The organism is Nonomuraea sp. NPDC050328 (assembly GCF_044459405.1).
GTDB lineage: Bacteria > Actinomycetota > Actinomycetes > Streptosporangiales > Streptosporangiaceae > Nonomuraea.
In genome coordinates this window covers 193,793-247,375 of record NZ_JBITIW010000012.1, presented here as the reverse complement: position 1 = coordinate 247,375, position 53,583 = coordinate 193,793, and the positions used below count along the sequence as shown (strand labels likewise).

At 72.0% G+C, this 53,583-nt stretch carries 57 protein-coding genes (2 of these 57 only partly in view); 26 read left to right on the top strand and 31 right to left on the bottom strand.

Annotation, left to right across the window (positions count from 1 at the left end):
- Both ACIBG7_RS36515 and ACIBG7_RS36510 read right to left on the bottom strand, forming a co-directional pair.
- On the bottom strand, window positions 1-250 hold the 5' end (the start) of the coding sequence (locus ACIBG7_RS36515) for a zinc-dependent alcohol dehydrogenase (protein WP_357930405.1). It extends 932 nt beyond the left edge of the window; the window shows 250 of its 1,182 coding nt (coding positions 1-250); the start codon lies at window positions 248-250; the stop codon falls past the left edge of the window.
- Window positions 250-666 carry a DUF6789 family protein gene (locus tag ACIBG7_RS36510; RefSeq protein WP_397339210.1) on the bottom strand — a complete coding sequence of 139 codons (417 nt, stop codon included), beginning with the start codon at window positions 664-666 and terminating at the stop codon, window positions 250-252. The genes ACIBG7_RS36515 and ACIBG7_RS36510 overlap by 1 nt, the downstream gene beginning before the upstream one ends.
- 131 nt (window positions 667-797) lie before the next feature.
- Between ACIBG7_RS36510 and ACIBG7_RS36505 the strand changes: the two genes are divergently transcribed.
- Together ACIBG7_RS36505 and ACIBG7_RS36500 are read left to right on the top strand one after the other, a co-directional pair.
- On the top strand, window positions 798-1,562 hold the full coding sequence (locus tag ACIBG7_RS36505; RefSeq protein ID WP_397339209.1) for an alpha/beta hydrolase: 765 nt from the start codon (window positions 798-800) through the stop codon (window positions 1,560-1,562).
- A 44-nt stretch (window positions 1,563-1,606) separates the two neighbouring features.
- The gene (locus tag ACIBG7_RS36500; RefSeq protein WP_397339208.1) at window positions 1,607-2,389 is read left to right on the top strand and encodes a class I SAM-dependent methyltransferase; all 783 of its coding nucleotides are present in this window, start codon (window positions 1,607-1,609) and stop codon (window positions 2,387-2,389) included.
- Between the two features lie 100 nt (window positions 2,390-2,489).
- On the opposite strand, the gene ACIBG7_RS36495 is transcribed toward ACIBG7_RS36500, so the two are convergent.
- Genes ACIBG7_RS36495 through ACIBG7_RS36485 form a run of 3 tightly spaced genes read right to left on the bottom strand, consistent with a single transcriptional unit; the run spans window position 2,490 to window position 4,573 of the window.
- On the bottom strand, window positions 2,490-3,005 hold the full coding sequence (locus tag ACIBG7_RS36495; RefSeq protein WP_357930201.1) for a hypothetical protein: 516 nt from the start codon (window positions 3,003-3,005) through the stop codon (window positions 2,490-2,492).
- An 11-nt stretch (window positions 3,006-3,016) separates the two neighbouring features.
- Window positions 3,017-4,009 (bottom strand): hypothetical protein, encoded by a 993-nt coding sequence (locus ACIBG7_RS36490; protein ID WP_397339206.1) that lies wholly within the window; start codon window positions 4,007-4,009, stop codon window positions 3,017-3,019.
- 27 nt (window positions 4,010-4,036) lie between these two features.
- Window positions 4,037-4,573, bottom strand: coding sequence for a DUF2165 domain-containing protein (locus ACIBG7_RS36485; protein WP_357930195.1), 537 nt, complete (start codon window positions 4,571-4,573; stop codon window positions 4,037-4,039).
- 256 nt (window positions 4,574-4,829) lie between these two features.
- On the opposite strand from ACIBG7_RS36485, the gene ACIBG7_RS36480 reads away from it, so the two are divergent.
- Complete coding sequence (locus tag ACIBG7_RS36480) at window positions 4,830-5,705, top strand: DMT family transporter (RefSeq protein WP_357930192.1); 876 nt, start codon at window positions 4,830-4,832, stop codon at window positions 5,703-5,705.
- A gap of 39 nt (window positions 5,706-5,744) precedes the next feature.
- Here ACIBG7_RS36480 and ACIBG7_RS36475 read toward each other — a convergent pair whose 3' ends face one another.
- A complete protein-coding gene (locus ACIBG7_RS36475) occupies window positions 5,745-6,527 on the bottom strand; it encodes an SDR family NAD(P)-dependent oxidoreductase (RefSeq protein WP_357930190.1) in 783 nt (260 codons plus the stop codon).
- A 263-nt stretch (window positions 6,528-6,790) separates the two neighbouring features.
- On the opposite strand from ACIBG7_RS36475, the gene ACIBG7_RS36470 reads away from it, so the two are divergent.
- From ACIBG7_RS36470 to ACIBG7_RS36460, 3 genes are read left to right on the top strand one after another with little or no spacing between them, the layout of a single operon-like run.
- Window positions 6,791-7,639 (top strand): hypothetical protein, encoded by an 849-nt coding sequence (locus tag ACIBG7_RS36470; protein WP_357930187.1) that lies wholly within the window; start codon window positions 6,791-6,793, stop codon window positions 7,637-7,639.
- A gap of 5 nt (window positions 7,640-7,644) precedes the next feature.
- Window positions 7,645-8,526 (top strand): hypothetical protein, encoded by an 882-nt coding sequence (locus tag ACIBG7_RS36465; protein WP_357930185.1) that lies wholly within the window; start codon window positions 7,645-7,647, stop codon window positions 8,524-8,526.
- A 35-nt stretch (window positions 8,527-8,561) separates the two neighbouring features.
- Window positions 8,562-9,425 carry a hypothetical protein gene (locus tag ACIBG7_RS36460; protein WP_357930182.1) on the top strand — a complete coding sequence of 288 codons (864 nt, stop codon included), beginning with the start codon at window positions 8,562-8,564 and terminating at the stop codon, window positions 9,423-9,425.
- On the opposite strand, the gene ACIBG7_RS36455 is transcribed toward ACIBG7_RS36460, so the two are convergent.
- Window positions 9,404-10,573 (bottom strand): UDP-N-acetylglucosamine--N-acetylmuramyl-(pentapeptide) pyrophosphoryl-undecaprenol N-acetylglucosamine transferase, encoded by a 1,170-nt coding sequence (locus tag ACIBG7_RS36455; RefSeq protein WP_357930179.1) that lies wholly within the window; start codon window positions 10,571-10,573, stop codon window positions 9,404-9,406. The genes ACIBG7_RS36460 and ACIBG7_RS36455 overlap by 22 nt on opposite strands.
- A 61-nt stretch (window positions 10,574-10,634) precedes the next feature.
- Between ACIBG7_RS36455 and ACIBG7_RS36450 the strand changes: the two genes are divergently transcribed.
- Both ACIBG7_RS36450 and ACIBG7_RS36445 read left to right on the top strand, forming a co-directional pair.
- Window positions 10,635-11,798 carry a hypothetical protein gene (locus tag ACIBG7_RS36450; protein ID WP_397339205.1) on the top strand — a complete coding sequence of 388 codons (1,164 nt, stop codon included), beginning with the start codon at window positions 10,635-10,637 and terminating at the stop codon, window positions 11,796-11,798.
- A 9-nt stretch (window positions 11,799-11,807) separates the two neighbouring features.
- Complete coding sequence (locus tag ACIBG7_RS36445; protein WP_397339204.1) at window positions 11,808-12,737, top strand: Ppx/GppA family phosphatase; 930 nt, start codon at window positions 11,808-11,810, stop codon at window positions 12,735-12,737.
- Window positions 12,738-12,794: 57 nt separating this feature from the next.
- On the opposite strand, the gene ACIBG7_RS36440 is transcribed toward ACIBG7_RS36445, so the two are convergent.
- Both ACIBG7_RS36440 and ACIBG7_RS36435 read right to left on the bottom strand, forming a co-directional pair.
- Window positions 12,795-13,217, bottom strand: coding sequence for an ATP-binding protein (locus tag ACIBG7_RS36440; protein WP_357930171.1), 423 nt, complete (start codon window positions 13,215-13,217; stop codon window positions 12,795-12,797).
- A gap of 54 nt (window positions 13,218-13,271) precedes the next feature.
- The gene (locus tag ACIBG7_RS36435; protein WP_357930168.1) at window positions 13,272-13,577 is read right to left on the bottom strand and encodes an STAS domain-containing protein; all 306 of its coding nucleotides are present in this window, start codon (window positions 13,575-13,577) and stop codon (window positions 13,272-13,274) included.
- A 92-nt stretch (window positions 13,578-13,669) separates the two neighbouring features.
- On the opposite strand from ACIBG7_RS36435, the gene ACIBG7_RS36430 reads away from it, so the two are divergent.
- Window positions 13,670-14,620 carry a GNAT family N-acetyltransferase gene (locus ACIBG7_RS36430; RefSeq protein WP_397339203.1) on the top strand — a complete coding sequence of 317 codons (951 nt, stop codon included), beginning with the start codon at window positions 13,670-13,672 and terminating at the stop codon, window positions 14,618-14,620.
- Window positions 14,621-14,690: 70 nt separating this feature from the next.
- Here the strand turns inward: ACIBG7_RS36430 and ACIBG7_RS36425 are convergent, their stop codons facing one another.
- A complete protein-coding gene (locus ACIBG7_RS36425; protein ID WP_357930163.1) occupies window positions 14,691-15,128 on the bottom strand; it encodes a PaaI family thioesterase in 438 nt (145 codons plus the stop codon).
- A 73-nt stretch (window positions 15,129-15,201) separates the two neighbouring features.
- On the opposite strand from ACIBG7_RS36425, the gene ACIBG7_RS36420 reads away from it, so the two are divergent.
- Window positions 15,202-16,896 carry a glycoside hydrolase family 3 N-terminal domain-containing protein gene (locus tag ACIBG7_RS36420; RefSeq protein ID WP_357930160.1) on the top strand — a complete coding sequence of 565 codons (1,695 nt, stop codon included), beginning with the start codon at window positions 15,202-15,204 and terminating at the stop codon, window positions 16,894-16,896.
- Here ACIBG7_RS36420 and ACIBG7_RS36415 read toward each other — a convergent pair.
- Window positions 16,893-17,567, bottom strand: coding sequence for a class I SAM-dependent methyltransferase (locus ACIBG7_RS36415; RefSeq protein ID WP_357930158.1), 675 nt, complete (start codon window positions 17,565-17,567; stop codon window positions 16,893-16,895). The two genes, ACIBG7_RS36420 and ACIBG7_RS36415, sit on opposite strands and share 4 nt — an antisense overlap.
- A 36-nt stretch (window positions 17,568-17,603) precedes the next feature.
- Between ACIBG7_RS36415 and ACIBG7_RS36410 the strand changes: the two genes are divergently transcribed.
- A complete protein-coding gene (locus ACIBG7_RS36410; RefSeq protein WP_357930155.1) occupies window positions 17,604-18,179 on the top strand; it encodes a TetR/AcrR family transcriptional regulator in 576 nt (191 codons plus the stop codon).
- A 62-nt stretch (window positions 18,180-18,241) separates the two neighbouring features.
- On the opposite strand, the gene ACIBG7_RS36405 is transcribed toward ACIBG7_RS36410, so the two are convergent.
- Together ACIBG7_RS36405 and ACIBG7_RS36400 are read right to left on the bottom strand one after the other, a co-directional pair.
- Window positions 18,242-19,201, bottom strand: a complete 960-nt coding sequence (locus tag ACIBG7_RS36405) for a phosphotransferase family protein (protein WP_357930152.1) — start codon at window positions 19,199-19,201, stop codon at window positions 18,242-18,244.
- On the bottom strand, window positions 19,198-20,376 hold the full coding sequence (locus tag ACIBG7_RS36400; protein WP_397339202.1) for an acyl-CoA dehydrogenase family protein: 1,179 nt from the start codon (window positions 20,374-20,376) through the stop codon (window positions 19,198-19,200). The genes ACIBG7_RS36405 and ACIBG7_RS36400 overlap by 4 nt, the downstream gene beginning before the upstream one ends.
- A gap of 58 nt (window positions 20,377-20,434) precedes the next feature.
- Between ACIBG7_RS36400 and ACIBG7_RS36395 the strand changes: the two genes are divergently transcribed.
- Entirely contained in the window at window positions 20,435-20,767 is a 333-nt protein-coding gene (locus tag ACIBG7_RS36395) for a DUF6285 domain-containing protein (protein ID WP_397339201.1), read from the top strand.
- 34 nt (window positions 20,768-20,801) lie between these two features.
- Here the strand turns inward: ACIBG7_RS36395 and mctP (ACIBG7_RS36390) are convergent, their stop codons facing one another.
- The 5 genes from mctP (ACIBG7_RS36390) to ACIBG7_RS36370 form a co-directional block, all read right to left on the bottom strand.
- The gene (gene mctP, locus ACIBG7_RS36390) at window positions 20,802-22,451 is read right to left on the bottom strand and encodes a monocarboxylate uptake permease MctP (protein WP_357930143.1); all 1,650 of its coding nucleotides are present in this window, start codon (window positions 22,449-22,451) and stop codon (window positions 20,802-20,804) included.
- The gene (locus ACIBG7_RS36385) at window positions 22,448-22,648 is read right to left on the bottom strand and encodes a DUF3311 domain-containing protein (RefSeq protein WP_357930140.1); all 201 of its coding nucleotides are present in this window, start codon (window positions 22,646-22,648) and stop codon (window positions 22,448-22,450) included. Before ACIBG7_RS36385 ends, mctP (ACIBG7_RS36390) begins: the two co-directional genes overlap by 4 nt.
- Window positions 22,649-22,780: 132 nt before the next feature.
- Window positions 22,781-24,406 (bottom strand): monocarboxylate uptake permease MctP, encoded by a 1,626-nt coding sequence (gene mctP, locus ACIBG7_RS36380; protein WP_357930138.1) that lies wholly within the window; start codon window positions 24,404-24,406, stop codon window positions 22,781-22,783.
- Window positions 24,403-24,609: a DUF3311 domain-containing protein gene (locus ACIBG7_RS36375; protein ID WP_357930135.1), complete on the bottom strand. Its 207-nt coding sequence runs from the start codon at window positions 24,607-24,609 to the stop codon at window positions 24,403-24,405. Before ACIBG7_RS36375 ends, mctP (ACIBG7_RS36380) begins: the two co-directional genes overlap by 4 nt.
- A gap of 128 nt (window positions 24,610-24,737) precedes the next feature.
- Window positions 24,738-26,303, bottom strand: coding sequence for a CocE/NonD family hydrolase (locus tag ACIBG7_RS36370; protein ID WP_397339200.1), 1,566 nt, complete (start codon window positions 26,301-26,303; stop codon window positions 24,738-24,740).
- Window positions 26,304-26,426: 123 nt separating this feature from the next.
- Between ACIBG7_RS36370 and ACIBG7_RS36365 the strand changes: the two genes are divergently transcribed.
- A complete protein-coding gene (locus tag ACIBG7_RS36365; protein ID WP_357930129.1) occupies window positions 26,427-27,191 on the top strand; it encodes an SGNH/GDSL hydrolase family protein in 765 nt (254 codons plus the stop codon).
- A gap of 197 nt (window positions 27,192-27,388) precedes the next feature.
- Entirely contained in the window at window positions 27,389-29,518 is a 2,130-nt protein-coding gene (locus ACIBG7_RS36360) for an anthranilate synthase component I (RefSeq protein WP_397339199.1), read from the top strand.
- A 60-nt stretch (window positions 29,519-29,578) separates the two neighbouring features.
- Here the strand turns inward: ACIBG7_RS36360 and ACIBG7_RS36355 are convergent, their stop codons facing one another.
- The gene (locus ACIBG7_RS36355; RefSeq protein ID WP_357930124.1) at window positions 29,579-30,442 is read right to left on the bottom strand and encodes a RimK family alpha-L-glutamate ligase; all 864 of its coding nucleotides are present in this window, start codon (window positions 30,440-30,442) and stop codon (window positions 29,579-29,581) included.
- Window positions 30,443-30,599: 157 nt separating this feature from the next.
- Between ACIBG7_RS36355 and pip the strand changes: the two genes are divergently transcribed.
- From pip to ACIBG7_RS36315, 8 genes are all read left to right on the top strand, one after another.
- A complete protein-coding gene (gene pip, locus ACIBG7_RS36350) occupies window positions 30,600-31,562 on the top strand; it encodes a prolyl aminopeptidase (RefSeq protein ID WP_397339198.1) in 963 nt (320 codons plus the stop codon).
- 43 nt (window positions 31,563-31,605) lie between these two features.
- Window positions 31,606-32,130, top strand: a complete 525-nt coding sequence (locus ACIBG7_RS36345) for a hypothetical protein (RefSeq protein ID WP_397339197.1) — start codon at window positions 31,606-31,608, stop codon at window positions 32,128-32,130.
- 132 nt (window positions 32,131-32,262) lie between these two features.
- On the top strand, window positions 32,263-33,408 hold the full coding sequence (locus ACIBG7_RS36340) for an amidohydrolase family protein (RefSeq protein ID WP_357930115.1): 1,146 nt from the start codon (window positions 32,263-32,265) through the stop codon (window positions 33,406-33,408).
- Window positions 33,409-33,464: 56 nt separating this feature from the next.
- Entirely contained in the window at window positions 33,465-34,361 is an 897-nt protein-coding gene (locus tag ACIBG7_RS36335; RefSeq protein WP_357930112.1) for an ATP-binding cassette domain-containing protein, read from the top strand.
- A complete protein-coding gene (locus ACIBG7_RS36330) occupies window positions 34,358-35,149 on the top strand; it encodes an ABC transporter permease (protein WP_357930110.1) in 792 nt (263 codons plus the stop codon). Before ACIBG7_RS36335 ends, ACIBG7_RS36330 begins: the two co-directional genes overlap by 4 nt.
- A 53-nt stretch (window positions 35,150-35,202) precedes the next feature.
- The gene (locus ACIBG7_RS36325) at window positions 35,203-37,239 is read left to right on the top strand and encodes a sensor histidine kinase (protein WP_397339196.1); all 2,037 of its coding nucleotides are present in this window, start codon (window positions 35,203-35,205) and stop codon (window positions 37,237-37,239) included.
- A gap of 43 nt (window positions 37,240-37,282) precedes the next feature.
- Complete coding sequence (locus ACIBG7_RS36320; RefSeq protein WP_397339195.1) at window positions 37,283-37,912, top strand: LuxR C-terminal-related transcriptional regulator; 630 nt, start codon at window positions 37,283-37,285, stop codon at window positions 37,910-37,912.
- Window positions 37,913-38,111: 199 nt separating this feature from the next.
- A complete protein-coding gene (locus tag ACIBG7_RS36315; protein ID WP_397339194.1) occupies window positions 38,112-38,747 on the top strand; it encodes a hypothetical protein in 636 nt (211 codons plus the stop codon).
- An 8-nt stretch (window positions 38,748-38,755) separates the two neighbouring features.
- Here the strand turns inward: ACIBG7_RS36315 and ACIBG7_RS36310 are convergent, their stop codons facing one another.
- Both ACIBG7_RS36310 and ACIBG7_RS36305 read right to left on the bottom strand, forming a co-directional pair.
- Complete coding sequence (locus ACIBG7_RS36310) at window positions 38,756-39,235, bottom strand: MarR family winged helix-turn-helix transcriptional regulator (RefSeq protein ID WP_397339193.1); 480 nt, start codon at window positions 39,233-39,235, stop codon at window positions 38,756-38,758.
- A gap of 18 nt (window positions 39,236-39,253) precedes the next feature.
- A complete protein-coding gene (locus tag ACIBG7_RS36305) occupies window positions 39,254-39,604 on the bottom strand; it encodes a DoxX family protein (RefSeq protein WP_397339192.1) in 351 nt (116 codons plus the stop codon).
- A gap of 140 nt (window positions 39,605-39,744) precedes the next feature.
- On the opposite strand from ACIBG7_RS36305, the gene thyX reads away from it, so the two are divergent.
- Window positions 39,745-40,434 carry an FAD-dependent thymidylate synthase gene (thyX, locus tag ACIBG7_RS36300; protein ID WP_357930094.1) on the top strand — a complete coding sequence of 230 codons (690 nt, stop codon included), beginning with the start codon at window positions 39,745-39,747 and terminating at the stop codon, window positions 40,432-40,434.
- Window positions 40,435-40,461: 27 nt separating this feature from the next.
- Here the strand turns inward: thyX and ACIBG7_RS36295 are convergent, their stop codons facing one another.
- Window positions 40,462-40,758: a hypothetical protein gene (locus tag ACIBG7_RS36295; protein ID WP_357930092.1), complete on the bottom strand. Its 297-nt coding sequence runs from the start codon at window positions 40,756-40,758 to the stop codon at window positions 40,462-40,464.
- 3 nt (window positions 40,759-40,761) lie between these two features.
- Window positions 40,762-41,841 carry an exo-alpha-sialidase gene (locus ACIBG7_RS36290; protein ID WP_357930089.1) on the bottom strand — a complete coding sequence of 360 codons (1,080 nt, stop codon included), beginning with the start codon at window positions 41,839-41,841 and terminating at the stop codon, window positions 40,762-40,764.
- A gap of 127 nt (window positions 41,842-41,968) precedes the next feature.
- Here ACIBG7_RS36290 and ACIBG7_RS36285 point away from each other — a divergent pair, with 127 nt between their 5' ends.
- Window positions 41,969-42,775, top strand: a complete 807-nt coding sequence (locus ACIBG7_RS36285) for a helix-turn-helix transcriptional regulator (protein WP_357930086.1) — start codon at window positions 41,969-41,971, stop codon at window positions 42,773-42,775.
- On the opposite strand, the gene ACIBG7_RS36280 is transcribed toward ACIBG7_RS36285, so the two are convergent.
- From ACIBG7_RS36280 to zwf, 5 genes are all read right to left on the bottom strand, one after another.
- The gene (locus ACIBG7_RS36280; RefSeq protein WP_357930084.1) at window positions 42,772-43,890 is read right to left on the bottom strand and encodes a globin domain-containing protein; all 1,119 of its coding nucleotides are present in this window, start codon (window positions 43,888-43,890) and stop codon (window positions 42,772-42,774) included. The two genes, ACIBG7_RS36285 and ACIBG7_RS36280, sit on opposite strands and share 4 nt — an antisense overlap.
- A 315-nt stretch (window positions 43,891-44,205) precedes the next feature.
- On the bottom strand, window positions 44,206-44,817 hold the full coding sequence (gene eda, locus ACIBG7_RS36275) for a bifunctional 4-hydroxy-2-oxoglutarate aldolase/2-dehydro-3-deoxy-phosphogluconate aldolase (protein WP_357930081.1): 612 nt from the start codon (window positions 44,815-44,817) through the stop codon (window positions 44,206-44,208).
- Entirely contained in the window at window positions 44,814-45,749 is a 936-nt protein-coding gene (gene glk, locus ACIBG7_RS36270; RefSeq protein ID WP_397339191.1) for a glucokinase, read from the bottom strand. Before glk ends, eda begins: the two co-directional genes overlap by 4 nt.
- Before the next feature lie 5 nt (window positions 45,750-45,754).
- Complete coding sequence (gene edd, locus ACIBG7_RS36265; protein WP_397339190.1) at window positions 45,755-47,656, bottom strand: phosphogluconate dehydratase; 1,902 nt, start codon at window positions 47,654-47,656, stop codon at window positions 45,755-45,757.
- 2 nt (window positions 47,657-47,658) lie between these two features.
- Window positions 47,659-49,131 carry a glucose-6-phosphate dehydrogenase gene (zwf, locus tag ACIBG7_RS36260; RefSeq protein WP_357930073.1) on the bottom strand — a complete coding sequence of 491 codons (1,473 nt, stop codon included), beginning with the start codon at window positions 49,129-49,131 and terminating at the stop codon, window positions 47,659-47,661.
- Between the two features lie 131 nt (window positions 49,132-49,262).
- Between zwf and ACIBG7_RS36255 the strand changes: the two genes are divergently transcribed.
- On the top strand, window positions 49,263-50,429 hold the full coding sequence (locus tag ACIBG7_RS36255; protein WP_357930071.1) for an ROK family transcriptional regulator: 1,167 nt from the start codon (window positions 49,263-49,265) through the stop codon (window positions 50,427-50,429).
- 314 nt (window positions 50,430-50,743) lie between these two features.
- Here ACIBG7_RS36255 and ACIBG7_RS36250 read toward each other — a convergent pair whose 3' ends face one another.
- The gene (locus tag ACIBG7_RS36250; protein WP_397339189.1) at window positions 50,744-51,457 is read right to left on the bottom strand and encodes a hypothetical protein; all 714 of its coding nucleotides are present in this window, start codon (window positions 51,455-51,457) and stop codon (window positions 50,744-50,746) included.
- Window positions 51,458-51,896: 439 nt separating this feature from the next.
- Here ACIBG7_RS36250 and ACIBG7_RS36245 point away from each other — a divergent pair, with 439 nt between their 5' ends.
- Entirely contained in the window at window positions 51,897-52,499 is a 603-nt protein-coding gene (locus tag ACIBG7_RS36245) for a DUF4291 domain-containing protein (protein ID WP_397339188.1), read from the top strand.
- 55 nt (window positions 52,500-52,554) lie between these two features.
- Here ACIBG7_RS36245 and ACIBG7_RS36240 read toward each other — a convergent pair whose 3' ends face one another.
- Window positions 52,555-53,325 (bottom strand): hypothetical protein, encoded by a 771-nt coding sequence (locus tag ACIBG7_RS36240; protein WP_397339186.1) that lies wholly within the window; start codon window positions 53,323-53,325, stop codon window positions 52,555-52,557.
- On the bottom strand, window positions 53,322-53,583 hold the 3' portion of the coding sequence (locus ACIBG7_RS36235) for a DUF6232 family protein (protein ID WP_397339185.1). 248 nt of this gene lie beyond the right edge of the window; the window shows 262 of its 510 coding nt (coding positions 249-510); its start codon lies off the right edge, out of view; it ends in the stop codon at window positions 53,322-53,324. Before ACIBG7_RS36235 ends, ACIBG7_RS36240 begins: the two co-directional genes overlap by 4 nt.

Genomic DNA, 53,583 nt, shown 5'->3' with positions numbered 1-53,583 from the left:
CGACCACGCGGTCACCGGGCTTGATGTGGCCGACGTCGGAGCCGACCTCCTCGACGATGCCCATCGCCTCGTGCCCGAGGATGTCGCCCTCGCCCAGGAACGGGCCGAGCAGCTCGTACAGGTGCAGGTCGGAGCCGCAGATCGCGGTCGTCGTGACCTTGACGATGGCGTCGGTGGGCTCCTTGATCTGCGGGTCGGGGACCTCCTCGACCCGCACGTCGCGCTTGCCGTGCCAGGTGAGCGCCTTCATCATGTCGCCTTTCGCAGGGACCGGGCCAGCGTCACCCCGTAGACGAGGTGGCCGGCGATCATGACCGCCTGGCGGCCGGGCCGGTCGCGGTGGGCCGGTGGCATCGCGCCGATGGCGGGCAGCCAGCCCTGGTAGGAGGCGGCCCAGATGCCCAGGCCGTAGGCGGCGCCGAGCCAGCCGGGCACGCTGCGGCCGCGGCTGAGCAGGCTCAGGAGCGCCCCGGCGCCCGCGCCGAAGCCGAAGTGGCCCGCGATCGCGGCGGCGTCGCTGTCCTTGCCGCCCCGGACGCGGCGGACGATCCGTTTCGGCGGCTGTTCTCCCATCAGGCCCAGCCGGTCTCCGGCGAGCATGACCGTGCTCATCGCGGTGGTGGCCATGCTGCCGGCGGCGGCGCCTCGGAGCAGGTTCCTCATCATCTGCTCGCCCCTTCCCGCCACCTACGAGCCGAAACGGGTCTGACCGCTCGTCGCGCCAGGACCGCCGTACGGCAGCACGGAGGGGTGGTTGAAGGCGCGCCGGGAGCCGGGGCGGTGGGATTCTGGCGCGCGTGAGCTTCACCGCCGCCCTGCTCGTGGTCGTGACGCTGGCCTTTCCCTCCGCGCCGGCGGGTCCCCGCACCACGGTCGTGTCGTACGGCACGCAGTCCATGGACGTGCTCGCCGGCGCGAGTGGCCGCCGCCCCGGGATCTTCCTGGTGCACGGCGGCTGGTGGTCCGAGGGCGACAAGAGCGCCCTGTCCGCGGTGGCCGCCCGCTTCGCCGACCTCGGCTACGCCGTGTTCAACCTGAACTACCGCCTGTCCGGCGCCGCCCGCTGGCCCGCGCAGCGAGACGACACGCTGCGGGCCGTCGCCTACGCCCGCCGGCACGCGGCCCGCTTCCGCTTCGACCCCGGCCGCTACGCGCTGGTGGGCTTCTCGGCCGGCGGCCACATCGCCGCCTCGGCCGCGGTGCACCGCTCGGGGCCGCGGGGCCTGCGCGGCGTGCTCGCCTTCTCGCCGGTCACCTCGCCGCACCTCGCCTTCGACGCCGGCGGCCGGCTGGGCCGCTCGGCGGTGGCGCTGGCCGGCTGCCGCCCGCGCCGCTGCCCGTGGGTCTGGCGGAGCATGGAGGTCGCCGCGCACGCCGGCCCCGGCAGCCCGCCGATGGTCTTCTACCACTCCGCCCGCGAGTTCGTGCCGCCCGAGCACAGCCTGCCGCTGCAGCCGTTCGCCGAGGTGCGGGTGGTGCCCGGCACCGCGCACAGCACCCGCCTGTACGGCAGGCCGAGCGTGGCCCGATCAGCGGAGGAATGGCTGGCGTCCATCATGTAAGACGATATCTCCCGGAATATGGGACATGCACTAGCGTGATCGTCATGAGCTACACCCACGGCCACCACGAATCTGTCCTGCGCTCCCACCGCTGGCGCACCGCCGCGAACTCCGCCGCCTACCTGCTGCCGCACCTGTCCCCGGAGCACACCCTGCTCGACATCGGCAGCGGCCCCGGCACCATCACCGCCGACCTGGCCGGCCACGTCGCCCGGGTGACCGCCTCCGAGGTCAAGCCCGAAGCGCTCGACCTGGCCCGAGCCGAGGTGGAGCGGCGCGGCCTGAGCAACGTGGACTTCGCCGTGGCCGACGTGCACGCCCTCGACTTCGCCGACGACAGTTTCGACGTGGTCCACGCCCACCAGGTGCTGCAGCACGTCGCCGACCCGGTGGGCGCGCTGCGCGAGATGCGCCGCGTCTCGCGCGGCGTGGTGGCCGCCCGCGACAGCGACTACGCGGCCTTCGCGTGGTACCCGCTGCTGCCCGAGCTGGACGAGTGGCTGGCGCTCTACCAGAAGGTCGCCCGCGGCAACGGCGGCGAGCCGGACGCGGGGCGCCGCCTGCTCTCCTGGGCGCGCGAGGCCGGCTTCGGCAGCGTCGAGCCGAGCGCCTCGGTGTGGTGTTACGCCGACGAGGGCGATCGTGCTTGGTGGGGCGGGATGTGGGCCGAGCGTGTCCTCAGCTCGGACATGGCCGCCCAGGCCCTGGCCACCGGCGCCGCCACCGAGGCCGACCTGCGGCGCATCTCCGCCGGCTGGGCGGCCTGGGCGCAGGAGCCGGACGGCTGGCTGGCCATCCTGCACGGCGAGGTCATCTGCCGCGACTGACGCCGGGCAGGCCGCCTCAGGCTCCGGGCAGGCCGCCTCAGGCTCCGGGCAGGCCGCCTCAGGCTCTGGGCAGGCCGGCTCAGGCTCTGGGCAGGCCGCGTCAGCCGCTGAGCGTGCGCGCCCGCTGCCAGCTCGGGTCGCGGTAGAGGAAGGTCGGCACGTCGTCGACCAGCTCGTCGGGCGCCGAGACCATCACGATCTCGCCCCAGAACTGGAGCTGCAGCAGGATGTCGCGGACCCGGGGCCCGACCGGAAGCCGCCCGGCCGGCAGCCCGAGCCCGGACCGGACCGCGTCGGCGATCTCGGACAGCCGGAAGCTGCCCTCGTACCCGGAGATCACCGACCGCACCAGCGGCACGGTGATGAGCTGCTCGGCCTCGGTGTGCGCGAGCTGCCAGGTGATCTGCTCGCGGCGCCGCCCGGTGCCGGCGCACGCCGAGCAGCCGCGCACCAGCCCGGGGGCCAGCTCCTCGCGGGCGCTGCCCAGGCAGACGGTGCACAGCTGGTTCTCGGCGGCGTGGAGCTCGGCGGGCATCCGGCCGGACAGCGTGGCACCGCACTCGCAGCCGAAGACCTCGCCCAGGACGGCGTCAGCGCGCGGGAAGATGAGGTGCATGGGGCCTCACCCTACCCCTCGGCCAGACCGCGGGCGCGGCGCAGGGCCTTGCGGGCGGCGGCCACCACGGCCGGGTCGGGGTGGCCCTCCACGAGGGTGAGCAGCACGCGCTCGGTCTCGGCGTGGCCGCCGAAGGGCAGGATCGCGATGGTCTCGACCTGCTCGCCGGGGTTCATGCCCATGGCCATCGCGGCGACCACCTGCTCGCTGTCGCCGCCGTACTCCAGCAGCGAGGCGGCCATGTCGACCAGCACCCAGGCGATCTCCTCGGCGGCGGAGTCGCGCTCCACGCCCAGCCGGGCGGCGGCCAGCGCGCCGACCTTGGACGAGGGCAGCAGGCTCCGCAGCGCCTCGACGCCCTCCTCGCCGAGCTCGGCGTGCAGGAGTTGCAGCCCGACCGTGCGGGCCAGCGGGCTGACGTCGGCCAGGACGGTGGCGATGGCCTGGGCGGCCTTGGCCGGGTCGCGGCCCTCCAGCCAGCCGCGGACCTCCTCGCGCCGCTCGTCCTCGGAGTAGGACCGCAGGCCGTACAGCAGGGTGGGTGCGTCGCGGTCGGCGAGCGAGCCGAAGACCGGCACGGTCTGGCCGGTGAGGCTGGCGAAGACGCGGCGGCCGGCCCACTGCCCGAGCGGGGTGAGCCCGCCGCCGGGCGCGACCAGGCCGAGCCCGGCCAGCACCTCGCCCGGCGGCTCGGTCGAGCTGCCGAGCAGGAACAGCTCGGCCAGGGTGACCGCGTCCTGCTCGGTGCCGAGCTCGGCCGGGTGCACGGCGACGAAGCTCACCTCCGACCAGAGCCGCAGGACCTCCTCCGGCGCCCCGTCGCGCAGCACCTCCAGCTCGCCGCCGGGCCCGCCTTCCGCCTCCAGCAGGCCGGTGCGCAGGGCCAGCTCGCGCGGGCCCTCCAGCTCCAGCAGGGCGCGGGCCAGCGGTGTCCGGCGTACGGCATCGGCCAGCTCGGCGGCCGGCGGCAGGTGCAGGGGCGCGAGCAGTCGGAAAGTGTCCACGGCTCCATCTTGGCGGATGCCGGCGGCTCAGGCGTCCTGTCGCCGGTCGTTGCGGAGCGAGAGGAAGATCAGCACGCCGCCGATGTAGGTGCACAGCCGCACCGCGTCGGGGATGCCGTTCCAGGTGCCGTTCATCCACATGCCGAACCACTCGCCGCCGATGGCCTGGAAGCCGAAGAACCACAGCAGCAGGCCGAGGGTGCAGCCGGCCACGCCCCAACGCTTGGCGGCGTGGAAGGCGGCGTCGTCCTTGCCGATGGCCCTGGCCTGCTGCCAGGCCGAGACCAGGCAGGTGACCATGATGAGCGCCTCGGTGACGATGACGCCGATGTAGGCGGCGTGGTGCGCCCACGTCCACGGGATGGAGCGGTAGTTGATCTGGCTGACCGCGGCCAGCTCCGGCTTCTGCGCGTCCATGGCCAGCACGTGCCGGACGAACTCGAAGTTGGTGCCGTAGTCGGTCAGGTTGCCGAAGACCACCAGGAGGGCGAAACCGCCCACGGTGAAGGTCAGCAGAGCCTTGGCGGTGCGGAGCACGGCGATCGTGTCGAATCGCGGGACCATCGTCATTCCTTTGAACCTTGGTGCGAACAGGCACGGGCCGCCAAGGAACGAGAAATGGTCGAAGGGGGCCCGCGAGAGCCCGGCGCTAAGGACGCGCCGAGCTGTCCCACTGGCTCCGTCACTGGAGGTGACGTCGCGGGCCCCTTAAGCCTGAGGTGGAACGGCTGTATGGTACCCGCCGCACGCCTTGTGGCGAAAACCGGACGTCGTGCACCCTTCGTCACCGATCGAAACATCGGCCCGCTAGCGTGCCCCTATGAATCAGGTTGCCGAAAGGACGGACCGGCGCGCGCTGCTCGCGGCCGGGGTCACCGTGGTGTTGTGGGCCTCGGCCTTCGTGAGCATCCGCGTCGCGGTCGAGTCCTACTCGCCCGGCGCGCTGGCGCTCGGGCGGCTGCTGGCGGGCACGGTGACGCTCGTGGTCATCCTCCTGCTGCGCCGCGAGGGCTGGCCCCCGCGCGCGGCGTGGCCGGGCATCCTGGTCTCGGGCGTGCTCTGGTTCGGCGTCTACATGGTCGCGCTCAACTGGGGCGAGGAACTGGTGGACGCGGGCACCGCCGCGATGGTGGTGAACATCGGCCCGCTGCTGATCGCGTTGCTGGCCGGGTGGTTCCTCAAGGAGGGCTTCCCCGGCAAGCTCCTGGCCGGCATGGCCGTCTCCTTCGCCGGCGCGGTCGTGGTCGGCGTCTCCAAGTCGGGCGGCGCGGACTCCTCGGTGCTCGGTGTGGTGCTGTGCCTGGTCGCCGCGGCGTCCTGGGCGGTGGCGGTGCTGGCGCAGAAGCCCGCGCTGCGGGTCGCCTCGGCGCTGCAGGTGACCACCTTCGGCTGCCTCGTCGGCACCGTCGCCTGCCTGCCGTTCACCGGGCAGCTCGTCGAGGAGGCGGCCAAGGCGCCGCTGTCGGCGACGCTCAACCTGGTCTACCTCGGCGTGTTCCCGACCGCCGTGGCCTTCACCACCTGGGCCTACGCGCTGGCCCGCACCACCGCCGGGAAGATGGGCGCGACCACCTACGTGGTGCCCGCCCTGGTGGTGGCGATGTCGTGGGTGGTGTTGGCCGAGGTGCCGGGCTGGCTCACCTTCGCCGGCGGCGCACTGTGCCTGGCGGGCGTGGCCATCTCCCGCCGCAAATAGGCGCGGTCCCGTACGGCGGGCGGCCGACGGGGGCGAGCCTCAGCGGCGGGCGCCGGTCATGCCGGCGATCCAGTCGGTCAGCCGGGGCGCGGCCCAGCTCTGCCCGAGGAAGAGCCGGAGCATGAACGGCAACTGCGTGCGCGAGCGCCCCCGCCGGGTGGCGTTCACCAGCGCCCGGGCCACCTGCTCTGGCGTCACCTCGGGGATGAGCGCGGCGATGCGCGGGATGCGCTCCTCCGAGCCGGGGTTGGCCAGGAAGTAGTCGCTCGACACCTTGCCCGGGATCACCTCGGTCACCCCGACGCCGGTGCCGCGCAGGTCCGCCTCCAGGGCGCGGACCAGGCCGCGCAGCGCCCAGCGGGCCCCGGCGTAGCCGAACGCGCCGGGCCAGGCGATGCGCGAGACGGGGGAGTTCACCACCACGATCCGGCCGCTGCCCCGCCGTACCATGTCGCCGGCGAAGGCGGTGGTCACGTAGCCCGCGGCGAGGTACGGCACGGCGGCCAGCTCGCGGAACTGGTGCGGCGTGGTCTCGTCCACGAACAGCCACGCCCCCGCCCCGGCGTTGTTGACGATCACGTCAGGCACGCCGAGCTCGGCCCGCACCCGCTTGGCCAGCTCGACGACCGAGTCGGGGTCGGACAGGTCGGCGGGGTAGACGTAGGCCGGCTCGCCGATCTCCATGGCCAGGGACTTGAGCCGGTCCTCGCGCCGGGCGACGAGGGCGACCTTGGCCCCGGCGCGGGCGAACTCGCGCGCCGTGGCCTCGCCGATGCCCGAGGAGGCGCCGGTCACGAGCACCACTTTGTTCCACAGCTCCATGGCCACCCCCGCAAGACATGATATTTCCGTCATGTTATCGGGGGCGTGGCCCTCCCGCCGCCCGCCGCGCCCGCATCGGGGCTGGTTGCCGCGCCGCGCGGCGAATCCGGTGTTTCACGGTCAACGTTCGGGCATATAAAGGGCTGACATTCGCCCAGATCGATCCGTAGTATCCGAAATACCCGGAACGTTGGGGGCTGCACGTGGCGGGACGTGGCTCGAGCGTGGTAGTGAACCCGGAGGTGCCTCCGGAAGTAGCGGCAGTGCTGCGTGCGAACGCGCCCCTGTTAGCCAGGATGCGCAACGGCTGGGAGCCGGTGCGCGACCGGAGACGGGCCGTGGCCCGCACGGGATGGAAGGTGGCGCGGGTCATCGCCGCGCTGGGCGCGCTGTTCATGGCGCTGGTGCTGTTCGACGCGACGATCCTGGCGCCCTTCGCGCTGGTGATGCTCGGCCTGTCGTTGCTGTTCTTCGGCTCGCTGGTCAAGGGCGACCCGGTGAGCGAGGCCGACAGACGCGCCGAGGCCGAGTGGAAGGTCTACGAGCAGGCCCGCGAGCACCGCGGCGGCTACGTCCTGCTGGACCGTTTCGACGAACCCTCGATCCGGCTGATGCGCCGCGCGCAGGTGGCCGTCGACTCCGTCATGAACTCCCAGGTCAACGAGGAAGGCCTGCTCGACGACGCGCGCAACGCGGTGATGCTCCCGGCGCAGGAGTGGGAGATCGCCCGGCTGCTTGGCAAGCTGTCGGGGCTGCGCACCGAGCACCGCGAGCTGGTGTCGGGGGAGGTGACCGCCGAGGTGGCCGCGGTCGCCGAGCCCCTGTCGCGAGCCCTGGACAGCAGCGAGGCCGCCGTCGTGGCCCGGGTGGAGGCGTTGGAACGCTACGCCCGGCACGTCGCCGAGGCCGAACGGGCCTACCGGGCCCAGCACCAGATCGAGGCGCTGCGCGCCAAGCTGCCCCGCTACGAGGAACTGCTGGCCGAGACCGGCGCCCAGGACTACATCGAGCCGGAGATCGCCCGGCTGTCGGAGGACGCCGACCGGCTGGAGCAGGCGCTCCGCCGCAGCGTCCGGTCGGCCAGGGACGCCTTCCGCTACCTGGAGAGGTGACCTCCATGGACGTCGTCATCGACCCGCTCGTCCCCGCCGAGGACGCCCGGCTCCTGCGGGAGCACACCGAGCTGCTGGCTCGCATGCGGGCCGGCTGGCGGCCCCGGCCGCGCTCGCGCCGGGTGGGCCTGGCCGGCGCGCTGATCATGGGGTTACTGGGCTTCCTCGCGGTCAGCACGCTGATGATCTTCATCGGGCTGGCCAGAACCGGCCCGGGCCTGACCATCCTCGGCTTCATCGGCTTCATCATCTTCACCGCCGCCTTCATCAACCAGCCCATCGACGACGAGGACGTCGAGGCGTGCGCCGACCGCGCGGTCTACGAGCGGGCCCGGGTGCACGAGGGCCGCTACGTGCTGGCCACCGACCTCGACGAGCCCGCGCTGCGCGTTCTGCACCGGGCCAGGGTGGCCGTACGCTCGGTCACCTTCTCGCAGGTCAACGCCGAAGGGCTGCTGGACGGCCCGCGCAACGCGGTCACCCTGCCCGCCCAGGAGTGGGAGATCGCCCGGCTGCTGGCCAAGCTCTCCGCGCTGCGGGTCAAGCACGAACGCACCCTGGCCGCGGGCACCGTCCCCGAGGTGGCCGCCGTCGCCGAGCCGCTCGGCCGGGTGCTGGAGAGCAGCGACGCCGCCGTGGTGGCCCGCGTGGAGGCCCTGGAACGGTACGCCGAGCGGGTCGCCGAGGCCGAGCGCGCCTTCCACGCCCACCGGCAGGTCGAGGAACTGCGCAGCCGGCTGCCGCAGTACGAGGAGCTGGTCGCCGAGGTCGGGGCCGGGAACGTCCCCGAACTGGAGCGCCTGGCCGACGACGCCGGACAGCTCGATCGGGTGCTCCGGCGCACCCTGGACTCCGCGAAGGACGCCTTTCGCTACCTGGACGGCTGACATCGCGCTCGATACCGCCATAGGATCGCTCGGTAATGGATGTCGTGATTGATCCAGGAGTGCCAGAGGACGACGCGCGGCTGCTCCGGGAGAACGGGGAGCTGTTAGCGAGGTTCCGCACGGGCTGGGTGCCGGAGGGGCGGCGCAAACGGCTGGTCGGCAGGGTGCCCGACCTGGCCGTCGTCGCGCTCGTCTGCGGGCTGCTGGTCCTGGCCGGGATGGCGATCAACGGCTCCATGATCGTGGTGATCATCGCGCTCGCCGTCTTCCTCGGCTACTTCGCCCGCCAGTCGGTGCAGGAGGAGGCCGAGCAGCACCGGCACGTCTACGACCAGGCGCGCTGGTACGAAGGCCGCTACGTACTCGGCTCCGACCTCGACGAATCGGCCCGGCGGCTGCTGCAGCGGGCCCGCTGGGCGGTGGTGTCCATCACCGACTCCGAGGTCAACCGGGAGGGCCTGCTCGACTCGGTGCGCAACTCGGTGATGCTGCCCGCCCAGGAGTGGGAGATCGCGCGGCTGCTGGCCAAGCTGTCGGACCTGCGCGGCAAGCATCGCGACACCGTCTCCCAGGGCATGACCGCCGAGCTCGCCGCGGTCGCCGAACCGCTGGCCCGCGCGCTGGACAGCAGCGAGGAGGCGGTGGTGGCCCGGGTGGAGGCGCTGGAACGCTACGCCGAGCACGTCGCCGAGGCCGAGGCCGCCTTCCACGCCCATCGGCAGGTCGAGGAACTGCGCAGCCGGCTGCCGGAGTACGAGGAGCTGGTCGCCGAGGCCGGGGCGGGAGCCGTACCGGAACTGGACCGGCTCGCCGACGACGCCGGCGACCTGGAGCAGGCCCTGAGGCGGAGCGTGAGCTCCGCCCGCGAGGCCTTCGGCTACCTCGAGCCCGGCGCCTGAGGCCCGCCCGCCGCGTGCGCGGCGGGTGCCGGCGGAAGCTGCGCGGCGTCGAGCAGGAGCTGGGCCAGGGCGTCGGCCGCGTCCACCCGGCCGAGCGCCCGCGCGGCGTTGCCCATCGAGGCGCGCAGCTCCGGGTCGGCCAGCAGCGGCATGAGCTCGGCCAGCAGCAGGTCGGCGCTCGGCTTCGGCTCCAGCAGCGCCCGGGCCGCGCCCGCCTCGGCCAGGTAGGCGGCGTTCTTGCGCTGCTCGTCGCCGCCGGTCGGGATCAGCGGGATCAGCACGGAGGGCTTGCCGATCGCGGTCAGCTCCGACACCGTGCCGGCCCCGCTGCGCGAGATCACCACGTCGGCCGCCGCGAACAGGTCGGGCAGCTCGGAGCCCACGTACGGCAGCGGGTGGTAGCGCTCGGCCAGCTCCGGCGGCAGCTCGACCGCGCGCATGCGGTCGATCCAGGCAGGACCGCACTGGTGCACGACCTGCGCGTGCGGCAGCAGCCGGGGCAGCAGCTCGGCGATGAGCGTGTTGATCTGCAGGCTTCCGGTCGCGCCGCCGGTCACGTAGATGACCGGCACCTCGAAGGTCAGCCCGAAGTGGTCGTAGGCCGCCGCCCGGTCGCCGCGCAGCAGCTCGGGACGGACCGGGTTGCCGGTGACCACCACCCGGTCGCGCACCGAGGCCGGCAGGTGCTCGACCGACGACTGGTGGCTCAGCGCGATGCGGGTGGCGAAGCGGGCCAGGATGCGGTTGGCCAGCCCGACCACGGTGGTCTGCTCGTGCATGACCAGCGGCCGCCGGATGATCTTCGCGGCGAGGCCGATCGGCACCGCCACGTACCCGCCGGTGGACAGCACCACGTCCGGCAGGTAGCGGGCGCAGTGGCCGATGGCCTGGCTGACGCCGAGCGGGATGCGGAACAGGTCGGCCAGGTTGGTGCCCAGCTCGCGCAGGTTGGGCCGGCGGCGCAGCTTCCCGGTGGTGATCGCCTTGAACGGGATGCCGTGCTCGGCGGTGATCCTGGCCTCCAGGCCGTTGGCCGTGCCCACCCAGAGCACGTCGTGCGGGACGCCTCGCTTCTGGAGAGCGGACAGGGTGGTCAGCGCCGGATAGGTGTGTCCTCCGGTGCCCCCGCCGGTGATGAGCAATCGCATGCGATCAGACTATGGCCGCGCGCCGGGGTGTCGGGACTGCCGGTGGGGGTAGTCGTGCCCTATGTCTGCCAAGTCCTTGCCGCGGGCCTCCCTTCCGGCGTCGGTACGGCTCGCCGCCCAGGTCATGGCACCCCCACTGCTGCAGGGAGTGATCCTGCGACGCCGGAGCGGAGTGTGGCTGGCGGCCCTCGCCGACGCCGACGGGCGCGCGACCAGGCTGCTGCGGCGGATGCGCGCGCGGTACGGTGACGGCCCCCTCGTGGTGCCCCTCCCGGGGCGCGGTCCGCTGATCCTGCCGCTGGCCGCCGCCGACGTCGAGCGCGTGCTGGCCGACCCGGCCCACCACCCGGCGACCAGGGAGAAGACCGGCGCGCTCGCGCACTTCCAGCCCGACGGGGTGCTGGCCACCCGCGATCCCGGGCTTCGCGCCCGCCGCCGGGCCTTCAACGAGCGGGTCCTGGCCGCGTCCGATCCGGGCGTGCTGGGCGAGATCGCCCGCCAGGAGCTGCGTACGCTGCCCCGGTACGGGCGGCTGACCTGGGACGCCTTCTCCGCGGTGCACTGGCGCATCGCGCGCCGGGTCGTGCTCGGCGACGGCGCCCGCGACGACGAGGCGCTGACCTGGATGCTGAACCGGCTGCGCGGCGACGCCAACTGGTCCTACCTGCGCGGCCACCGCACCGACGTGCGGTCCCGCTTCGAGCGCCGGCTGCGCACGCACCTGGAGCGCGCCGAGCCCGGCAGCCTCGCCGCCCGCGCCGCAGCCACCCCGGCCGACCCCGAACTGCACGCCGAGGGCCAGGTGCCGCACTGGCTGTTCGCCATGGACGCGGTCGGCATCGCCGCCTACCGCGCCCTGGCCCTGCTAGCCGCCCACCCCGCCGCCCCGATCCGGGAGAGCGTGCTGGAGTCCGTGCGGCTGTGGCCGACCACGCCGATCATCCTGCGCACGGCGCCCGACGGCGCGACGGTCGCCGTGCACGTCCCCTACGTCAACCGGGAGGCCGGCGGCGACCGCTTCGCCCCCGGCGCCCCGACCGGCGTGCCCTTCAGCGCCGGGCACGCCGCCTGCCCCGGCCGCGACCTCGCGACCGAGCTGGCCACCGCCGAACTGACCGAGCTGCTGCGCGAGCGCCAGTTCGCCGGCCCCCGCCTGCCTGCCGTCCTGCCTGGGAGTTTGGACCACTTCGCCCTCACTTTCGCAGTACGGCAGGCGGGGCGATAGCGTGCCGCCATGCGACTAGGGGTCCTGGACATCGGCTCGAACACGGTTCACCTGCTCGTGGTGGACGCCCACCGCGGGGCCAGGCCCCTGCCCGCCTACTCGCACAAGGCCGAGCTGCGCCTGTCGGAGCTGCTGGAGGACGGCAACCGGCTGGCCGCGGCCGCCGTGCAGCGGCTGGGGGAGTTCGTGGCCGAGGCCCAGCAGATCGCCGAGGACAAGGGCGTGGAGGACTTCATGGCCTTCGCCACCTCCGCGGTGCGCGAGGCGGCCAACGGAGAGGAGGCGCTCGCCGAGATCAACGAGCGCTGCGACCTGGACATCCAGGTGCTGTCCGGGCAGGACGAGGCGCGGCTGACCTTCCTGGCGGTGCGGCGCTGGTTCGGCTGGTCGTCGGGGCGGCTGCTGGCCTTCGACATCGGCGGCGGCTCCCTGGAGATCGCCGCGGGCGTCGACGAGCAGCCGGACGTGGCGGTGTCGTTGCCGCTGGGCGCGGGGCGGCTGACCCGTGACTGGTTCACCGCGGACCCGCCGCCGGCCGAGGAGGTGCGCAAGCTGCGCAAGCACGTGCGGGCCGAGATCGCCCGCACGGTCGGCGGGGTGGCGCGCTACGGGCAGCCGGACCGGGTGGTGGCGACGTCCAAGACCTTCAAGCAGCTCGCCAGGATCGCCGGGGCGGCCCCCTCGCACGAGGGGCAGTACGTGCCGCGCTCGCTGACGCGCGAGAGCGTCGCCGAGTGGGCGGTCAAGCTGGCCGGGCTGGGGTCGCGGGAGCGGGCGGAGCTGTCGGGCGTGTCGGCGGGCCGGGCCGCGCAGCTCGCGGCGGGGGCGATCGTGGCCGACGCGGCGATGGACCTGTTCGAGGTGGACCGGCTGGACCTGTGCCCGTGGGCGCTGCGCGAGGGCGTGATCCTGCGCCGCCTGGACGGCCTGCCCGACTGACCGGGCGGCCGCGAGGGGGTCGGGCCGCGAGGGGGTCGGGCCGCGAGGGATTCGGGCTCAGCCGGCCTTGAGCGGGGCGTCGGGCAGGAAGCTCAGCCGTTTCTCCAGGCAGACGATGGCGCCGTGCTCGCGCCGGTTGTCGAAGCGCACGTCGTCGGCGAGGGCACGCATGATCTGCACCCCGCGCCCGCCCTCGGCCCCGGGAGCGGCCTCACGCAGCCGGTGCGGGTCGAAGCCGTCGCCGGTGTCGATCACCCGGATCACGCACAGCGCGTTGTGCACGGTCGCGCTCACCGTGTACTCGTCGCTCGGGTCGGCGTGTTTGATCACGTTCGAGCACGCCTCGGTCAACATCAGCTCGATGTCGTCTCGGATATCGGGAACGACGCCGAGCGAGCGAAGCGCGGCGTCGAGCATCTGTCGGATCAGGGGAACGCTGGCCGCGTCTCTCGGCAGCCTCAGCGCGATTGTCGCCTCCACGGGCCTCCCCTGCCCGCTGGAGGGGGGTCCCAACCACCTCCAGCCCCACTCGTGTCAGGCGGGCGGCAGCCGGAAGAGCCGGTCGAGCGCGGTCGTGTGCAGCAGATGCCGCAGGTAGGGGGTGAGCGCGGTCACCTGGAAGACGGCGTGCGCCTCCTCGGCCTGGTGGTAGAGCCGGATCAGGGCGGCCAGCCCGGAGGAGTCGATGAAGTCGAGGCCCGACAGGTCCACGTCGAGCCGGTGAAGACCGTCGGCCAGCGTGAGATCGGAGAGCTCGCTCACGGAGGTGAAGTCGAGGTCGCCGCTCAACGCCAGCCGTACGGTCGTGGTGTCCGGATTGCCGACTTCGATGCGCAGCACGCCACCGATGCTACCGGGCGTGACGGCGGGACAGGATAGCACCCCCGAAAACCAGAGGCGGATCAACCAGGACGATGGGCACAATCACCGGCATGGATACCTATCAGTTCCGCAGGCCGCGGCCCGAGGACGCCGAAGCCGTCTTCGACCTCATCCGCGACTGCGACGTCCGCGTCATCGGCTTCGTGGACGCCACCGTCGAGGACGTCGCCGACGAACTCGACGAGCCGGGCTTCGACCGCGAGCGCGACGGCTGGCTCGTGCACGACGCGGCCGGCACGCTCGTCGGCTGGGCCTGGGCCCGCCGCAAGGGCGCCAGCGACCAGATCGACCTGGACGTGGTCGTGCGGCCGGGCTCCGAGGAGCTCACCGACCGGCTCTGGGCCATGGTCCTGGACCGTGCCAAGGAGATCACCACCGAACTCGGCCATGAGGGCGCCACGCTCGACATCGGCGTCTATCGCGCCGACGAGGCCAAGCGGGAGGTGGTCCGCCGGCACGGGTTCGAGTCCGGGACCAGCTTCCACCGCATGCGCATCGACTTCGCCGACGCCGCCCCCGGCGGGCGGGTCGCCGCGCCCGAGGCCCCGGCCGGCGTCACGCTGCACCGGGGCACCACCGACGAGGTGCGCCGGCGGATCCACCAGGTGCACCAGGACTCCTTCGCCGACCACTTCGGCTTCGCCAAGGTGGACTTCGACGACTGGTTCGCCCGGCGCGACGGCTCCAGCGCCAACGACTGGGAGCAGGCCGTGCTGGCCGAGGTCGACGGGCAGCTGGCGGCGGTGTTGCTGTCCAACAACCAGTTCGCCCCCGACGAGCAGTGCGGCTACGTCGCCACGCTCGGCGTGCTCCCGGCCTTCCGCGGCCTGGGCCTGGGCCGCTACCTGCTCCGCACGGCCTTCGCCGAGGACGCCGCGCGTGGCAGGAAGGGCACGATCCTGCACGTCGACTCCAACAACACCACCCCGGCGCTCGGCCTGTACACCTCGGCCGGCATGCGGCCCATCCTGGTGATCGACGTCTGGCGCCGCCGGATCTGATCCGCGCCACCCCAGGAGCCGGGCGCACCGGCCCGGCCCGCGAGGTGGTGGATCTGTGTCCCGGCCCGGGTCAGCTCGGCCGGGTCGCCCTGTTCGGGGTGAGGCTGGAGGTGGCCTGCGCGCACAGCCGCCCCTCGCCGTCGGTCACGGTGGCGCGGGTCAGCAGCCGGGTGCGGCCCCGATGCTCCACCCAGCCGGTCACCGTGTGCGGCTCACCTGCCTGCACCGGGCGCAGGTAGTCGACGTTGAGGTTCATGGTCAGGTGCAGCGTGGGCCGGTCGGCCGCGCTCCCGCAGGCCATGCCGCAGGCGTCGTCCAGGGCGGTGGCGATGTACCCGCCGTGCACGACCCCCGAGCGGTTGGTCAGCTCCGCGCCGGGCAGCCAGCCGAGCACCACGCGCCCCGGTTCGACCGAGGTCAGGCGCAGTCCGAGGTGGCGCAGGTGGGGGGAGGACTCGACGGTCCCCTCGGCGATGGCCCGCAGGAAGTCGGCTCCGGTCGTCGTCATCCGGCACAGCGTAATAGAACCTTGTTCGGCAAGCACTTGCCGGGGTCGCCGCTCACCGTTTATACGTATAAGCATGAATCCGTACCAGGATCCCGGCCGCCCCGTGGCGGCCAGGGTCGACGACCTGATCAGCCGGATGACGCCGCAGGAGAAGGCGGGCCAGCTCTTCCACACCATCGCCCTGTGCGGCCGGCCGGTGGAGCTGATCGGCGACCAGCTCATGAGCCACTTCAACGTGCTCGGCGGCGCCGCGCCCCGTGAGATGGCCGAGTGGCACAACGCCGCCCAGGAGCAGGCTCTGGCCACCCGGCTCGGCATCCCGGTGACCTTCTCCACCGACCCGCGCCACTCCTTCTCCCACAACCCGGGCGCCGCCATCCTCGCCGGGCCCTTCTCGCAGTGGCCCGAGTCCACCGGCCTGGCCGCCATCGGCGAGGAGGACCTGGTCGAGACCTTCGCCGGCATCGCCCGCCGGGAGTACCTCGCGGTCGGCATCCGGGTGGCGCTGCACCCGCAGATCGACCTGGCCACCGAGCCCCGCTGGGCGCGCGTCAACGCCACCTTCGGCCAGGACGCCGAGCTCACCTCGCGCCTGGTGCGCGCCTACATCCGCGGCTTCCAGGGCGAACGGCTCGGCCCGGACAGCGTCGCCTGCATGACCAAGCACTTCCCCGGCGGCGGCCCGCAGAAGGACGGCGAGGACCCGCACTTCCCCTACGGCCGCGAGCAGGTCTACCCCGGCGGCCGCTTCGACTACCACCTCAAGCCCTTCGAAGCCGCCTTCGAGGCCGGCACCAGCCAGATCATGCCCTACTACGGCATGCCGGTCGGCACCGGGCACGAGGAGGTCGGCTTCGGCTTCAACCACGGCGTCATCACCGGCCTGCTGCGCGAGCGCTACGGCTTCGACGGCATCGTCTGCACCGACTGGGGACTGCTGACCGACGCCGAGATCATGGGACAGGCCATGCCCGCCCGCGCCTGGGGCGTGGAGCACCTGACGCCCCCGGAGCGCGCGCTCAAGGCCCTGGACGCCGGGGTCGACCAGTTCGGCGGTGAGGCCTGCCCCGAGCTGATCGTGGAGCTCCTGGAGTCGGGCCGGATATCTGAGGCGCGGATCGACGTCTCGCTGCGGCGGATCCTGCGCGAGAAGTTCGTGCTCGGCCTGTTCGACCACCGGTTCGTCGACCCGGACCGGGCCGAGGAGATCGTCGGCCGGCCCGACTTCGCCGCCGCCGGGCTGGACGCGCAGCGGGCCTCGCTGACGCTGCTCAAGAACGGGCCGCTGCCGCTGGCCGAGGGGGTGCGGCTCTACGTCGAGGGCGTGGACGCGCAGGCCGCCTCGGCCTACGGCAAGGTCGTGGAACGGCCGGGCGAGGCCGACGTCGCCCTCGTCCGGCTGGCCGCGCCGTACGAGCCCCGCGAGGGCGGGTTCGAGGCGTTCTTCCACGCCGGCAGCCTCGCCTTCCCCGAGGCCGAGATCGCCCGGCTGCGGGCCGTCCAGGACGCCGTGCCGACCGTGGTCGGGATCTACCTGGAACGGCCCGCGGTCTTCCCGGAGATCGACGCCGCGAGCGCCGCGGTGCTGGGCGACTACGGGGCGAGCGACGAGGCCTTCCTCGACGTGGTGTTCGGGCGGGCCGCGCCACGGGGACGCCTGCCGTACGAGCTGCCGCGCTCGATGGCCGCGGTCGAGGCGAGCCGGTCGGACGTGCCGGGCGACACCGAGGACCCGCTCTACCCCTTCGGTCACGGCCTCGGCTACTAGGCGGCCACCGCCCGCAGCCAGGTGCGGTCCTCGGTCAGGAACCGGTCGAGGACCAGGCCGGCCCGCGCCAGCTCGGCGGCGAGCTCCTCGTCGGTGAACTGCCGCGACTCGAACGACTGCGTCCACGCCCGATCGCGGTGCGTGTAGCGCATGGTCACCGCGAGCCGGTCGGGCCGGACCCGCTCCACCCGGGCCATGCTCACGGTGATCTCGCCGTCGGTGCGCGAGTGGCCGTGGGCCTCCCACCGCTCGTGCGCCTCGTAGGGCTGCCACTCGGCCAGCAGCGAGCCGCCCGGCGCCAGGTGCCGGGCGCAGGCGCCCAGGAAGTCCTGCCGCAACGCGTCGTCCGGGGTGTTGAGCAGGAACGAGGCCAGGACCACGCCGTCGAACCGCTCGCCGAGGTCGAGCTCCTGCACGCGCGCCTCGACCGTGCGCGCCCCGCGCACGTGCGCGAGCATCTCGGGGGACTCGTCCACCGCCACCACGTCGAAACCGCGCTCGACCAGGGAGTGGGTGACGCGCCCGACGCCGCAGCCGAGCTCCAGCAGGCGGCCGCCGGGCGGGACCACCCCGGCGATCACCTCCGCCTCGTGCCTGGCGTCCAGCAACAGGTAGAACTCCACGGGGGAACCGTCGGGGGTGATCGCTCCAGGGCCGGTGCCGTTGCTCATGATTCGAATCTACGTCCGCCTCGTTATCCTGACCAGATGATCAGCGGACGCAGCCCCGACCGGCGCAGATCCTTGCTGGACGCGGCCGACCGGGTCATCCTGCGCGACGGGCACGAGGTCTCCATGGCGGCCATCGCCGCCGAGGCGGGGATCACCAAGCCGATCCTCTACCGGCACTTCGGCGACAAGAGCGGCCTGTACGAGGCGCTCGCCGACCGGCACGTCCGGACCGTCCTGGGGCTGCTGCGGCCCGAGCTCGCCCGGCCCGGTTCGTCGTTGCGCGAGCGGACCCGCGAGGCGATCGGCGTCTACCTCGGGCTGATCTCGGCCAACCACACGCTCTACCGCTTCCTGTTCCACCGGGCCGGCGCGGAGGACCCGCGGACCCGCTCGCACATGAGCGCCCTGGTCCGCGGGCTCGGCGAGGAGCTGGCCGCGTTGCTGGCCGCCGAGGGGGTGGTGGCCGATCCGGTGCGGGCGCAGGTGCTCGGGCACGCCTTCGTCGGCATGGTGCAGACGACCGGCGACTGGTGGCTCGACCACCAGGAGGTCGAGCGGACCGCGGTCGCCGAGGCCCTGTCCGCCGCGATCGCCGCCGCCCTGCCCGCCTGATCCCGGCCCGCTTGACCCCTGCCCGCCTGATCCTGGCCCGCCTGATCCCGGCCCGCACGAGCTCAGGACAGCAGGTCCCACTCCGTCTCGCAGACCCGGCGGCCGATCGCGGCCAGCTCCACCGAGGGGCTCGCGCCGCTCAGGTGCCGCATCGCCTGCATGACGCAGATGATCCCCCACTTCAGCGTGCCGAAGCGCTCCCACCAGGCCAGCGCCGCGCGGTCCACCGGGCCGCCTCCGGCCCGCTCGTAGGCGGCGACCAGCTCGTCGTAGCCGCCGAACCCGCCCACCGGCGGGCCGGCCCCGAACCGCCACGCCTTCACGCACAACCAGCCCAGGTCCTCCAGCGGGTCGCCGGGGTGGGCCAGCTCCCAGTCCAGGACCGCGCGCAGGCCCTCCGGGCCGACGATCAGGTTGCCGTTGCGGAAGTCGCCGTGCACCAGCGTCGTGCGGCCCCGCGGCGGCCGGGTCTCGGCCAGGCGGCGGAAGGCCAGCTCGAAGGCGGGATGCGGCTGGCCGGTCAGGTCGAGCACGTCGCGCCACTGCCGCAGCGGGTCGTCCTGCTCCATCGCGGGCGCGCTCTCCGGCGGCATGCGGTGGATCGCGGCCAGCACCTGGCCGCACTGGGCGGCCAGCACCTTCCGTGCGGGGGCGTAGGCCTCCTCGCGCAGGATCCTCCGGGGGATGGTCTCGCCCTCCACCCGCTCCATCAGGATGTACGGCCGGCCGCCCTGCGGGGTGGCGCCGGTGGCGTGCACGCGGGGCACGGGGACTCCGGTGGCGGCGGCGGTGCGCAGGAGGGTCGCCTCGGCGAACAGGTCGGCGCCCGGCCCGAGGGTGAGCGCGGGGGTGTCCAGCCGCAGGACGAGCTCGTGGCGGGTCCCGGACGGCTCGGCGACGTCCAGCGCCCAGGTCTCCCGGGAGGCGCCGCCGGACAGCTGGACGGCCCGCTCGACGGTGGCCGAGCCGCCGAAGACCTCGCCGGCCACCGCCTCGACGACTGACTCCGCGACCGCGCTCACCCGGCGAACTCCCAGCTCCCGCCCGCCGCGTAGGCGCCCAGCAGGCGCCGCCCGACCGAGTCCACGTGCACCTCGTCCGGCCCGTCGTAGATGCGGCCGGCCCGGGCGTGCCGGTACATCCGGTCCAGGGGCGTGTCGGGCGTCAGGCCCGCCGCGCCGTACACCTGGATGGCCCGGTCGATGACGTTGTGCAGCATCCGCGCCCCGACGACCTTGATCGCGCCGATCTCGACCCGCGCGTCGGAGCCGGCGTCGATGGCGTGCGCGGCCTGCAGCGTGAGCAGCCGCGCGGCCTGGATCTCGGTGTAGGAGTCGAAGACGTGCTGGCGCATGAGCTGCTTGGCGCCGAGCGGCTGGCCGAAGGCGGTGCGGTCGTGCAGCCGGCGGCACATCAGGTCGAAGGCCCGCTGGGCCTGCCCGAGCCAGCGCATGCAGTGGAAGATGCGCCCGGGCCCGAGCCGCCGCTGGGCGATGACGAAGCCCTCCCCGCGCGGGCCGAGCAGGTTGCCGACCGGCACCCGCACGTCCTCGTAACGCACCTCGCAGTGCCCGCCGGACAGCCCGAGCACCGGCGTCTCGCGCACGATGCGGTAGCCGGGGGTGTCGGTCGGCACGAGGATCATCGAGAAGGAGCGGTGGGGCGGCGCGTCCTGCTCGGTACGGCACATGACCGTCGTGTACGCGGCCCGCGAGGCGCCGGTGGTGAACCACTTGTGCCCGTTGATCACCCATTCGTCCCCGTCGAGGACGGCCTCGGTGCGGAGCTGGGTGGGGTCGCTGCTGGAGACGGCCGGTTCGGTCATCGCGAAGCTGGGCCAGATGTCGCCGCGCACCAGCGGCCCCAGGTAGCGCTCGCGCTGCTCGGCCGAGGCGTGCTCGTGCAGCATCAGCGAGTCCTGGAGGGTGAAGGTGCCCAGGGCGAGCTGGCCGTACTCGCTGCGGCCCTGCACCTCGTTGACGTAGACGTAGTCGAGGAAGCCCAGCCCGCCGCCGCCCAGCTCGCGCGGGTGGCCGAGGGCCCACAGGCCCTCCTTCTTGGCCGCCTCCTGCAGCTCGCGCAGCGTGTCGGCGTCGCCGGCGTGCAGGGCGGGTTCGGCGGGTTCGACGCGTTCGGTCACGAAGCCCAGCACCGCCTCGCGGACGGGCCGGACACGGTCGGGGACGGAGAAGCTCATGTGCGGATCTCACGCCAGATCCGTTGCGAGGTCAACGGGAATTGGAACAATCTTCGGTATGACGCCTCACGACGCCCCCACCGCCGCCGAGCTCGTGGCCGCGGTGCGCGACTTCCTCGGCAGCGACGTCCTGCCCGCCGTCGAGGGCCGGGTGCGCTTCCACACCCGGGTCGCGATCAACGTGCTCGCCATGGTCGAGCGCGAGCTGCTGCTGGGCCCGGAACAGGCGGCCGAGCACGCCGTCCGGCTGGCCGCGCTGGGCGTGGCCGACGACGCCGGGCTGGCCGCCGCGATCCGCTCCGGCGAGATCGACGGTCCCGAGGTCACCGAGCTGGTACGGCGGGCGGTCCGGGCCAAGCTGGAGGTCGCCAACCCCGGCTACCTGGCCTGACCGCCTGCCGTACCGGCTGAGGACCAGGGGTCAGTCAGCTCGTCGCCTTCGGGTGCGGCCGGCCCTCGGAGCTCGGAGCCGACAGGTCGAGGTCCTTGACCCGCGGGTCGCCCTCGTCGGCGAAGTACTCGTCGCGCTTGGTGGCGTCGACGCCGTCGGCCACGTTGAGCGCGCGCAGCACCACGGTGACCAGCGCGGCCACGATCAGGTTGACGGCGAGCGCCAGGATGCCGGCGTAGACCGTCGTCTTGGTGTCGAAGCCGAGGGTGCCCAGCGAGAAGGCCGAGCCGCCGAAGTGCTGCTTGCCGCTGGCCGGGTTCGGGATCGTGTAGAGCATCCACAGGCCGGAGCCGAGCCCGAGCGCCCAGCCGGCCAGCAGGCCGCCCTTGTGGAACCAGCGGGTGTAGAGCCCGAGCGCCACGGCCGGGAGCGTCTGGAGCATGATGACGCCGCCGATGAGCTGCAGGTCGATGGAGAACTGCGGGTCGAGCAGGAGGATGCAGAGCACCGCGCCGACCTTGACCACCAGCGACACCAGCTTGGAGACCTTGGCCTCCTGGGCGTCGGTGGCGTCCTTGTTGAGGTACTCGCGGTAGATGTTGCGGGTGAACAGGTTGGCCGCCGCGATCGACATGATCGCCGCGGGCACGAGCGCGCCGATGCCGATGGCGGCGAAGGCCACGCCGGCGAACCAGTCGGGGAACATCTGGTCGAACAGGTTCGGGACGATGGTGTTGCCGACCGGCTTGCCGTCCACGACCGTCGGCTTGACCCCGGCCGCGATGGCCATGTAGCCGAGCAGCGCGATCAGGCCGAGCAGCAGGCTGTAGGCGGGCAGCGCGGACATGTTCCGCTTGATCACGTTGCGGTTCTTGGCCGCCAGCACACCGGTGAGGCTGTGCGGGTAGAGGAAGAGCGCCAGTGCCGAGCCGAAGGCCAGGGTGATGTACTGGAGCTGGTTGCCGGCGTTGAGCAGGATGCCGTCACCGGGCGCGGGGGAGGCCTCGAACTTCTTGGCCGCGGCGCCGAAGATCTCGCCCCAGCCGCCCAGCTTGATCGGGATGTAGATCACCGCGACCAGGATCACGATGTAGATCAGGCTGTCCTTGACGAAGGCGATGAGCGCCGGGGCGCGCAGGCCCGACTGGTAGGTGTAGGCGGCCAGGATGGCGAAGGCGATGATGATCGGCAGGTGGCTCCAGAAGCCGGTGCCGGTCAGCCCCATCGACTGCAGCACGGCCTCGATGCCGACGAGCTGCAGCGCGATGTAGGGCATCGTCGCGATCAGGCCGGTGATCGCGATCACCAGGGCCAGCAGCGGCGAGCCGAAGCGGGCGCGCACGAAGTCGGCCGGGGTCACGAAGCCGTGCACGTGCGAGACCGACCACAGGCGGGTCAGCACCACGAACACCATCGGGTAGATCACGACCGTGTACGGCACGGCGTAGAAGCCGAGCGCGCCCGCGCCGAAGACCAGGGCCGGGACGGCGACGAAGGTGTAGGCGGTGTAGAGGTCGCCGCCCACCAGGAACCAGGTGATCCACGAGCCGAAGTTGCGCCCGCCCAGGCCCCACTCGTTGAGGCTCTCGATGTTCTCGGGCTTGCGCCAGCGCGCCGCCACGAAGCCCATGCCGCTCACCACCGCGAACAGCAGCACGAAGATGACGAGCTCGGTGCTGATCATTTGGTCTTCCTGTAGACGATCGTGGTGACGGTCACGCCGAGGGCGATGAAGGCGAGCTGCAGCCAGTAGAAGAGCGGGAAGCCGAACAGGCGGGGCTCGTCGGCGTTGAACAGGAACGTCAGCAGCGGGACCACGATCGGCAGGAACAACAGCCAGTTCCATGGACTGCGATCGGTCCGGGTTTCCCGGGGGGTCATCGAGTCTCCGAAAGACGGGGGCAGGGGCCCGGTGCAGGGCCCCTGCCAGGGGGGATCGTTCGGAGCAGAGTAACGTTCGGGAGATTTAATCCCTAGTGTCGGGAATATTACGGTTTGGACTAATTTGTCCCATCAGGTGGAACCGGACAGGTCGAGATCCTTGATCCGCGGGTCGCCCTCGTCGGCGGTGTAGTGGTCGGGCCGCGTGCCGTCCGGCCCGTCCGGGACCTTCAACGCGCGCGCCAGCCAGGTGCCCAGCACGGCCACGACCAGGTTGACGATGATCGCCAGGAAGCCGGCGTAGATCGTCATCTTGGTGTCGAGGCCCAGCTTCTCCAGCGGGAAGGCCGAGCCGCCGAAGTGCGCGTGGTCGATGGCCGGGTTGGAGATGTTGTAGAGCAGCACCATGCCCGTGCCCATGCCGGCCACCCACCCGGCGATCAGCCCGGCCTTGTGGAACCAGCGGGTGAACAGGCCGATCGCCACGCTCGGCAGCGTCTGCAGAATGATCACGCCGCCGATGAGCTGCAGGTCGATGGAGAACTGCGGGTCGATCAGCAGGATGAACAGGACCGCGCCCACCTTGACCACCAGCGAGGTGATCTTGCTGACGTTCGCCTCCTGGGCGTCGGTGGCGTCCTTGTTCAGGTACTCCCGGTAGATGTTGCGGGTGAACAGGTTGGCCGCCGCGATCGACATGATCGCCGCGGGCACCAGCGCGCCGATGCCGACCGCGGCGAAGGCCACGCCGGCGAACCAGTCGGGGAAGACCGCGTCGAACAGGTTCGGCACCACCGTGTTGGTCAGCGGCTTGCCGTTCTCGCCCACACTCGGCTTGACCCCGGCCGCGATGGCCATGTAGCCGAGCAGCGCGATCAGGCCCAGCAGCAGGCTGTAGGCGGGCAGCGCCGACATGTTCCGCTTGATCACGTTGCGGTTCTTGGCCGCGAGCACGCCGGTGATGCTGTGCGGGTACAGGAACAGCGCCAGGGCCGAGCCCAGCGCGAGGGTGATGTAGTTGAGCTGGTTGCCGGCGTTGAGCAGGATGCCGTCGCCGGGCGCGGGCGAGGCGGCGAACTTCTCCTGCGCCCGGCCGAAGATGACGTCCCAGCCGCCGAGCCGCGCCGGGATGTAGATCACCGCGACCAGGATCACGATGTAGATCAGCACGTCCTTGACGAAGGCGATCAGCGCCGGGGCGCGCAGGCCCGACTGGTAGGTGTAGGCGGCCAGGATCACGAAGGCGATGATCAGCGGCAGGTCGCTGAGGAAGCCCGCGCCCTGCACGCCCATCGTGGTCAGCACCGCCTCGATGCCGACGAGCTGGAGCGCGATGTAGGGCATCGTCGCCACGATCCCGGTGATCGCCACCAGCAGCGCCAGCGTCGGCGAGCCGAAGCGCACCCGCACGAAGTCGGCCGGCGTGACCAGGCTGTGCACGTGCGAGACCGACCAGAGCCGGATCAGCACCAGGAACACCAGCGGGTAGACGATCACCGTGTACGGCACGGCGAAGAACCCGGTGGCGCCCGCCCCGAACAGCAGCGCCGGCACGGCGACGAAGGTGTAGGCGGTGTAGAGGTCGCCGCCGACCAGGAACCAGGTGATCCACGAGCCGAAGTTGCGCCCGCCCAGGCCCCACTCGTTGAGGCTGGCCAGGTCGGCGGGCCTGCGCCAGCGCGCGGCCACGAAGCCCATGGCGCTGACCAGCACGAACAGCGCGGTGAAGATGACGATCTCGACGATGTGCTCGCTCATCGCGTCATCCGGTAGACGAGGGTGGTCGAGACCACGCCCAGCAGGATGAAGGCGAGCTGGAGCCAGTAGAACAGCGGGAAGCCCAGGAGGCGGGGCTCGTCCGCGTTGTACAGGAACGGCAGCAGGGGGACGGCGATCGGCAGGAGAAGCAGCCAGTTCCACGGGCTGCGGTCGCTCCTGACCGGTGGTTTCTCACTGGTCATGCGCACTCCTCACGGCGGGCCGGACCTGGCCACTGTAGGGACGCGCACGTTTCGGACGGGTCACCGATCGCCGAACGGTCTACTCTCCGCGGCGAACGGCGTCAGGGTCTGCGGTCAACGGTCGCGGCTCACCCCACGACCGGCAGCAGGAGCGCCGACGGGTGCTCCGGCGAGCGCGAGATCTCCACGTCGGCCGGGACCATCCCCTCCGACGACCATCCGCCGGTGCCGAAGTTGCGGGCGATGGTGGGATAGGCCCCGCCGGCCACGTGCACCCGCAGCCGGTGGCCGCGCCGGAACCGGTGCCCGATCGGCCACAGCTCCACCTCGACCCGCCGCCAGCCGTCGGCGTCGGCCGGTTCGGCCGGGGTCAGCCGGCGCACGCCCTCGCACACGTTCAGCGAGACGCCGTCCGGCTGCACGTCGCACAGCCGCACCACCAGGTCCACGTACGGCGTGCTCGACCGCACCCACACCTGCGCGCTCACCGGCCCGATCGCCTCCAGGTCGGCGCGCAGCGCCCGGCTGCTGTAGACCAGCACGTCCCGCCGCGCCTCCAGCCGCCGCTGGTCGCGCGGGAGCGAGGCGACCAGCAGCACCGGCCCGCCGATCACCGGCGTCGGGTGCGCCGGATGGTAGCGGTAGCGGTCGGTCCCGTCCTGCTGCGGCGCCTCAGGGCCCAGCCCGAACCCCTCCCGCAGGTGCCAGCGCTCGGCCCGCATGCCCGGCACCGGCCAGTCGGGGTAGTCGCGCCACTCGCCCGCGCCGGTGATGTGCAGCCGCACCGGCTGCTCCCGCAGCCCGGACGGGTCGCCCAGCAGATGGGCGCGGAACCAGGCCAGCGCGTCGAGCATCGACACCCGGCCGTGCCGCATGTCCACGTGGTACCACGGGCCGATGGTGAGCTGCGGCCGGTGCCCGGCCGCCCGCAGCGCCAGGTAGTCGCGCAACTGCCAGGGGATGAACACGTCGTACCACCCGCCGACCAGGGTGACCGGCGCGCTCACCTCGCCCACCCGCGCGGAGAAGTCCCGCTTGTCCCAGTACGGCACGGCCGGGTCGGCGTGATGGCCGAGCAGGTCACGGTAGAACGCCAGTGGCTGCCCCGCCGAGACCAGGTCGAGCTCCTCCACCGGCCGGCCCGACAGCACCGCGCGCCGGGCCAGCCGCGGCGCGGTGAAGATCGCCGTCGCGCCGAACCGGCGGGCCATCGCGTTGGTCAGCGTGGTCCAGCTCAGCGTCGACTCCAGCGCGAAGGCCCCGCCCAGGTAGGCGGCGTCGCGGAACTGCGAGGCGCTGATCTGCACCGCCATCGCCTTCAGCTCCGGGCCGGCGTAGGGCGCGATGGCCCACTGGGTGTAGCCGAGGTAGGAGGGGCCGAAGGTGGCGAAGGCTCCGCCGTACCAGCTCTGCCGGCGCAGCCACTCGACGGTGGCCAGCCCGTCGTCGTGCTCGTCGCCCAGCGGGTCGAGCCGGCCGCCTGAGCCGAAGCTGCCCCGGCAGCTCTGCATCACGACCTGGAAGCCGTTGCGGGCGAAGCCGCGGCCGAAGGCCCAGCCGAACGCGCCTCGCCTGCCGTACGGGGAGCGGATGAGGATCACCGGCGCGCGCTCGGCGCCGACCGGCACGTAGCGGTCGGCCAGCAGGGTGACGCCGTCGGGCATCGGCACCGGCAGGTCTCGATGGACTCGCACACGGTAACGCATTCCCTACAGGTAACAGATCGCGCCGAAGGCCCGATAGGCCGGGGTCCCCGGACGTCTGGGCGTTTTATTACGGTCGCGTAGGGTGTGGCCTCCTTGGCAAACTATCCGGTCATGGGACGAATCACCTCTTACATCGCCCTAGGGGACAGCTTCACCGAAGGGCTCGACGACGGCGGGCCCGACCGCTTCCGCGGCTGGGCCGACCGGCTCGCCGAGCACATCGAGGCGGCGCAACCGGGCCTGCGCTACGCCAACCTCGCCGTCCGCGGCAAGCTCATCGAGGAGATCGTGCGCGAGCAGGTGCCGCCCGCAGTCACCGCCGGCGCCGACCTGGTCTCGCTCTGCGCGGGCGGCAACGACATCATCCGGCCGGGCGTCCGGGTGGAACAGGTCGCCCGATGGCTGGAGCAGGGCGTCGCCGCCCTGCGCGAGGCCGGCTCGCAGGTGCTGCTGTTCACCGGCTTCGACCTGCGGCACGTGCCGGTCATGCGGCTCGCGCACAGCAAGATCGAGCTGTACAACCTGCACATCCACGACATCGCCCGGCGCTACGACACCCTGCTGGTCGACCTGTGGCCGATGACCGTCTTCCGCGACCAGCGCGCCTGGAGCGAGGACCGGCTGCACCTCAGCCCCGACGGCCACCGCCGCGTCGCCCTGCGCGCCGCCGAGGTCGTGGGCCTGGAGGTGGCGGAGGACTGGCGGCTGCCCTACCCCTACCTGCCGCCCCGCCAGTGGACGCACGCCCGCCGCGCCGACCTGGAGTGGGCCCGCATGCACCTGACCCCGTGGATCACCCGCCGGCTCAACGGCCGCTCCTCGGGCGACGGCGTCGACCCCAAACGTCCCGAGCTGTCGCCGATCTCCGGCGGATGACGCCCCGGCCCCGGCGTAGCCTCGTTGCGGGCGGGGCGCCGCCGGGGCTAGTCTTGGCGCATGCGAATCCGACCGCAGAGTCAGTGGTGGCGCCGCTCCTAGGCGGCGCGAGACATTCGCATTCACGACGGACGGCCGCCCCGGATGGCGGCCTTTCCTGTGCCTGCCCCCGGGGCTTTATCGGTGAATAGGGGCAGATGGTGGAGACGAGCGGATATACCACCGCCGGGGGCGTGCGGGTCGAACGCCAGGCGCGTGAGGTCCCGGAGGCGGCGCTCGAGGAGATCGTGACCGCGCTGGGGACGCGGCGCGGCGGGGCGTTCTCCTCGGGCATGGACTACCCGGGCCGCTACAGCCGCTGGGCCTTCGGCTACGTCGACCCCTGCCTGGAGCTGGTGGCCAAGGGCCGGCGCATCCACGCCAGGGCGCTCAACGAGCGCGGCAAGGTGGTGCTCCCGGTGGTGGCCTCCTGCCTGCTGGCCGCCGGCAAGCCGGTCTCGGAGCCCACCGACACCTTCGTCGAGGTGCACGTGCCGGAGTCGGAGGAGCTGCTGCCCGAGGAGATGCGCAGCCGCCGCCCGACCGTCTTCAGCGCGTTGCGCGAGGTGCTGGCCGCCTTCAAGGGCGACGACCCGCACCTCGGGCTCTACGGCGCCTTCGGCTACGACCTGGCCTTCCAGTTCGAGCCGATCCGGCACGAGCTGGAGCGCCCCGCCGACCAGCGCGACCTGGTGCTCCACCTGCCCGACCGGCTGGTCGTCATCGACCGCCAGCGCGAGACCAGCGTCGAGTACCGCTACGAGTTCACCGTCGACGGCCGCGCCACCAGCGGCCTGCCCCGCGACGGCGACAGCGCCGAGCCCGTCGTGCCCGCCGAGGTCCCGCCGAACCCGGTGCGCGGCACCTACGCCACCGTCGTGGCCGCGGCCAAGGAGAAGTTCAAGCGCGGCGACCTGTTCGAGGTCGTCCCCGGCCAGGTCTTCCACGGCCTCTGCGCCGACCCGTCGGCCTTCTACCGCTCGCTGCGCGTCTCCAACCCGGCGCCCTACGAGTTCATCATCTCGCTGGGCGAGGGCGAGCACCTCGTCGGCGCCTCGCCCGAGATGTACGTCCGCGTCAGCGGCGACCGCGTCGAGACCTGCCCCATCTCCGGCACCATCGCCCGCGGCAGCAACCCGGTCGAGGACGCCGAGGCCATCCGCACCCTCCTGTCCAGCGTGAAGGAGGAGTCGGAGCTGACCATGTGCACCGACGTGGACCGCAACGACAAGTCGCGCATCTGCGTCCCCGGCAGCGTCCAGGTCATCGGCCGCCGCCAGATCGAGCTCTACTCCCGGCTGATCCACACCGTCGACCACATCGAGGGCCGGCTGCGCCCCGAGTTCGACGCCCTCGACGCCTTCCTCACCCACATGTGGGCGGTCACCGTCACCGGCGCGCCCAAGACCTGGGCCATGCAGTTCATCGAGGACCACGAGGAGACCACCCGCCGCTGGTACGGCGGAGCCATCGGCTTCATCGGCTTCGACGGCTCCATGAACACCGGCCTGACCCTGCGCACCGCCCAGATCAAGGACGGCGTGGCCACCGTACGCGCCGGGGCGACGCTGCTGTTCGACTCCGACCCCGAGGCCGAGGAGCGCGAGACCGAGCTCAAGGCCAGCGCCCTGCTGGCCGCGCTCGAAGCGGTCAACCACCCGGCCGCCGTCGCCGAGCCGGTCGTCGCCGAGCGGCCGGGGCTCGGCATGAAGGTGCTGCTCGTCGACCACGAGGACTCCTTCGTCAACACGCTGGCCGACTACTTCCGCCAGCAGGGCGCCGAGGTCACCACGCTGCGGCACGGCTTCCCGCCCGACCTGCTCGACTCCCTCGCGCCCGACCTGGTGGTCCTGTCGCCCGGCCCCGGCTGGCCGACCGACTTCGGCATGGCCGCGCTGATCGACGAGGTCTACCGGCGCGAGCTGCCCGTCTTCGGCGTCTGCCTCGGCCTGCAGGCCATGGTCGAGCACGCCGGCGGCACGCTCGACCTGCTCGACTACCCCGAGCACGGCAAGCGCGGCCAGGTCTCCCGGCTGGGCGACTCGGCGCTGCTCGACGGCCTGCCCGCCGAGTTCGTCGCCGCCCGCTACCACTCCGTGCACGCCAAGGAGCACGGCGTGCGGGGCTTCACCCCCACCGCCTTCACCCCGGACGGGAACGTCATGGCCATCGAGGACACCGCCAACCGGCGCTTCGGCGTGCAGTTCCACCCCGAGTCCATCCTCACCGCCGAGGGCGGCGCGGGCGCCAAGATCATCGCCAACGTGCTGCGGCTGACCCGCCGCTGAACGCGGACCGGCCCGGTCCCGCCTGAGCGGTGACCGGGCCGGCCCGAGCTGCGGCGCGGCTCAGCCGAGCAGCACCGCGGCCCGCTCCTCGACCATGTCGAGGATCAGCTCGCACACCGGCACCCCGGTCGCCTGCTCGGTGGCCACCAGGCCGGGCGAGCAGTTGACCTCCAGCACCAGTGGCCCCTCGGCGGCGCGGATGACGTCCACGCCGGCCACGTCCAGCCCGAGGGTGGCCGCGGCCAGCACGGCCAGGTCCACCTCGGCGTCGGTGGGCTCGACCGGGACCGCGGTCGCGCCCTGGGCCACGTTGCTGCGCCACTCACCGGCCGCGGCGCGGCGCTGCATGCACGCCACCACCCGGCCGCCGACGACGACCAGCCGCAGGCTGGCCCACGCTTCCGGCACCATGCGCTGGGCCACGCCCAGCCACTGGCCGGCCAGGGCCTTCTCGACCAGCAGCGCGCCCAGCGCCGCGGCCTCGTCGGCCTTGACCACCCCGCCGCCGCCCAGCCCGGCGTCGGGTTTGAGGACGAGCGGGAAGCCGAGCAGCGCACCCAGCTCGGCGGGATCGGCGAAAGGCGTGATCACACAGGTCTGCGGGTGAGGCAGGCCGTGCTCGGTGAAGATCGCCGCCTGGCGCGCCTTGCTGACGGCGCTCTCCACGGCGGCGGCGGGGTTGACCACCGGGATGCCCCGGCGTTCGAGCTGGCGTTGCAGGTAGAGCAGGTGGACCAGGTCGCCTTCGGTGCCCAGGATCCTGCTGTAGACGACGTCGGGGGTGGTGGCGGGGGTGGCGCCGACCTGGGTGATCGTGGCGGGGTCGCCGACGATCTGCACGTCCCAGCCGCGGGTGCGGGCGGTCTGGGCGATCCGGCTGGCGGTGGCGCTGAGCCGGGTTCTGCTGACAAGTGCGAGACGCATCACGTGCTTTCGCGACAAAGGGGTGTGGAGGGAAACATCCCAGCCCAGCGGGCATTTTCGCGGGTGGGAGCGCTCACTGTATCGGAGATCACCGCAAAGCGCGCGACCCTCGTGGCGAGGCCCGGAGGGTGGGCAAGCGGTGGCATATTACTTCTCCATGAGAACGCTCTACCCACCGATCGAACCCCATGACGCCGGCCTGCTCCAGACCGGCGACGGCAACGAGATCTACTGGGAGGTGTGCGGCAATCCCGAGGGCAAGCCGGTCGTGATGGTGCACGGCGGGCCGGGCGGCGGCTGCGGCCCCGGCCACCGCCGGCAGTTCGACCCGGAGCGCTACCGGATCATCCTGTTCGACCAGCGCAACTGCGGCCGCAGCCGGCCGCACGCCAGCGACCCGGCGGTCTCGCTGGAGCACAACACCACCTGGAACCTGGTCGCCGACATGGAGTTGCTCCGCGAGGAGCTCGAGGTCGAGCGCTGGCAGGTCTTCGGCGGCTCCTGGGGCAGCGCGCTCTCCCTCGCCTACGCCCAGACCCACCCGGACCGCGTCACCGAGCTGGTGCTGCGCGGCATCTTCATGCTGCGCCCGTTCGAGCTGCACTGGTTCTACGAGGAGGGCGCCTCGCTGGTCTACCCGGACCTGTGGGAGCGCTACCTGGAGCCGATCCCGGAGGAGGAGCGGCACGACCTGCTGTCGGCCTTCCACCGCCGGCTCAACGACCCCGACCCCGGGGTACGGCTGCCCGCCGCCCGGGCGTGGAGCGTGTGGGAGGGCTCGACGATCACCCTGGTGCCCGACCCCGACCTCATCGCCACCTACCAGGACGACGACTACGCCGTCTCCTTCGCGCGCATCGAGAACCACTACTTCGTCAACGGCGGCTTCTTCGAGGACGAGCAGCTCCTGCGCGACATCGACAAGATCCGGCACATCCCCGCCGTGATCGTCCAGGGCCGCTACGACATGTGCACCCCGGTGGCCACCGCCTGGGACCTGCACCGGGCCTGGCCGGAGGCGGAGTTCCACCTCATCGCCGACGCCGGGCACGCCTACGTCGAGCCGGGGATCACCGATGCCCTGGTCACCGCGACCGACCGGTTCGCCGGCAAGGAGTGACTCGCAAGTCGTTTCCAAGCCGAACGTCCCACTATTAGCCGTTATGACGGAGATTGTGGACGCGTTCCAGCCCGCTCCCCGGCCGGGACACGACCCCGGCCGGGCCGGCAAGGTCATCCTCGTGCTGCTCTGGGTGGTGCTCGTCGTCGCGCCGCTCGTGCTCGGCTGGAGCGAACTGCAGCTCGCCCGCGGGCTCACCGGCACGCCCGGCACCCTCACCGTGCTGTCCTGCCAGGCCCTGGGGCAGGGACGCTACGACTGCAAGGGCTCCTTCCAGCCTGCCGGGGGCGGTCCCGCCGTGGCGGTGGACGCCTCCCCGGACAGCGAGGCGGGCGAGAGCTTCCCCGCCCAACTCGCGCCCGAGGGCGACCGGGCCGTCAAGACTGGGACCGCCGGGGTGCTCGGCGCGCTCACCGTGCCGGCCACCGGGGTGCTGTGCGGGGGCTTCCTGCCGTACGTGCTGGCTTACTGGCTCGGCTCGCGGCGGCGGCGCGCGTGGGCGGCCTTCGGCTGGGTGGTGACCGTGGCGGGCGGGCTCCTCGTCATCGCCGGGCTGGCCTCGGTCTGACCGGCCCCGCACCCGCCGCGTGACCGAAAGGTACGGCATGCTCCGCCGTACCCCAAGATCGGCCCGAACGCAGATCGGGACAGTCCGGGAAGGCGGCGGCGCCCGGCGGGGACAGCCCCTAGAGTCGGGCGCATGCTCCCCGTAGACCTGCCCGACGCGGTGCGTGACGCCCTCCTGGCACCACTGGTCGATCACCACTGCCACGGGGTGCGCCGGGACGACCTGACCCGCGCCCAGTTCGAGCTGCAGATCACCGAGGCCGCCAGCCCCGCGCCGCCCGGCACCACCCACTTCGACACCCCGATCGGCGTGGCGATCCGCCGCTGGTGCGCCCCGGTCCTGGGCCTGGAGCCGCACGCCTCGCCCGCGGTCTACCTGGCCCGCCGCGCCGAGCTCGGCGCGAGCGAGGTCAACCGGCGGCTGCTGGAGGCGGCCGGGGTGGTGGCCTTCCTGGTCGACACCGGTGTGGAGGAGCCCGACCTGCTGACCGCCGCCGAGATGGGCCGGCACGGCGGCGCCGCGGCCGACGAGATCGTGCGCGTCGAGCAGATCGAGCAGGACGTCGCCGAGGCGGCGGCGCTCGCGGTCGACTACATGGACGGCCTGGCCGAGGAGCTGTCGGCCCGCGCCGCCCGCGCGGTGGCGCTCAAGACGGTCATCGCCTACCGCCACGGCCTCGACTTCGACCCCGCCCGGCCCAGCCGTGGCGCGGTGATCGCCGCCGCCAACCGCCGCCTGGCCGACCCGGCGGCCCGGCTGACCGACCCGGTGCTGCTGCGCCACCTGCTCTGGGCCGCGGTCGACGTGGCCCGCGAGCGAGGGCTGCCGCTGCAGTTCCACACCGGCTTCGGCGACCCCGACGTGGAGCTGCACCGCGCCGACCCGGCCAGGATGACCGTCTTCGTCCGCGCGCTGCAGCCGCTCAACGTGCCGATCGTGCTGCTGCACTGCTACCCCTTCCACCGCCAGGCCGCCTACCTGGCCGCCGTCTACCCGCACGTCTACGTCGACCTCGGGCTCGCGCTCACCTACACCGCCGGCGGCAGCGCCCGGGTGATCGAGGAGATGCTGGAGCTGGTGCCCTTCCACAAGCAGATGTTCAGCTCCGACTGCTACGGCGTCGCCGAGAACTGCCACCTGGGCGCGCTCTACTTCCGCCGGGGACTGGCCAGGGCGGTGCACCGGCGGCTGGCCGAGGGGGAGTGGGCCGTCGCCGACGCCGCCCGGGTGGCGCACATGATCGGCTCGGGCAACGCCCGCCGCGTCTACCGGTTGTGATCTCCTCCGTCTGGAGGAGGCGCCCGCCCGACCTTTCGCGAATAATCGGGCGCACCATGAGCGCGATCGAGATCACGAACCTGGCCAAGACCTTCGGGGCGGTCAAGGCGGTCGACGATGTGAGCTTCACCGTGCAGCCGGGCACGATCACCGGCTACCTCGGCCCCAACGGCGCCGGCAAGACCACCACCCTGCGCTGCCTGCTCGGCCTGGTCCGGGCCGACTCCGGCGCCGCCCTGGTCGGCGGCCGCCGCTACGCCGACCTCAAGGACCCGCTCACCGAGGTGGGCGCGGTGCTGGAGGCGACCAACTTCCACCCCGGCCGCTCGGCGGCCAACCACCTCAAGGTCATCTGCACCGCCGCCGGCCTGCCCCTCGCCCGCGCGCAGGAGGCCCTGGAACAGGTCGGCCTCGCCGACGTGGCGGGCAAGCGCGTCGGCGGCTTCTCCATGGGCATGCGCCAGCGCCTCGGCCTGGCCACCGCGCTGCTCGGCCGGCCCAAGGTCTACATCCTCGACGAGCCCGCCAACGGCCTCGACCCCTCCGGCATCCAGTGGCTGCGCGGCTTCCTGCGATTCCTCGCGCACGAGCAGGGCGCCGCCGTGCTGGTCTCCAGCCACGTGCTGGCCGAGGTGGAGCAGACCGTCGACAACGTGGTCATCATCGCCCGCGGCCGGCTGGTCCGCCAGGGCAGCCTCGCCGAGCTCACCGCCGAGGGCGACGAAGCGCCGCTCCGCGTGCGCGCGCTCGACCCCGGCCCCTTCGCCGCCGCGCTCGAAGCGGCCGGCGGGCGCGTCGAGCCCGACGGCGACGGCCTGCTGCGGGTGCGCGGGCTGGACGCCGAGACGGTCGGCCGCACCGCCCTGGAAGCGCGCGCCGTCGTCACCGAGTTGCTCCGCGAGCGGAGCGACCTGCAGAAGGTCTTCCTGGAACTGACCGAGGAGCGGCCGTGAAGCTCGTCCGGGCCGAATTGCTCAAGCTCTTCACCACCCGGCTGTGGTGGATCATGCTCCTGGTGGTGCTGCTCTACCTGAGCATCTCGCTCGGCGCGGTGATCGGCTTCGCCGGGGTCTCGCCCGAGGAGGGCGCCCCGCCGGTCTTCCCCGCCCGCGACACCCCCGCCTTCCAGCGCCTCGCCTGGGGGCAGGCGGTCACCGGCTCGATCATCGTCGCCATCCTGGGCGCGACCATGGTCACCACCGAGTACCGCTACCAGACGATCACCACCACGCTGCTCACCACGCCGAGACGCGAACGGGTCGTGGCCGCCAAGCTCGGCGCGGGCGTGCTGGTCGGCCTGCTGTTCGGGGTGGCGATCCTGCTGCTGTTCGCGCTCGGGATCATCCCGGCGGTGCTGCTGTCCGGCGGCGAACTCCACCTGCTCGACGAGGGCGTGCCCCGGGTGATCGGCGGCGGCCTGGCCGCACTGGCGCTCTACACCCTGCTCGGCATCGGCGTCGGCTCGCTCATGCGCAACCAGATCGCCGCCATCGTCTCCCTCGCCGTCTGGATCTACGTCATCGAGCAGCTCGTCAACGCCATCCCGCTGCTGCAGCCGATCGGCCGCTGGACCCCGCAGGGCGCCGCCTCCGCCCTCACCAACCCCGGTATCGACCCCGGCTCCATGATCGACCTCGGCTACCTGCTGCCCGCCTGGGCCGGAGCCCTGCTGCTGCTCGGCTACGCGCTGCTGTTCGGCCTGCTCGCCTCGCTCACCACCCTGCGCCGCGACATCACCTGAACCCGGTGCCGGCACGGATTCCCGGCCGGCCCGCACGCTGCCATCATCGGGGCATGAAGCTCGCGCGGCCGGCCGCCGCCGTCCTGCTTCCCCTGCTCGTGGCCCTCGCCGCGGGCCTGGCGCTGCGCGCCTGGGCCCAGGGGTTCCGGTACGGCGGGGACAACCCGTTCTTCGTCGGCTCGCTGGCCGTCGCCACCCTGCTCGCCGCCCGGTCCGGCACCCGGCTGGTACGGCGGGGCGAGCGCCGGGTCGGCCGGTGGCTGCTGGCGACCGCCGGCTCGCTGCTGGCCTACCTGGTCTCGACCGCCCTGGCGGTGGAGTTCGGCGGCCTGCGCGGCCTGCGCGACCCGCTCACCCAACTCGTGGTGATCGCGCACACCGCCGGGTACATCCTGCCGGTCGCGCTGCTCCAGGTCTGCCTCATCGCCGCCGGGGCACGCCTCGGGGTGGTCGGGCGGCGCGGCGTGCTGGCCGGGCGGGTGCTGCTCGGCTACTCGGCGGCCTTCACCGTGCTGGCCGGGCTCCTGCTGCCGGTCGGCGAGCCGTACCAGGACCTGCGGCCGGTGTGGCCGGCCGGCGAGGACTGGGGCTGGATGTTGCCGGTGCCGTGGATGGCCGGGGCGGTGGCCGGACCGGTGATCATGTGGCGGGCGGTGCGGCGGGCCCGCGGCGAGGCGCGCTCGAGGGCGCTCATGGTGGCGGTGGTCGCGCTCGCGCCGATCGGCACGATCCTGTTCTGCGTGCTGTCCGGGCTCATGGCCTACTGGTCGGGCGTGCTCGGCGCCGAGGTGGCCGAGGCGGGGCTGGCGGTGCTGTTCAGCCTGCCGTTCGCGCTGGCCGCGCTGGGCCTGGCCGAGGCCTTCGGCGGCCCGGCCCGGCGGCCGGTCGCCGAACGCTGGACCCGGCTGCTGACCGTGCTGGTCGGCCTGCCGTTCGCGGTGGTGGTGGTCGCGGCCAGCGCCATCGTCGGCGGCGAACTGGACGCGGTGCTGCCCGTGGTGCTGGCCACCCTGCTGATCGCCGCCGCGCTGACCCCGCTGCGCCGCCGGCTCCTGCGCGAGCTGCTGTTACGCGCCGACCCGGTCCGGGCGCGGACCGCCCGGCTGGTTCGGGAGCGTGGCGACGGGCTGAGCCCGGCCCGCAGCGCCCAGGAGATCCTGCGCGAGGCCCTCGTCGAGCCGGACCTGCGGCTGCTGCTCCGCCTCCCGGAGCAACGCGGCTGGGCCGACGTCGACGGCGCCCCACAGCCGGAGGCGGGCGTGCCCTTGGGGGAGTCGGCCCGAGTGGTCGGTGAGTCGGTCGGCGGGTCGGCCCGGGTGCTGGGCGGGTCGGCTGGGGTGGTTGGCGCGCCGGCTCAGGTGCTGGGCGGGCCGGCCCCGGTCCTCGGGGATTCGGCCCTGGTCATCGGTGCTGGGGCCGGCGACCTGGACGGTTGCCTGGCCGAGCTCGGGCCGCTGATCGACCGGGCGGTGCTGGAGGTGGCGGTGCGCGACCAGGCCGCCCGCGTCGAGGCGGCGGTCACCGAGGAGCGCACTCGCCTCGAACGCGACCTGCACGACGGCGTGCAGGGCCGGCTGCTGGCGTTGGCGCTCGACCTGAAGATGGCCGAGCAGACCGTCGGCGGCGAGGCCAGGCTGCTGCTCACCGACGCCGCCGAGAGCCTGACCGCGGCCATCGGCGAACTGCGCGCCCTGGCCGGAGGCTCGGCGCCCGATTTGCTCAGCCGCCGCGGCCTGCGGGCGGCACTCACCGACCTGACCGGCCGCATCCCCCTGCCGATCCGGCTCGACGTCCCCGAGGCGCGGCTGCCTGCCGCGGTGGAGACCGTCGCCTACCTGGTCATCTGCGAGGCGGTCACCAACGCCCTCAAGCACGCGGCGGCCGGCAACGTCAGCGTCGAGGTGAGCGTCGAGGCCGGACGCGCGACGGTGACCGTCCAGGACGACGGGCGTGGCGGCGCGGACCTGCGAGCCGGGACCGGGCTGCGCGGACTGGCCGAACGAGTCCGGAGCGCGGGCGGCCGCCTGGTCGTCAGCGACCGCGACCCGCACGGCACCCTCCTGGAGGTGACGCTCCCATGCCCGCCGTAACCCTCTCAACCCCGCCCGCGACCGTGGAGGAGCTGGTGCCGTCGTGCGGGTCGTGATCGCCGAGGATCTGGTGCTGCTCCGGCAGTCCATCGCCCGCCTGCTGGCCCAGCACGGCATGGAGGTGGTGGCCGAGGCGGGTGACGCGGGCGGGCTCATCGACGCGGTCGTCGCCCACCGGCCCGACCTGGTGATCGCCGACGTGCGGATGCCGCCGACCTTCACCGACGAGGGCGCCGCCGCGGTGCTGGTGCTGCGTCGCCGCTTCCCCGGCCTGGCCGTCGTCGTGCTCTCGCACATCGTCGAACCGGTGCTGGCCCTCAAGCTCGCCGCCGACCGACCGGCCCGCTTCGGGTACCTGCTCAAGGACCGGGTGCTGGAACTGGCCGAGTTCGTGGCCGTGGTGGAGCGGGTGGCCGGCGGCGGCACCGCGATCGACCCGCAGGTCATCGACCACTACCTGATCGGCGCCACGCTCAGCGCCCGCGAGCGCGAGGTGCTCGGGCTGCTCGCGCAGGGGCTGACCAACCAGGCCATCGCGCGACGGCTGGTGCTGTCGGAACGGACGGTCGACACCCACATCAACTCGATCTTCGGCAAGCTCGGGCTGCTCCCGGACGCCGAACACAACCGCCGCGTCCGCGCCGCCCTGCTGTGGCTGGCACAGCGCGGCTAACCGGAAGGACGCGGGGCCCGTCTCGGACAGCCCAGCGTGGCGAGAGGGGAGAACCCGGGCCGCCCCGTCCCGGACGGCCCGGCGCGGTGAAAAGGGGGTTTGGGCCGCCCTTCTTCAGCTGGCCCGGCGTGGTCGGTAGCGGCGAAATCGGGGTCAGCACCGATGTGGCCGCCCCTCCCGTTTTCCTAGCGTTTCGGGCATGACCACCACCCCCGCGGCCGTCGCCGCACCTCCGCGCCTGACGGCGCTCCTGCCCCCGCTCGGCCCCCTGGCCCTGGCCGGCTGGGCCTTCGCCGTGCCGTACCAGCTCTCGGCACCGGCACCCGTCTGGATCCCCCGGGCGGCGGCCGAGACCGGCCGCCTGCAGGTGGCGTTCGTCATGCTGCTGCTGTTCGCCGTCGTCGCCGTCCCGGGCGCGATCGTGCTGGGCCTGCGGGCCAGGCGCGCCTCCCGCCGGACCGGTACGGCCGGCCTCGTCCTCACCGTCCTGGGCTTCGGCGCGGCCGCCTTCGGCGGCGCAGGCTACGACGCCACGGCGGTGGCCGCCCACCGGGTGCTGGGCGGCCAGGTGCCGCAGGTCGAGCGCATCCTCGGCGAGCTGGACGGCTTCGCCGCCCCCCTGCTGGCCGGAGCGCTGTTCGTGCCGTGCATGGCGGCGGGGGCCATCCTGATGGGTATCGCCTTCTGGCGAGGCGGAGGCACACCCCGCTGGGCGGCGATCGCCATGGTCGCGGCCTTTCCGGTGATCCTGGCCGGGGGAGCGGTCTCGACCCTGGCCAACGGCTGCGGCTGGCTCCTGCTAGCCACCGCCTTCTGGCGCGCGAGCCGTACCTGAGCCCGGTGTCAAGGCTGGAGGCCACGGCCCATGCAGGCGCCCAGTCTGGCGCCGACGTGCTGCATCGTCTCGGCCAGGGCCGCCACCTGTTCCTTCGACAGATGATCGAAGATCACTTCCCGCAGGGCCCGGGTGTGCGCGGGCGCGATCTCGGCGAGCAGTTCGCGCCCGCGGTCGGTGATCTCGGCGACGCTGACCCGGCCGTCGGCCTCGGACGGCCGGACCAGCACGTAGCCCCGGTCGACCAGCTTGCTCATCCGGTGGCTCAACCGGCTGATCGACACGTTCGACAGGTTGGCCAGCTCGCTGAGCGTCATCGACTGCACGTTGAGGCCGTTGAGCAGGGCGTACTCGATGTGCACCAGCCCGCGCTCGCGGAAGGTCCGCTCGACCTGGGGGATGCCGACCAGCATCACCGCGAGCAGGCCCTGCCACGCGAGCTGCTCGACCTCGTCAAGATCCTCGGAGGCCCGTGCATCTTCTGCCAACGCGCCCCCTCAGATCCGTCAGAACCGTCCGATCGCGATGACGATCGCCACCGCCGCGATGACCAGATTAACCGTGAAGGGCTCCTTCCTGCGCACGTGCACCCGGGCCGCGACGGCCATCGTGACGGCCAGGCCGAGCGCCGCGATCGGCGTGAGCACCGGCGCGATCCCGGTCGCCCAGGGCAGGATCACGCCGAGCCCGCCCAGCGCCTCGACCGCGCCGATCATCCGCACCTGGCTCTGCGTGAAGTCCTCGACGTACGGCGTGCGGGGCTGGAGCCTCTCCTTCGGGGCGAAGGCCTTGACCAGCCCGCCGACCAGGAACATCAGGCCGAGCAGGATTTGCAGGACCCAGAGGAACACATCCATTGGTTGACCCTTCAAGTGTTAGGTGGACGCAGGCTACCGCCAGAAACTTGAAGCATCAAGTTCCGGCCGCGGGACTAGGATGGCCGCGGTCCGACGGCGAGCGAAGGGGGATCTCGGTGGAGCCGCGTTTCTTGAGCGATGTGACGGTTGAGCTGGTCAAACACAGCGCCTCCGACAGCGACGTGCTGTGGGCGGCCCGGGTGTCGACGGCCGGCGAGCAGTCGCTGGAGGAGGTGCACAAGGACCCCGAAAGGTCCAAGGGCCTCATCAACTACCTCATGCGCGACCGCCACGGCAGCCCGTTCGAGCACAACTCGATGACCTTCTTCGTCAGCGCCCCGATCTTCGTCTTCCGCGAGTTCCATCGGCACCGCGTGTGGTCCTACAACGAGGAGAGCGGGCGTTACCGGGAGCTGCAGCCGGTGTTCTACATCCCGGGCGAGGAGCGCAAGCTCGTCCAGGAGGGCAAGCCGGGCCGCTACGAGTTCGTCGACGGCACGCCGGAGCAGCACAAGCTGGTCAGCGAGAGCATGGAGCAGGCCTACCGGCAGGCGTACGCGGCCTACCAGGAGATGCTGGAGGCCGGGATCGCCCGCGAGGTGGCCCGGGCGGTGCTGCCGGTGGGGCTGTACTCGTCGATGTACGCCACCTGCAATGCCCGGGCGCTCATGCACTTCCTGTCGTTGCGGACGAAGAACGAGCTGGCCAAGGTGCCGTCCTTCCCGCAGCGGGAGATCGAGATGGTGGCGGAGAAGATGGAGGCGGCCTGGGCGGAGCTCATGCCGCTGACCCACGCCGCCTTCGTGGCCAACGGGCGCATCGCGCCCTGACGTTCACGGGGTGTCCCCCGCCCCGGGTCAGGCCAGGGCGGGGAGGACGAAGACCTCGGCGCCCGGCGGGAGGGCGCAGTCGAGGTCGCCGATGCCGCGGGCGTACTCCCCGCAGACCACCATGCTGATGTGCCGGCGGATGCGTCCGTCGTCGTCGCGGAGCCGGCCCTCCAGGTCGGGGTGGGTGCGCCGCAGGGTGTCGAGCGCCGAGCCCAGGGTGGGCGGGGCGCCGACGGCGAAGACCTTGACCTCGGTGTCGCCGCCCACCCAGTGCCGGAAAGTCGCGGGCAGCACGAACACGACCATCGTCGCGACCTTGCTCATCGGCTAGAGCACCGCCGCGCGGACGGTGAGCACGTCGGGCAGGTGGCGGGTGACCTCGAACCAGCTCTCGCCGTCGTCGCGCGAGCCGTACACGAAGCCGTCGCGGGTGCCGAAGAAGAGCCCGGCGGGTGAGGCGGTGAGGGCGTCGCGCAGGACGGTGCCGTAGACCGGCCCCTCGGGCAGGCCGGAGGCCATCGGCTCCCAGGTGTCTCCGGCGTCGTCGCTGCGGAAGACGCGGTAGCGGTGGCCGACGGGCGTGCGGTCCATGTCGGCGTGGAGCGGCAGCACGTAGACGGTGTCGGGCCGCTCGGGGTGGACCACGACCGGGAAGCCGAAGTCGGAGGGCAGCGGGGAGCCGATGTCGGTCCAGGTGCCGCCGAAGTCGTCGCTGCGGTAGACGCCGAAGTGGTGCTGCAGGAAGAGTCGTTCGGGACGAGCCGGGTGCATGCCGACCTTGTGCACGCACTGCCCGAACTCGGGATACTGCTGCCCTTCGGGCAGGAACGGGGCGCGGATGCCGCGGTTGGCCGCCTCCCAGGTGCGGCCGCCGTCGGTGCTGCGGTAGAAGCCGCCGGTGGAGATGGCGACGCCCAGGATCTGCGGGTCGGTCGGGTGGTTGATGATGGTGTGCAGGCACAGCCCGCCGCCGCCGGGATGCCACTGCGGCCGGTGCGGGTGCTCCCACAGCCCCTCGACGAGCTGGTAGGTGATGCCGCCGTCCTCGGAGCGGAACAGCGCGCCCGGCTCGGCCCCGGCCCAGACGACGCCGGGCTCGCTGGGGGAGGGCAGCAGCTGCCAGACCTTCTCCAGGGTGGCGCCGGTGCTCTCGGGGAAGGCCACGGGCGGTTTGTCGGCCTCCTGCCAGGAGGCGCCGAGGTCGTCGGAGTACATCACCGACGGGCCGAAGTGGCCGTATTCGATGCCGGCCAGCAGCCGGGGCCGCTCGCCGCGGGTGTCGATCGCCACGCTGTGCACGCCGACGGTGGAGAACTGGATGGGCTGGACCTCGAACGGACCGCCGTCGCGGGCGGTGGCCAGGATCAGACCCTTTCGGGTGCCGATGGCGAGTAGCGCGTCACTCATCTCATGCTCCCTTCGATTGGGCCATGGTGTCACGGGCTACCGACAATCGCCGGGGTCTACGGGATTTGCCCGCCGGTTACCTCCCAGGTAATCGCTGCCCTTCCCATAAGTCGGTAACGTGCCGGGCATGGGAGCGCCAGCAGTACACGAGGAATCGTTCGGGGAGCTGTTGCGGTCGTGGCGGCAGCGGCGGCGGGTGAGCCAGCTCGATCTGGCCATCGAGGCCGAGGTGTCGGCCCGGCACGTGAGCTTCTTGGAGACCGGCCGTGCCCGGCCGAGCCGCGAGATGGTGATGAAGCTGGCCGAGGAGCTCGACGTGCCCCTGCGTCACCGCAACCGGCTGCTGGTGGCCGCCGGGTTCGCCCCCGCCTTCCGCGAGCGCGAGGTGCTGGCGCCGGAGATGGGCGTGGTACGGCAGGCGATCGAGAAGATCCTGCACGCGCACAACCCGTTCCCGGCGGTCGTGGTGGACGCCGCCTGGAACCTGGTCTCGGCCAACGACTCTGCGAGCGCCTTCTTCGCCGGCGTGGTCAAGCCCGAGCTGCTGGAGGGCGACCCGGTCAACGTGCTGCGGCTGACCCTGCACCCGGACGGCATGGCGCGCAGCCTGGCCAACCTGGCCGAGGTGCGCGCCCACCTGCTGCACCGGGTGCGCCGCCAGGCGGAGGCGTCCGGGGACGGCCGGCTGACCGAGCTGCACGACGAGCTGGCCGGCTACCGCTACCCGGGCGTGCAGCTCAACGTCGCGCACGTGCCCGGGCCCGGCGACATCCTGCTGCCCATCCGGGTGCGGGACGGGGAGCGGGTGCTGTCGATGTTCACCACGATCGCCACCTTCGGCTCCCCGCTCGACGTGACCGTCTCCGAGCTGGCCATCGAGACGTTGTGGCCGGCCGACGAGGAGACGGCGCGGGCCTTCACCGCCGCCGGCTAGCTCTCGCCGTGCACCACGTCGCGGTGGATGCGGGTCAGCGGCAGGCCGCCGACCTGCAGCCGCCGTACCGTGTCGTTGACCATCTCGCTCGGCCCGCAGACGTAGGCCTGGTGCTCCGACCAGGAGTGGAACCGTTCCACCACGTCCGGCAGGTAGCCGCGCACGCCCTCGTAGCCGGGCTGGTCGGAGACCACGGGGACGACGCGTAACCAGGGGAAGGCCGACTCCATCCGGATCAGGTCCGGCAGGTCGTAGAGCTCCTCCGCGGTCCGCGCGCCGTACAGCAGGTGGATGTTGGGCCGGCGGCCGGAGCCGATGATGTGCTCGATGATCGCCTTGATCGGCGCGAGCCCGGTGCCGCCGGCCACGCAGAGCACGTCGCGGTTGCCGCGCTCGGGCGGTCCCATGGTGCCGACCGGCGGGCCGAGCATGATCGTGTCGCCGATGCGAGTGTGCCGGACCAGGGAGGTGGAGACCCAGCCGCCGCCGATCGCGCGCACGTGCAGCCGGACGGTGTTGTCCGGGCGTGGCGCGTTGGCGATGGAGAAGGTGCGCCACACGCGGGGCCAGCGGGCGGTCTGCACGGTCACGTACTGTCCCGGCGTGTACGGCAGGCGTTGCGTGGGCCGCAGCGTGACGACCGCGATGTCCGGCCTGCGCAGTTCGTGGTCGACCACCTCCGCCAGCCACCAGGCCGGCGAGACCCCGGAGTCGGCGTCCGCGGAGTCGATCATCAAGTTCGCCGCCGCGGTGTAGGCCGCCACCCACGCGGCCTCGATCTCGCTGGTCCAGATGTCGCGGGCGAAGCGCCGGATGGTGGCCAGCAGCGCGTTGCCCACCGCGGTGTAGTGCTCGGCGACCACCCCGTACTTGCGGTGGTCGCGGCCGAGCTGCCCGAGGTAGGACGCCATGCCGTCCGGGCTGTCCAGGCTCCAGACGATGCGGGTCAGCGCGCTGAAAAGCCGGTCGCGCTGCAGGTCCATGGCCGGCGGGAACATTCCCCGCAGGTGTGGATTCTCGGCGAAGAGACGGCCGTAGAAGTAGGCGGTGGCCTTGTCGGCGACGGGTTCGACGACGGAGAAACTCTCTTTGACGAGACGCGGATTCAACGACATATCAATTTTTCCCCACCCTGGATCAGGTATTTCTCCCGATCGTGTCCACCTCCTGGTAGTCCGGGTCGTGAACGCTGGTCGGCCCCGGCCCATCCTGCGCTCGATTTTGAGTGTTACACCCACTCTCGGGTGTCACAACCGTTTCATCCAATAAGGTGCGAACTAGAACTATCCGTGACGGTAATGTGATTTTCCCCACCTAGCGTCACCACATAAAAGCGAAAAATCATCACATTCGCATTTTGTGTATTACGTCGGGAAACGCGAACGGCCCGCGACCCCGCAGGGGAGTCACGGGCCGTCCGGCGCCGGAGGTCAGCGCAGTGCGGCGGCCTCGGCGGCCAGCTTCTCGATCCGGCCCCAGTCGCCCGCGGCCAGCGCGTCGGCCGGGGTGAGCCAGGTGCCGCCCACGCAGCCGACGTTCGGCAGCGCGAGGTAGGCCGGCGCGGTCTCCGGCCGGATCCCGCCGGTCGGGCAGAAACGCACGTCCGGCAGCGGGCCGGCCAGCGACTTCAGGTACGGCAGGCCGCCCGCGGCCTCGGCGGGGAAGAACTTCAGCTCCTTGAGCCCGCGCTCGGCCAGCGCCATGACCTCGGAGGCGGTCGCGGCGCCGGGCAGGAACGGCACGCCGCTGCCCAGCAACGCGTCGGCCAGCGCCGGGGTGGTACCCGGGGAGACCAGGAACTTCGCCCCGGCGGCCACCGAGGCGGCCACGTCGGCGGCGCTGCGGACGGTCCCCGCGCCGATCACCGCGTCCGGCACCTCGGCGGCGATGCGCGCGACGGCCTCCAGGGCGCTCGCCGTACGCAGGGTCACCTCGATCACCGGCAACCCTCCGGCCACCAGCGCCCGCGCCAGCGGGACGGCGGTCTCGGCGTCGTCGATCACCACGACCGGGATCACCGGGGCGAGGTCGAGCAGGCTCATGAGGACATCTCCTGGTTCAGCCAGGCCGCCGCGCCGGTCAGGGCGGGCTGCGAGGCGACGATCAAGGTGGTGGCGATGGCCGACAGGTACTCCGCCGGCCCGGTCTCGAAACGTTCGCGGAACCGGCTGGCCCGCACCCGCTCGACGATACGGGGCAGCACGCCGCCGCCGACATAGACCCCGCCCCTGGCGCCCAGGGTCAGCGCCACGTTCCCGGCGAAGCTGCCGAGCATCGCGCAGAAGACCTCCACGGTCTCCTCGCACAACGCGTCGCCGCACTCGGCGATGGCGGCCGAGCTCAGCTCGGCGGCCTCGACCCCGTTCACCTCGGCCAGCGCCTGGTGCAGCCGCACCAGGCCCGGCCCGGACAGCAGGTCCTCGGCCTCGACCCGGCCGCGGCCGCGCGCCTGCAGGACCCGGACGATCTCCAGCTCCCGCGCGTCGGCCACCGGCACGGTCACGTGCCCGCCCTCGCACGGCACGCCGACCCAGCCGCCGGCCACCGGCACCAGCCCGCCGACGCCGAGCCCGGTCCCCGGCCCCAGCACGGCCTTGACGCCGTGCCCCGGCGCCGGGCCGCCGAGCGGGACCAGGTCCTCCTCCTCCAGGTACGGCAGGGCCGCGGCGAGCGCCGCGAAGTCGTTCAGCAGGTAGGCCCGGGCGATGCCCAGGTCGCGGGTCGAGCCCGCCCAGTGCGCGTTGGTCAGGTGGTAGCGCTCGCCCTCGACCGGCGCGGCCATCGCCAGGCAGGCCGCCTCGGGACGGACGCCCGCCGCGTTGCGCTCCAGGTAGGCGGCCACGGCGTCCGGCAGGGTCGGGTAGCCGGCGACCGGCAGGACGGCGACCTTCTCAGGACGCCCGCCGGGCTCGGTGACCAGGCCGAAGCGCGCGTTCGTGCCGCCGATGTCGGCGACCAGCCACGGAGCCGTCATCGAGCTCATCGGGTGGTTTCCGCGTGGGAGGCGCCGGCGGGGGCGGCGAAGCCGCGGCCCGGACCGTGGTCGGGGTGCTCGGCCCCGCTCACGGTGAACACCGAGCCGCCGCGCTCGGCCGGACCGGCCATCCGGCGGAAGGCGGCGAACAGCTCCCGGCCGGTCCCGACCCACTCGGCGTCGCTCAGCGCGCGTCCCTCGGGCTCGCGGCCGGACAGGTCCGCCAGCACCTCCAGCGTGCCGGCCGCCGAGTCGAGCCGGATGACGTCACCGTCGCGCACCAGCGCGATCGGCCCGCCGTCGGCCGCCTCGGGCGACAGGTGGATCGCCGCGGGCACCTTGCCCGACGCGCCCGACATGCGGCCGTCGGTCACGATCGCCACCCGCTGGCCGCGATCCAGCAGCACCGCCATGGGCGGGGTGAGCTTGTGCAGCTCGGGCATGCCGTTGGCCGAGGGACCCTGGTAGCGGATGACCGCCACGAAGTCCTGGCCGTCCAGCTCGCCGCGCTCGAAGGCGGCCAGCAGGTCGAGCTGGTCGTCGAAGACCTTGGCCGGCGCCTCGATCACCAGGTGCTCGGGCTTGACCGCCGAGACCTTGCTGACCGCGCAGCCGAGGTTGCCGTCGACCATGTGGATGCCGCCGTCGGCGGCGAACGGCTCGGCGACCGGGCGCAGCACCTCGGTGTCGGCGCTGCCTGCCGTACGCTCGGTCCAGACCAGCGCGCCCTCCTTCAGCGCCGGCTCGGAGCGGTAGTGGTCGAGACCCTGGCCCGCGACGGTGAGCACGTCACCGTGGAGCAGGCCGTGGTCGAGCAGGTCGCCGATGAGCGCCTGCATGCCGCCGGCGTCGCGGAAGTGGTTCACGTCCGCCTGGCCGTTGGGGTAGATCTTGGTCAGCGACGGCACGGCCTTCGAGAGCTGCGCCAGGTCGTCCCAGGTCAGCGCGATGCCCGCGGCGGCGGCGATGGCGACCAGGTGCAGGGTGTGGTTGGTCGAGCCACCGGTGGCCAGCAGCGCGACGCAGGCGTTGACGATCGCCTTCTCGTCCACGACCCGGCCGACGGGCGCGTACTCCGCGCCGTGCGCGGTGATCTCCACCGCCCGCGCGCCCGCCGCCTCGGTCAGCGCGTGGCGCAGCTCGGTGTGCGGGTTGACGAAGGTCGCGCCCGGCAGGTGCAGGCCCATGACCTCGACCATCACCTGGTTGGAGTTGGCGGTGCCGTAGAAGGTGCAGGTGCCGGGGGAGTGGTAGGACTTCGACTCGGCGTCCAGCAGCTCCTCGCGGCCGACCTTGCCCTCGGCGAAGAGCTGCCGGGTGCGGGTCTTGACCTTGTTCGGCAGGCCGGAGGTCATCGGACCGGCCGGGACGAAGATCGCCGGCAGGTGGCCGAAGTGCAGCGCGCCGATGAGCAGGCCCGGCACGATCTTGTCGCAGACGCCGAGCAGCAGCGCGGAGTCGAACATGTCGTGCGAGAGCGCGATGGCCGTCGCCATCGCGATCACGTCCCGGCTGTAGAGCGACAGCTCCATGCCGGCGCGGCCCTGGGTGATGCCGTCGCACATCGCCGGCACGCCGCCCGCGACCTGCGCCACGCCGCCGGCCCGCCGTACCGCCTGCTTGAGCTCGGCGGGGTAGGTCTCGTACGGCTGGTGCGCGCTGAGCATGTCGTTGTAGCTGGTCACGATGGCCACGCCGGGCTTGGCGGAGGACTTGAGCAGCAACTTGTCGCCTTCGGGCGCGGCGGCGAAGCCGTGCGCGAGGTTGGCGCAGCCCAGGTGCGCGCGGGCCGGGCCCTTGGCCCGCGCCTGCTCGCCGTCGTGCTCGATCCGCCGCAGGTAGGCGGTACGGCTGGCGCGGCTGCGCTCGGCGATGCGGTCGGTGACCTGCTGGATGATCTCGTGCACGTTCACTCCTCGTGCCAGGCGCGACCGCTGCGGCCGAGCAGTTCGTGGGCTCCGGCGGGGCCGGTGGAACCGGCGGGATAGGGCTCGGGCAGCTCGGGCGTGGACTCCCACGCGGCGAGGATCGGGTCGATCCACCGCCAGGCGGCCTCGACCTCGTCCCGGCGCATGAACAACGTCGGGTTCCCGGCCAGCACGTCCGACAGCAGCCGCTCGTAGGCCTCGGGGACGCGGGTGGTGAAGGTCTGGCCGAAGCTCAGCTTGAGCGGCACCGGCTTGAGGCTCACCTCGCCCGCGCCCGGCTCCTTGGCCATGATGTGCAGCTCGATGCCCTCCTCCGGCTGCAGGCGCAGCACGAGGCGGTTGGGGGAGCCGCCGGGGAAGATGGAGTGCGGCACGTCCTTGAACTGCACCACGATCTCGCTGCGCCGGTACGGCATGCGCTTGCCGGTGCGCAGGTAGAACGGCACGCCCGCCCAGCGCCAGTTCTTGATCTCGGCGCGGATGGCGGTGAAGGTCTCCACCCGCTTCGACGCCTCGGTCGTCGGCGTCGAGGCCGGCTCGTCCAGGTAGGACGGCATGCCCGCCGCCTCGGCGTACTGCCCGCGGACGGTGAAGCGGGCGACCTCGCTGGCCTCCTGGATCGGGCGCAGCGCCTGCAGCACCTTGACCTTCTCGTCGCGGATCGCCTCGCGGTCGTTGCGCGCCGGCGGCTCCATCGCGACCAGGGTCAGGAGCTGCAGCAGGTGGTTCTGGACCATGTCGCGCAGCGCGCCGGCGTGGTCGTAGTAGCCGCGCCGGCCCGGCGTGCCGACCGTCTCGGCGGCGGTGATCTGCACGTGGTCGATCCAGAGAGAGTTCCAGATCGGCTCCAGGAAGGCGTTGGCGAAGCGCAGCACCAGCAGGTTCTGGACCGTCTCCTTGCCCAGGTAGTGGTCGATGCGGAAGATCTGGTTCTCGCCGAAGTACTGGCCGACCTCGTCGTTGATCCGCTGCGAGCTGGCCAGGTCGCGGCCCAGCGGCTTCTCCAGCACGACGCGGGAGGCGGCGGTGATCAGGCCCTGCTCGTGCAGTTCCCGGCAGAACGGGCCGAAGGTCATCGGCGGGCTGGCCAGGTAGAAGATCCGGTCGCGGCCCTCGTGCGCGGCCACCATGTCCTTCACCCGGTCCCAGCCGCTCTGGTCGTCGCTGCCCACGTCCACCGAGACGTGGTGCAGGCGGCCCAGGAAGCGCTGCCACGCGCTCGCGTCGTCCGGTACCTGCCCGGCGACGTCGGCGTCCACCTTGCCGCGGAAGTCGGAGTCGTCCAGTCCGCCGCGCGACATCGCGATGATCCGCGTCTCGGGCGCCAGGCGGCCCTCGAGGTCGGAGTGGAAGAGCGCGGGGATGAGCTTGCGCATGGACAGGTCGCCGGTGCCGCCGAAGACGATCAGATCGGCGGGGGTCGGCGCGGGCGCCTCAGTGGCAAGGGGGGACAACGGGAGCCTCCTGATGAACGGACAACCCGGACACTAACCAGACTTGGGTGAGACTTCAACCCGAGTTTTGCATTTTGAGATACATAAGCTTGGACTTTTCATGACTTAGGTATCTGTGGTTCACTAAGTCGATGTCCAGACGTACGGCTGCGCTCGCCACCAGCGGAGAGGTCCTGACCCTCATCCGCACCGGTGAAGCCGTCACGCGGGCGGACATCGGCCGCGTCACCGGCCTGTCCCGCCCCGCCGTCGCCCTCCGCGTCGGCGAACTGCTGGAACGCGGACTCGTCGTCGAGCGCACCGACGCCCCCTCCACCGGCGGGCGGCCACCGGTCCGTCTGGAGTTCAACGCCTCCGGCGGCGTCGTGCTGGTCGCCGCCCTCGGCGCCAGCCGTACCCGCGTGGCCGTCTGCGACCTGGCCGGCCGCGAGCTGGCCGGGCGGCGCTTCCACATCGACGTCGAGGAAGGCCCCGACGTCGTCCTCCCGCTGCTCATGGACACCTGGGAAGAACTCCTCGGCGACCGGCCCCGCTCGATGATCCGCGGCGTCGGCATGGGCGTGCCCGCCACCGTCGAGTTCGCCGAAGGCCGCACCGAGAGCGCCCGTGTCATGGCCTCCTGGACCGGCGTGGTCATCCCGCCGATCATCCGCCGCCGCTTCGACGTGCCCGTCCTGGTGGACAACGACGTGAACGTCCTGGCCGTCGGCGAGCACCGCGGCCTGTACGCCGACGACACCGGCGACCTGCTCTTCGTCAAGATCTCCACCCGGATCGGCTCCGGCATCGTGGCCGGCGGCCACATCCTGCGCGGCGCCCTGGGCGCGGCCGGCGAGATCGGCCACATCCCCGTACGCGACGGCGGGGGCGTGCTGTGCCGCTGCGGGAACATCGACTGCGTCGACTCCGTCGCCTCCGGCACCGCCCTGCTGCGCGACCTGCGGGCGGCCGGCAAGGACGTCAAGGACATCGACGACATCACCGCCCTGGTGCGAGCCGGGGACGCCGAGACCATGGCCATCGTGCGCGAGGCCGGCCGGCGGATCGGCGAGGTGCTGGCGGGGGCGGTCAACATCCTCAACCCCGCGGTGGTCGTGCTGGGCGGGGACGTGGCCGAGGCCTTCGCGCCCCTGGTCTCCAGCATTCGTGAGGTCGTCTACCGGCGGTCCACCGCGCTGGCCACTCGTCGTCTTCGCATCGAGCCCAGCCGGCTGGGGGCGGCTGCGGGGATCAGCGGGTGTGCGGTCATGGTGTTGGACCATGTGCTGTCGCCTGAGGCTGTTGACGCTTCCCTTTAACTGCGTCGGCCTTCGCCCTTCGGGCTCCGGGCTGTGTTTGTGGGGGAGCCCAGCTCCCCCACACCCCCTTGCCGGGGGCCTCCCGGCCCCCCCGGGGGGTGGAGCTCTTCCATCGATGGTGGGTTGGTGCGCCGTAGACATCGGCGCTCCTCATGCTCGGAGGCCAATTCATTCGCAGAGCGGTCAGCCTCCAAGGACCGGAAGCAGAAGCAGCAGCTTGAGCATTCCCTGCGCACGTACTCCGACGGCAAGCCGCTCTGGAGCGCAGGGCCGCCGGGCCCGAGACATTCGATCGGTGGGTACGGCGTTGCTGGTCAGTTGAGTGCACTCGGAACGATCTCGATGACCCGCACCGAACGAACCTTTGGGTTCTTTGCCATGCGCGCGATTGCCTCGGGAGTATTGATGATGGTGAAGCCATGGATCAGCCCGTCATTGGCCGACCTGCGCAACTCCGTCAGGTCAAGCCCGATCGCCTGGAGCGCGAATTCGTCCTCCGGCTGGAGCAGGGACACCCATTGTCGGAACTCTTCCAATCGCGATGTACTGGGCCGGCCTCCGGAAACGTGGAAATCTCCGATCGTTCCAGGGAAGGCGAAAGGCCATCCGATGGGTTTATTTCCACGACCGGGCGAGAGTAAGGCGACCTCGCCAAGACTGATGTCATGTATTTTACCGGCTTCCTCTTCGTTCAACGGCTTCTTCAGTTCGACGGCGGCATGGACACTGTGGTGGCGCCAACTTGCATCCTTCAGGAGGCTGAGAGTCTGGCGGTTGCCCGACTCGGCACTCTCGTCGCCGAATGAGGCGAGGACGTCTGTCAGATGCCATGGCTCGGTTCGCGGCACCTGTATTTCCCCTGATGTGTCCTGCCGAAATTCCGTCCGCAGGGCAGGCGCTTCATGGGGCCAATTCCCAGCCATTCGTGGACCGATGCCAACCTTCAAGGAGCCATCGAATGGCGGGATCTTGTTGTCCGAGAATGCCGCTGGCCTACATTCCTCGTCAGGTAGCGAGCTGAACTTCATGCTGTAATCGGGATTCGCGACAGCAAACCCCATGAGGACAACGCGACTGAAGCGAGAGCAGTCCATGGCGTTCTCGCCGGACTTGGAACTACCCCACGTCAGTGCCAGAGCACCTAGCAAAATTACTGCAGTAAGAGCCGCTATTGACGAGCGTACAATGCCCCATTTGTGAACGAGCCCCTTCACCCGTATAACCCCCTTGTTTTCTCCATGAACGCAGACTGAACATGCTGATGGATGGGTCGAGTCTGGTCCATATCAAGTGGGCTGTTGTGCGCGACTGTCACAAATCCGTGATCTTCCAAGGCGGGCACCGGAGTGACCGCCCTTCCAGCTCCGCCAGTCCGCTCGTCGTCTTTGACGGCACTCGCGTTGTTCTCCGTCGATTCCTCGTTAATCCGGTTGTCCGGCGGACCCGCGGTTGGCCATGCTCGGGGAGATGGATATCCCGCACCGGCAGATCCGTGCTGCCTTCACCGACGAAGCGATCACCGTTTACCAGGCCTACGAGCCGGCCATCGCGGCCCCCGCCGTCGCCTCGCAGAGCTTCGTGCCGCCCTTCAAACGGGAACGGATGACCTGGATCAAACCGTCCTTTCTGTGGATGATGTACCGCTGCGGTTGGGCCACGAAGCCCGGCCAGACCAGGGTCTTGGCCATCACCATCACGCGAGAAGGTTTCGAATGGGCGCTGGGGCACTCCTGCCTCAGCCATCCTGACTCCGGTACAGGCCAGGCGGAATGGAAAGAGCGCTTGCGCGACAGTCCAGTCCGGATCCAGTGGGATCCTGAACGGGACCCGCACCACAATGTCCTGCCCTACCGTTCCATCCAGGTGGGGCTGTCTGGCGACGCCGTCGCTCGTTACGTCGATCAATGGGTCCTGGGAATCACTGACCTGACCGATCGGGTCCATGACATCCGACAGGCGCTTCGCGATGGGAAGGACGTCGCCGACCTGCTTCCAGCAGAGCGCCCGTATCCCCTGCCCAGGGAGCTCGCCCAGGCCATCGGGGCGAACATCACGCCTGATCTTGGCTGAGCGACGCACGGCGGCACGTGGGCACCACGACGACAACCGGCTGGAGGGCGACTGGTCAGCGAGACTGCCGTTTCTGCGCCGCAGCGACGGCCGCGCGAACCTCCTCAGGCAGATCGACGACCTCCACCGCCACGCCGAAACCCCGCAAAGCCATCGCCGCCCACGACTGTGCGGTCGTGAAGTGGTGAGCGGCGAGAGGGTCGGACAAGCACAGCACCAACCGCGGCGAAACATTCAGGGTGGAGGCTACGTAGAGGAGCTTCAACGTGTCGGCCAGCACCTTGTGTTTCTGCGCGGGCTTAGGCCGGCCTTGGTGCGCCCAGACTTCCACCAGAACAGACAAGTCCTCGCTCGCGCCGTCGACCTCGATGCGAATGGTGTCACTCAACCAGATGACTCTGGGGGCGAGAGCTACACCCAGGCGCTCGCTCAAGTTCCTGAGCATGACGCCTTCAGCCAGGCGCTGCTCCTGGCTGTTCCCTTCAGGGAGAATCGGCTGATGCGCTCCTGGCTGCGGGTGTGTCTCACCAGCATGCGGGAGGTCGATCACCGGCGCCCCCACCTGCCCCACCACGGACGCCACCCCCGCGATCTCCCGCAGGGCCCGCCGGAAGGCGCCCTCGCCGGGCTCGGCGCTGGTGACGGTGGCGACGGCGGCGTCGATGGCTTCACGGTCGGCCGGGGAGACCTGGGTGCGCAGCACCCGGACCGCCTGGATCATCTCCCGGAAAGCCGCCTGCGGGTCGACAGGCGCGTTGTTCTGGATCTTGCCGATGTTGTACGAGCCGTGCTGCGTGATGTTGTCGCCATAGTGGTAGTTCGTCATCTCGCCACCTTGCCGATGTTCTGGGACCCAAGCTGAGTGATCTTGTCGCCGTAGTGGTTGTTCGTGGTGATCGTCTGGCTGAAGGAGGCGTTGGGGTCGCCGATGGCCTTCATGACCTCGTGCACGATGCGCGCGACCTCCCCGTGGTCGGAGCTGACCAAGGCGGTGCGGGGCGTGCCGGCGGTCTCGATGACCAGCGCGTAGTAGGTGCGCTGCAGGACCCGCACGAGGTACTGGACGGCGCTGATCAGCACGACG

What these genes read in the sequence shown, in the direction of transcription:
- ACIBG7_RS36450 (WP_397339205.1), top strand. Translation starts at nt 10,635, where the DNA reads ATGTCTGCCAAGTCCTTGCCGCGGGCCTCCCTTCCGGCGTCGGTACGG.
- ACIBG7_RS36485 (WP_357930195.1), bottom strand. Translation starts at nt 4,573, where the DNA reads ATGGTCCCGCGATTCGACACGATCGCCGTGCTCCGCACCGCCAAGGCT.
- ACIBG7_RS36460 (WP_357930182.1), top strand. Translation starts at nt 8,562, where the DNA reads ATGGATGTCGTGATTGATCCAGGAGTGCCAGAGGACGACGCGCGGCTG.
- ACIBG7_RS36445 (WP_397339204.1), top strand. Translation starts at nt 11,808, where the DNA reads ATGCGACTAGGGGTCCTGGACATCGGCTCGAACACGGTTCACCTGCTC.
- eda (WP_357930081.1), bottom strand. Translation starts at nt 44,817, where the DNA reads ATGAGCCTGCTCGACCTCGCCCCGGTGATCCCGGTCGTGGTGATCGAC.
- ACIBG7_RS36295 (WP_357930092.1), bottom strand. Translation starts at nt 40,758, where the DNA reads ATGAGCAAGGTCGCGACGATGGTCGTGTTCGTGCTGCCCGCGACTTTC.
- ACIBG7_RS36420 (WP_357930160.1), top strand. Translation starts at nt 15,202, where the DNA reads ATGAATCCGTACCAGGATCCCGGCCGCCCCGTGGCGGCCAGGGTCGAC.
- ACIBG7_RS36465 (WP_357930185.1), top strand. Translation starts at nt 7,645, where the DNA reads ATGGACGTCGTCATCGACCCGCTCGTCCCCGCCGAGGACGCCCGGCTC.
- ACIBG7_RS36365 (WP_357930129.1), top strand. Translation starts at nt 26,427, where the DNA reads ATGGGACGAATCACCTCTTACATCGCCCTAGGGGACAGCTTCACCGAA.
- pip (WP_397339198.1), top strand. Translation starts at nt 30,600, where the DNA reads ATGAGAACGCTCTACCCACCGATCGAACCCCATGACGCCGGCCTGCTC.
- ACIBG7_RS36340 (WP_357930115.1), top strand. Translation starts at nt 32,263, where the DNA reads ATGCTCCCCGTAGACCTGCCCGACGCGGTGCGTGACGCCCTCCTGGCA.
- ACIBG7_RS36500 (WP_397339208.1), top strand. Translation starts at nt 1,607, where the DNA reads ATGAGCTACACCCACGGCCACCACGAATCTGTCCTGCGCTCCCACCGC.
- ACIBG7_RS36305 (WP_397339192.1), bottom strand. Translation starts at nt 39,604, where the DNA reads ATGGATGTGTTCCTCTGGGTCCTGCAAATCCTGCTCGGCCTGATGTTC.
- ACIBG7_RS36255 (WP_357930071.1), top strand. Translation starts at nt 49,263, where the DNA reads ATGTCCAGACGTACGGCTGCGCTCGCCACCAGCGGAGAGGTCCTGACC.
- ACIBG7_RS36360 (WP_397339199.1), top strand. Translation starts at nt 27,389, where the DNA reads ATGGTGGAGACGAGCGGATATACCACCGCCGGGGGCGTGCGGGTCGAA.
- ACIBG7_RS36385 (WP_357930140.1), bottom strand. Translation starts at nt 22,648, where the DNA reads ATGACCCCCCGGGAAACCCGGACCGATCGCAGTCCATGGAACTGGCTG.
- ACIBG7_RS36425 (WP_357930163.1), bottom strand. Translation starts at nt 15,128, where the DNA reads ATGACGACGACCGGAGCCGACTTCCTGCGGGCCATCGCCGAGGGGACC.
- ACIBG7_RS36400 (WP_397339202.1), bottom strand. Translation starts at nt 20,376, where the DNA reads ATGAGCTTCTCCGTCCCCGACCGTGTCCGGCCCGTCCGCGAGGCGGTG.
- ACIBG7_RS36480 (WP_357930192.1), top strand. Translation starts at nt 4,830, where the DNA reads ATGAATCAGGTTGCCGAAAGGACGGACCGGCGCGCGCTGCTCGCGGCC.
- ACIBG7_RS36410 (WP_357930155.1), top strand. Translation starts at nt 17,604, where the DNA reads ATGATCAGCGGACGCAGCCCCGACCGGCGCAGATCCTTGCTGGACGCG.
- ACIBG7_RS36285 (WP_357930086.1), top strand. Translation starts at nt 41,969, where the DNA reads ATGGGAGCGCCAGCAGTACACGAGGAATCGTTCGGGGAGCTGTTGCGG.
- ACIBG7_RS36495 (WP_357930201.1), bottom strand. Translation starts at nt 3,005, where the DNA reads ATGCACCTCATCTTCCCGCGCGCTGACGCCGTCCTGGGCGAGGTCTTC.
- ACIBG7_RS36250 (WP_397339189.1), bottom strand. Translation starts at nt 51,457, where the DNA reads ATGAAGTTCAGCTCGCTACCTGACGAGGAATGTAGGCCAGCGGCATTC.
- ACIBG7_RS36240 (WP_397339186.1), bottom strand. Translation starts at nt 53,325, where the DNA reads ATGACGAACTACCACTATGGCGACAACATCACGCAGCACGGCTCGTAC.
- mctP (WP_357930138.1), bottom strand. Translation starts at nt 24,406, where the DNA reads ATGAGCGAGCACATCGTCGAGATCGTCATCTTCACCGCGCTGTTCGTG.
- ACIBG7_RS36335 (WP_357930112.1), top strand. Translation starts at nt 33,465, where the DNA reads ATGAGCGCGATCGAGATCACGAACCTGGCCAAGACCTTCGGGGCGGTC.
- glk (WP_397339191.1), bottom strand. Translation starts at nt 45,749, where the DNA reads ATGACGGCTCCGTGGCTGGTCGCCGACATCGGCGGCACGAACGCGCGC.
- ACIBG7_RS36430 (WP_397339203.1), top strand. Translation starts at nt 13,670, where the DNA reads ATGGATACCTATCAGTTCCGCAGGCCGCGGCCCGAGGACGCCGAAGCC.
- mctP (WP_357930143.1), bottom strand. Translation starts at nt 22,451, where the DNA reads ATGATCAGCACCGAGCTCGTCATCTTCGTGCTGCTGTTCGCGGTGGTG.
- ACIBG7_RS36510 (WP_397339210.1), bottom strand. Translation starts at nt 666, where the DNA reads ATGATGAGGAACCTGCTCCGAGGCGCCGCCGCCGGCAGCATGGCCACC.
- ACIBG7_RS36290 (WP_357930089.1), bottom strand. Translation starts at nt 41,841, where the DNA reads ATGAGTGACGCGCTACTCGCCATCGGCACCCGAAAGGGTCTGATCCTG.
- ACIBG7_RS36280 (WP_357930084.1), bottom strand. Translation starts at nt 43,890, where the DNA reads ATGTCGTTGAATCCGCGTCTCGTCAAAGAGAGTTTCTCCGTCGTCGAA.
- ACIBG7_RS36245 (WP_397339188.1), top strand. Translation starts at nt 51,897, where the DNA reads ATGGATATCCCGCACCGGCAGATCCGTGCTGCCTTCACCGACGAAGCG.
- ACIBG7_RS36415 (WP_357930158.1), bottom strand. Translation starts at nt 17,567, where the DNA reads ATGAGCAACGGCACCGGCCCTGGAGCGATCACCCCCGACGGTTCCCCC.
- ACIBG7_RS36315 (WP_397339194.1), top strand. Translation starts at nt 38,112, where the DNA reads ATGACCACCACCCCCGCGGCCGTCGCCGCACCTCCGCGCCTGACGGCG.
- ACIBG7_RS36395 (WP_397339201.1), top strand. Translation starts at nt 20,435, where the DNA reads ATGACGCCTCACGACGCCCCCACCGCCGCCGAGCTCGTGGCCGCGGTG.
- ACIBG7_RS36455 (WP_357930179.1), bottom strand. Translation starts at nt 10,573, where the DNA reads ATGCGATTGCTCATCACCGGCGGGGGCACCGGAGGACACACCTATCCG.
- ACIBG7_RS36345 (WP_397339197.1), top strand. Translation starts at nt 31,606, where the DNA reads ATGACGGAGATTGTGGACGCGTTCCAGCCCGCTCCCCGGCCGGGACAC.
- ACIBG7_RS36355 (WP_357930124.1), bottom strand. Translation starts at nt 30,442, where the DNA reads ATGCGTCTCGCACTTGTCAGCAGAACCCGGCTCAGCGCCACCGCCAGC.
- ACIBG7_RS36475 (WP_357930190.1), bottom strand. Translation starts at nt 6,527, where the DNA reads ATGGAGCTGTGGAACAAAGTGGTGCTCGTGACCGGCGCCTCCTCGGGC.
- ACIBG7_RS36375 (WP_357930135.1), bottom strand. Translation starts at nt 24,609, where the DNA reads ATGACCAGTGAGAAACCACCGGTCAGGAGCGACCGCAGCCCGTGGAAC.
- ACIBG7_RS36325 (WP_397339196.1), top strand. Translation starts at nt 35,203, where the DNA reads ATGAAGCTCGCGCGGCCGGCCGCCGCCGTCCTGCTTCCCCTGCTCGTG.